34 protein-coding genes, 1 tRNA gene and 1 pseudogene are annotated in these 47,342 nt (G+C 42.6%); 16 read left to right on the forward strand and 20 right to left on the reverse strand.

Going from position 1 to position 47,342, the window contains the following annotated elements:
- Positions 1-28 precede the first annotated feature (28 nt).
- The 3 genes from CXF65_RS03675 (at position 29) to CXF65_RS03685 (ending at position 2,723) form a co-directional block, all read left to right on the forward strand.
- The gene (locus tag CXF65_RS03675) at positions 29-1,138 is read left to right on the forward strand and encodes an FAD:protein FMN transferase (RefSeq protein ID WP_084212341.1); all 1,110 of its coding nucleotides are present in this window, start codon (positions 29-31) and stop codon (positions 1,136-1,138) included.
- A 63-nt stretch (positions 1,139-1,201) separates the two neighbouring features.
- The gene (locus tag CXF65_RS03680) at positions 1,202-1,885 is read left to right on the forward strand and encodes a ferric reductase-like protein (RefSeq protein WP_101211072.1); all 684 of its coding nucleotides are present in this window, start codon (positions 1,202-1,204) and stop codon (positions 1,883-1,885) included.
- Positions 1,886-2,021: 136 nt separating this feature from the next.
- Complete coding sequence (locus CXF65_RS03685) at positions 2,022-2,723, forward strand: VIT family protein (protein ID WP_101211073.1); 702 nt, start codon at positions 2,022-2,024, stop codon at positions 2,721-2,723.
- Positions 2,724-2,754: 31 nt separating this feature from the next.
- On the opposite strand, the gene CXF65_RS03690 is transcribed toward CXF65_RS03685, so the two are convergent.
- The 7 genes from CXF65_RS03690 to CXF65_RS15260 form a co-directional block, all read right to left on the reverse strand.
- The gene (locus CXF65_RS03690) at positions 2,755-3,609 is read right to left on the reverse strand and encodes an SDR family oxidoreductase (protein WP_025653055.1); all 855 of its coding nucleotides are present in this window, start codon (positions 3,607-3,609) and stop codon (positions 2,755-2,757) included.
- Positions 3,610-3,686: 77 nt separating this feature from the next.
- Positions 3,687-4,643 (reverse strand): TauD/TfdA family dioxygenase, encoded by a 957-nt coding sequence (locus tag CXF65_RS03695; protein WP_101211074.1) that lies wholly within the window; start codon positions 4,641-4,643, stop codon positions 3,687-3,689.
- Between the two features lie 173 nt (positions 4,644-4,816).
- Entirely contained in the window at positions 4,817-6,445 is a 1,629-nt protein-coding gene (locus CXF65_RS03700; protein ID WP_101211075.1) for an AMP-binding protein, read from the reverse strand.
- Between the two features lie 63 nt (positions 6,446-6,508).
- A complete protein-coding gene (locus CXF65_RS03705) occupies positions 6,509-7,360 on the reverse strand; it encodes a thermostable hemolysin (protein ID WP_101211076.1) in 852 nt (283 codons plus the stop codon).
- A gap of 360 nt (positions 7,361-7,720) precedes the next feature.
- Positions 7,721-8,287 (reverse strand): hypothetical protein, encoded by a 567-nt coding sequence (locus CXF65_RS03710; protein WP_101211077.1) that lies wholly within the window; start codon positions 8,285-8,287, stop codon positions 7,721-7,723.
- A 69-nt stretch (positions 8,288-8,356) separates the two neighbouring features.
- Positions 8,357-8,842 carry a hypothetical protein gene (locus CXF65_RS03715; protein ID WP_101211078.1) on the reverse strand — a complete coding sequence of 162 codons (486 nt, stop codon included), beginning with the start codon at positions 8,840-8,842 and terminating at the stop codon, positions 8,357-8,359.
- 707 nt (positions 8,843-9,549) lie between these two features.
- The gene (locus CXF65_RS15260; RefSeq protein WP_198551957.1) at positions 9,550-9,648 is read right to left on the reverse strand and encodes a YgjP-like metallopeptidase domain-containing protein; all 99 of its coding nucleotides are present in this window, start codon (positions 9,646-9,648) and stop codon (positions 9,550-9,552) included.
- A gap of 345 nt (positions 9,649-9,993) precedes the next feature.
- Here CXF65_RS15260 and CXF65_RS03725 point away from each other — a divergent pair, with 345 nt between their 5' ends.
- The 5 genes and pseudogenes from CXF65_RS03725 to CXF65_RS15265 form a co-directional block, all read left to right on the forward strand.
- Positions 9,994-13,335, forward strand: coding sequence for a glycosyltransferase family 2 protein (locus CXF65_RS03725; protein ID WP_157824010.1), 3,342 nt, complete (start codon positions 9,994-9,996; stop codon positions 13,333-13,335).
- A 1-nt stretch (position 13,336) separates the two neighbouring features.
- Complete coding sequence (gene ribA / locus CXF65_RS03730) at positions 13,337-14,395, forward strand: GTP cyclohydrolase II RibA (RefSeq protein ID WP_101211080.1); 1,059 nt, start codon at positions 13,337-13,339, stop codon at positions 14,393-14,395.
- The gene (locus tag CXF65_RS03735; protein ID WP_101211081.1) at positions 14,383-15,819 is read left to right on the forward strand and encodes an asparagine synthetase B family protein; all 1,437 of its coding nucleotides are present in this window, start codon (positions 14,383-14,385) and stop codon (positions 15,817-15,819) included. The genes ribA and CXF65_RS03735 overlap by 13 nt, the downstream gene beginning before the upstream one ends.
- Entirely contained in the window at positions 15,816-16,496 is a 681-nt protein-coding gene (locus tag CXF65_RS03740; RefSeq protein ID WP_101211082.1) for a hypothetical protein, read from the forward strand. Before CXF65_RS03735 ends, CXF65_RS03740 begins: the two co-directional genes overlap by 4 nt.
- A 31-nt stretch (positions 16,497-16,527) precedes the next feature.
- Positions 16,528-16,659 (forward strand): annotated as a pseudogene (locus CXF65_RS15265) (IS3 family transposase); the annotation flags it as partial.
- On the opposite strand, the gene CXF65_RS03745 reads toward CXF65_RS15265, so the two are convergent.
- The 4 genes from CXF65_RS03745 to CXF65_RS03760 form a co-directional block, all read right to left on the reverse strand.
- The gene (locus tag CXF65_RS03745) at positions 16,660-17,274 is read right to left on the reverse strand and encodes an integrase arm-type DNA-binding domain-containing protein (protein WP_101211083.1); all 615 of its coding nucleotides are present in this window, start codon (positions 17,272-17,274) and stop codon (positions 16,660-16,662) included.
- A gap of 212 nt (positions 17,275-17,486) precedes the next feature.
- Positions 17,487-17,562, reverse strand: a tRNA-Arg gene (locus CXF65_RS03750).
- A 73-nt stretch (positions 17,563-17,635) separates the two neighbouring features.
- Positions 17,636-18,463 (reverse strand): hypothetical protein, encoded by an 828-nt coding sequence (locus CXF65_RS03755; RefSeq protein ID WP_101211084.1) that lies wholly within the window; start codon positions 18,461-18,463, stop codon positions 17,636-17,638.
- Between the two features lie 91 nt (positions 18,464-18,554).
- Entirely contained in the window at positions 18,555-19,115 is a 561-nt protein-coding gene (locus CXF65_RS03760) for a hypothetical protein (RefSeq protein ID WP_101211085.1), read from the reverse strand.
- 360 nt (positions 19,116-19,475) lie between these two features.
- Here CXF65_RS03760 and CXF65_RS03765 point away from each other — a divergent pair, with 360 nt between their 5' ends.
- The 3 genes from CXF65_RS03765 to recD all read left to right on the forward strand — a co-directional run bounded on the left by CXF65_RS03765 (position 19,476) and on the right by recD (position 30,972).
- Positions 19,476-24,074, forward strand: a complete 4,599-nt coding sequence (locus CXF65_RS03765; protein ID WP_101211086.1) for an exodeoxyribonuclease V subunit gamma — start codon at positions 19,476-19,478, stop codon at positions 24,072-24,074.
- Positions 24,075-24,166: 92 nt separating this feature from the next.
- Positions 24,167-28,669 (forward strand): UvrD-helicase domain-containing protein, encoded by a 4,503-nt coding sequence (locus tag CXF65_RS03770; protein WP_101211087.1) that lies wholly within the window; start codon positions 24,167-24,169, stop codon positions 28,667-28,669.
- An 89-nt stretch (positions 28,670-28,758) separates the two neighbouring features.
- Positions 28,759-30,972, forward strand: coding sequence for an exodeoxyribonuclease V subunit alpha (gene recD / locus CXF65_RS03775; protein ID WP_101211088.1), 2,214 nt, complete (start codon positions 28,759-28,761; stop codon positions 30,970-30,972).
- Between the two features lie 224 nt (positions 30,973-31,196).
- Here recD and CXF65_RS03780 read toward each other — a convergent pair whose 3' ends face one another.
- Positions 31,197-31,760, reverse strand: a complete 564-nt coding sequence (locus tag CXF65_RS03780; protein ID WP_025652691.1) for a hypoxanthine-guanine phosphoribosyltransferase — start codon at positions 31,758-31,760, stop codon at positions 31,197-31,199.
- A gap of 102 nt (positions 31,761-31,862) precedes the next feature.
- A complete protein-coding gene (locus CXF65_RS03785; protein ID WP_101211089.1) occupies positions 31,863-32,531 on the reverse strand; it encodes a hypothetical protein in 669 nt (222 codons plus the stop codon).
- 352 nt (positions 32,532-32,883) lie between these two features.
- Here CXF65_RS03785 and CXF65_RS03790 point away from each other — a divergent pair, with 352 nt between their 5' ends.
- From CXF65_RS03790 to CXF65_RS03800, 3 genes are all read left to right on the forward strand, one after another.
- The gene (locus CXF65_RS03790; protein ID WP_101211090.1) at positions 32,884-34,569 is read left to right on the forward strand and encodes a carbon starvation protein A; all 1,686 of its coding nucleotides are present in this window, start codon (positions 32,884-32,886) and stop codon (positions 34,567-34,569) included.
- Positions 34,570-34,823: 254 nt separating this feature from the next.
- Complete coding sequence (locus tag CXF65_RS03795; RefSeq protein WP_051395134.1) at positions 34,824-35,105, forward strand: cory-CC-star protein; 282 nt, start codon at positions 34,824-34,826, stop codon at positions 35,103-35,105.
- Between the two features lie 82 nt (positions 35,106-35,187).
- The gene (locus CXF65_RS03800; protein ID WP_101211091.1) at positions 35,188-36,228 is read left to right on the forward strand and encodes an ArsA family ATPase; all 1,041 of its coding nucleotides are present in this window, start codon (positions 35,188-35,190) and stop codon (positions 36,226-36,228) included.
- A gap of 51 nt (positions 36,229-36,279) precedes the next feature.
- Here the strand turns inward: CXF65_RS03800 and CXF65_RS03805 are convergent, their stop codons facing one another.
- Positions 36,280-37,953 (reverse strand): DUF3482 domain-containing protein, encoded by a 1,674-nt coding sequence (locus CXF65_RS03805; RefSeq protein WP_101211092.1) that lies wholly within the window; start codon positions 37,951-37,953, stop codon positions 36,280-36,282.
- Between the two features lie 66 nt (positions 37,954-38,019).
- A complete protein-coding gene (locus CXF65_RS03810; protein WP_101211093.1) occupies positions 38,020-39,402 on the reverse strand; it encodes a DUF2868 domain-containing protein in 1,383 nt (460 codons plus the stop codon).
- A 269-nt stretch (positions 39,403-39,671) separates the two neighbouring features.
- Between CXF65_RS03810 and CXF65_RS03815 the strand changes: the two genes are divergently transcribed.
- On the forward strand, positions 39,672-40,433 hold the full coding sequence (locus tag CXF65_RS03815) for an SDR family oxidoreductase (protein WP_101211094.1): 762 nt from the start codon (positions 39,672-39,674) through the stop codon (positions 40,431-40,433).
- Positions 40,434-40,573: 140 nt separating this feature from the next.
- Here CXF65_RS03815 and CXF65_RS03820 read toward each other — a convergent pair whose 3' ends face one another.
- The 3 genes from CXF65_RS03820 to CXF65_RS03830 form a co-directional block, all read right to left on the reverse strand.
- The gene (locus CXF65_RS03820; RefSeq protein ID WP_101211095.1) at positions 40,574-42,076 is read right to left on the reverse strand and encodes a bifunctional 2-methylcitrate dehydratase/aconitate hydratase; all 1,503 of its coding nucleotides are present in this window, start codon (positions 42,074-42,076) and stop codon (positions 40,574-40,576) included.
- A gap of 148 nt (positions 42,077-42,224) precedes the next feature.
- On the reverse strand, positions 42,225-42,851 hold the full coding sequence (locus CXF65_RS03825) for a GNAT family N-acetyltransferase (protein ID WP_101211096.1): 627 nt from the start codon (positions 42,849-42,851) through the stop codon (positions 42,225-42,227).
- A gap of 85 nt (positions 42,852-42,936) precedes the next feature.
- Positions 42,937-44,790 carry an ABC transporter ATP-binding protein gene (locus CXF65_RS03830; RefSeq protein ID WP_101211097.1) on the reverse strand — a complete coding sequence of 618 codons (1,854 nt, stop codon included), beginning with the start codon at positions 44,788-44,790 and terminating at the stop codon, positions 42,937-42,939.
- 113 nt (positions 44,791-44,903) lie between these two features.
- Here CXF65_RS03830 and CXF65_RS03835 point away from each other — a divergent pair, with 113 nt between their 5' ends.
- A complete protein-coding gene (locus CXF65_RS03835; RefSeq protein ID WP_101211098.1) occupies positions 44,904-45,368 on the forward strand; it encodes a DMT family transporter in 465 nt (154 codons plus the stop codon).
- Here the strand turns inward: CXF65_RS03835 and prpF are convergent.
- Complete coding sequence (prpF, locus tag CXF65_RS03840; protein WP_101211099.1) at positions 45,365-46,606, reverse strand: 2-methylaconitate cis-trans isomerase PrpF; 1,242 nt, start codon at positions 46,604-46,606, stop codon at positions 45,365-45,367. The genes CXF65_RS03835 and prpF overlap by 4 nt on opposite strands.
- Positions 46,607-46,668: 62 nt before the next feature.
- Positions 46,669-47,342, reverse strand: a 674-nt coding sequence (locus CXF65_RS03845; RefSeq protein ID WP_157824012.1) for a hypothetical protein, incomplete at its 5' end; no start/stop codon positions are given.

Below are 47,342 nucleotides of genomic sequence, written 5' to 3' on the forward strand. Positions count from 1 at the left end.
ACCCTATCGCAAAAAATGGAGTCTTCTGATGAGTAAGAACACGACAAAATTGGCGACTCTGAAACTGGCGGCGATGGGTTGCCACATTCAAATAACGTTAAACATTACCAAGATTGGCACACAGCACTCGCAGGAAATAATAGATCACCAAATTTCTTTGTTAAAAAGTGAAACTCAGCAGCGTTTAGCACGCTGGGAGCATATATTTAGTCGTTTCGATGAAACCAGTGAGCTCATGAGACTTAATAATCATACCGACCAATGGAGGGAGGTAAGTGCAGAGTTGTTTGAGGTCTTAGGTCGCGCCATATATTTTGTTGTAGAAACTCAAGGTCTCATAACCCCAACCTTACTCAAACCGCTCTGGGCTGCTGGTTATAGGCAGTCATTTGAAACCTTGCCAAAAATGTCTACGCCATCTATACCCGTAATTACCTCAAACTCTGGCTCAAATGCCGCCACATACTTACAAGCTCAACCCAATGCTAACAATCCTAATCAGCAAATAGACAGTATTCAGTGTCGCCGATTGGTTGATGGTCAGCATCAGATCTACCTGCCCGCTGGAATAGCACTTGATTTGAATGGTTATGTCAAAGGCTGGTGTGCCATGCAATTAGCTGAGCAGATTAGTCGAAGTCATGACTGGCAACTCCCTTGTTTGGTAGATATGGGCGGTGATATAGCAATCGGTGTCCCAAGAAGCCAAGCCCTAGATAATGCAATAGACAGTCCAATTGTTTGGGGCGTGGCAATTGCTAAACCTTACTGTGCTAATGGCGAGCATATGCAAAACGACCAAGATGTCGCAATTCTTACTTTGAGATCTGGTGCTGTCGCCACTTCTGGGCAAGATTATCGGCGCTGGTGGCATAAAGGTCGCCCGCAGCATCATTTAATTCACCCTCATTATTCCCGTCCGGCTATCAGTGATGTCCTGACAGCAACGGTCATGGCTGCGGATACTGTAACAGCAGAGGTATACGCAAAATATTGTGTGCTCCTCGGCGTTACAGAAGCAATAACATGGCTGAACCAGCATCATATTGCGGCGCTCTTAATTGATACGAATAACAACGTGATATCGTCCATTGCTATTGAGCCAAATTTGAGTGAGCCCAACTTGGTTGCCGTCTAACGACTCACGCTCTATACGCCAGATACCAATATATTAAGTAGATGCATTCATAGGAGTATCGTCATGCATACAGACAATCTTACTCACAGCCAGGCTACTTCTAATACGTCGCTTCTTGTTCAGGTTATGTGGATTGTATTGATTTTGAGTATTGCCATCGGAGTCGGCAGCTACATGCTATTGATGTGGGGAGAGACGGTCTCACAACTACTGACCGCCACAGATAAGCATTTTTGGTATTTATCACGGGCAAGTGGTGTGATTGCTTATGCTTTATTTTGGCTGGCAGTGGTTTTTGGTTTATTACTGAGTACACGCTTAGGAAAGCATTTTAATGCGGCTAGGGTATTTGCCTTGCATCAGTATTTAAGTCTGATGGCGGTAGGCTTTGCCGCTTTTCATGCTGGTATTTTATTGGCGGATAACTATCTAAATCTGCATATATGGCAGATTTTAGTACCTTTTGGTTTCCAGACTGATCGGGTGGGCGTGGCATTGGGACAGATGGGGTTTTGGCTGTTATTTATCTGTGCATTCAGTTTCTATATTAAGAAGTATATTGGTCAATCAGTGTGGCGATGGCTACACTTTTTGACCTTTACAGCTTATATGCTTATTAGCATCCATGTGTTTATGGTGGGATCTGACAGTCGAGCATTACCGTTGCTGTTATTTTATGCAAGTAGTCAGACATTGGTTTTTGTATTGACTAGCTATAGATTATTGATGATGAAACAAGTCAAGTGACTATTTAATTGGCAATTCGATTGACCGTTCAAATGACTATGTATGGAGCGTTATAGTATCAAGCGGTATAAACTGCAGTGATATTATAAGCTACACTAGGATATACCAATCCGTGTCTATACCTTTTAAGGATTTTATGCATCATTATTCTATTCATGACGAAGCACATTTGAGCAATCGCAATCATTGGTTGAGGGCAGCAGTGCTGGGTGCGAATGATGGTTTGATTTCGACAGCCAGTTTATTGGTTGGGGTAGCGGCTGCCAGTCCAAGCAGTCAGACATTGCTGTTGACTGGCATGGCCGCGTTGACCGCAGGTGCGTTGTCGATGGCGGCTGGCGAGTATATTTCTGTCTCATCACAAGCGGATACCGAAAAGGCGGATCTCGATAAAGAGAGACATGAGCTGACGCATAATGCTGAGCGTGAGCTAATAGAGCTCACAAAAATTTATGAAGCGCGGGGACTTGAGCATGATTTGGCACATCAAGTGGCCGTAAGCTTGACTGAGCACAATGCCCTGGAGGCCCATGCTCGTGATGAGATAGGCTTAACGGATCTTAGTGAAGCGAAGCCTATTCATGCATCAGTTGCCTCTGGGTTTTCGTTTGTGGCGGGGGCGATACTACCGATCATTGGGATACTACTATTACCAGCGGAAACACTGGTTTGGTCACTGGCCTCTTTGACGATAGTAGGCTTAATGCTACTTGGGATCATCTCTGCTCGTTTGGGCGGTGCGCCTGTTGTTCCTGCTACTACTAGAGTAGTAGTTTGGGGGGTACTAGCTATGGTAGCAACCTCATTGATTGGCCGCTTATTTGGCGTGGCCATTTAACAACATACTCACTCCATGACAACCTAACTGGTTACTGTCCTTTTTTAGCGTATTGTTTGATGGTGGGTAGGTCTTTGACAATGGCATTGCCAACAATGTTGGGAAACAGTCGATTGAGCCATGCAAAAAAACGCTCGGGAAACCCCAAATGCTGATGCGCCTGCTTGGTTGATATAAAGTGAATCAACGCTTTTGCGACGGTCTTAGGCGAGTCCATTTTCACTTTCAATGCCTCATTCATGGCGACGACTGCATCTTTATTCATGGTGGTCTTGGTGGCTCTAGGCGCAAAATATCGAAACTTCACTGAGGTGTCGGCATACTCGCGGCCTAACGCTTCACTTGCGCCGCGTAAGGCAAACTTGCTAGCGCTATAAGCACTAAAACCTGGGTAGCCAATACTGCCAAAGGTTGAGCCAACACTGATTATTTGGCTCGGACTATGCTGTGCTATCAAGATAGGCAGTAGTCTTTTTATGAGCTGTAGTGGATACGCCACATTGACCAACATCATCTGTTCGATCGTATCATCACTTTGATCCGTGAGTAATGCAAAGTCATTGATACCTGCATTGAGTATGACAGTATCAATGACGTTTCCATGGCCTTGTGTCATTTCACCCAGCCCCTCTAACAGTAGCGATTGCGACGCCTGCGAGCTTAAGTCACATGTATGAGACAGAAGCGGGACATCAGGATAGTCTTTGGTCAACTCATCCACTAAATGCGTCAAGGTTTGATTGTTACGCCCGATCAAGATTACCGGTCGATTATTGGCACATAATTGCCGTGCGATCTCTTGTCCGATACCACCCGTGGCACCAATTAGTATGGTGTATTGCAGGGTAGACTGTATTAGGGCTGATTGACCATTAGGTAGTGTCATGATATCGCATCCTTGTTGAACAATTATTATTAAAGCATGGATTATTGAAGCACGGATTGTAGTGATATGCGCTGTTGCTAATCGTCTGAGTGATTAATGCCATGCTTAATTCCAAGACCCATCGCAATATACAGCTTACGCTCTGCTAAGGGCACGTCAATTTGTCGACGACCATGCATGATGCGTTTGTTGTCTAGTATCACCACATCACCATTTTGCCACGCAATTTCTTGAGTATGCACTTCACAGATTCGAGTCAGCTTGGTTATTAGCTCATCATCAACGCTTTGACTATTCGCTAGGGTGAACTTAGGTTTTTCATAGTTAAATGATGGCCCAAGTAATGTGTTTGCAAAGGCGAACTGCCCGCTTAAGTTGTCCTCTCGGATAGCAGGTACCTGTAACACGTACCGAACGCCGCCATCTGTCTGAGGCTCTACATGATGCGTTAACGTCTTGCTCGTCGTCGCAGCGATAAATTTATCTAAATCATCCAAGCTTATTTGATCAGCGGCATCTGTTCTGCCGGTCGCAGTAGCCACGTAATTTTGCCAAATTGCTTGAGGTAAATAGCGACTGATACGCATCGGCTGACTAAAAGTGGCTTTTAGCTCAGGTGATAGTGCTTGATACACAGCATATCCATCACATATCGTTGTTTGTGAGCCTTTTTTGGCGCTTAACTCACTAAAAAAGGCAATGACATCAGGTGGCATCGGCGTATTGCCATTTTCGATATGTAGTCCAATAGCATGCGCACCTGCGTCCACTTTTTGGGCTTCAGAAGTGATGTTTTGACGGGCAGGATCATAGGTTAAGGTCTGACACAGTTGACTCATCAACTGACTAAACGTGTCCACATCGTAGTGATGACCTCGAAGTAACATCCAACCATGGGTTTTTAAGGCCGTTAAAATATCAGAGGTCTTAGGTAATGATACGCTGGCAGACACTTGAGAGGTTAGTACCTCAGGAGTGTCAATTTCGATAACGTCACTTTTTATCAAATCATTTAGCATAAGAGTGGTTTGCATAATGCTGTCCTATAACGATAAGTGGTAAAAATATATGTAGGCTAACGGCTAGCTTTGATCTATTTAGGTTTGGTCTATTTATGTACTATCTAAACGGTCAACGGCATTTTTCCTACTATGTTTTATTAAAAGCTTAGTAATAGAGTCTGTTGTGCTGCTGGTGAGAGTGTCCGTTATAAGCCGAGTGCTGATTTATAAGTCTCAAGAATTTGTAGTCGTCGCAATTTACCGTTATCGGTTAATAATCCATTGTCAGTGCTGAAAGGTAGCTCGGCTAGATGCCACTGTTTGATACGAGCATAGTCAGGCAAGGTTTGGTTTACGATATTTAGTGCTTGTTTGATAGCAGATTGTAAATCACTGTTATCTGCTGATGTCGCGTTAGGGTTGGCGACTATCACCGCAGATAGATGAGGCTCACCATCTCCGAGTACCGCTACCTGATAAATAATGGGCTGCGTTGAGAGCTGCGCTTCTACCCATTCAGGCGAGATATTGCGGCCAAAACTACTGATGAGCACGTTTTTGCGTCGACCCGTGATGTATAAATAGCCGTCGTCATCTAGATGACCGATATCCCCTGTGGCAATGATGCCATTGTCTTCGTTGCTATTATCATGGTTTAGGTAGCCTTGCATCGCATTGCCTTTGACCATCACCTCGCCACTATCTGCGATGCTGACCGATGCATGAGGCATAGGTTTACCCACACTGCCTGCGCGCTTTGCTTTAGGCGTATTTAGACTGACCACAGAGCCACATTCAGACAAGCCATAGCCCTCATAGACAGGCAAGTTTAAGGTGTTAGCATCTTGTAATAATTTGGGTGAAACTTTGCCGCCACCGACTGCCATAAACTTTAATGATGGCAAAGCAGCATTTGTGCTGGATTTAGTTTTTCCATTGGCTGCCATATACTCACAGATGGCTTTTAGCATTTGGGGTAATAAAATAACGCTGGCGATATTGTATGTTTGTACCGTTGTCATCAGACGCTTGGCATCAAATGCTTGATTGGATAACAAACCAAATTGATCAATGTGCCCTGTTACCAAAGTACGGCCCATATATAGGCTCACGTAGACGCCTGCCACGTTTTCTAACAAAGTGGCAAAAGGCAACACGCTCAAATGACTAAATTTGCTTGTGGTCTCGGTAACTTCTGAAGTGTTAGCAGCGTCATTTTTCAAGGTGTCAGCTAGCGCACCCGATAACGACTCAACAATACGCATCAAAGTATCTTGACCCAAACATACGCCTTTTGGCATACCAGTACTGCCTGAGGTGTAAGTCACTTTGCAAAAATCGTTGGCAGTAGAGGAATTTTGAGAGGTAAGGCTAGGGTCAATGATAGTGTCAGTAAGTTGATAAAAGCTACCTTTGATATGAGTCGCCTGCTCAGACTTAATGGCTTTTGTCTCTGGTGTATCAGCGATCACCCAATGATCCATATTGTCTATGATTGGCATTGTTAAACTAGCTCCAACATATACCGTCTCTATCTGCGCATCTTGTAGTAAGTGCGCAATTTGTGATGCACTAAAGAATAAGGGGATTGGCACAACGACCGCGCCGACGGTACTCAATGCCAAATCGAGTATGATCCAATCTATATCATTATGGGTATATAAAGCGACACGCTTGCCTTGCCATATGTCTAATGTCTCATGGAGCACCGACAACGTGCGTTGAAGCTGGCCATAAGTCAGACTGATCGTTTTGTCATTGTCTATCGTCTGTATCGCCACTTGCATAGGTGACTGACGGGCATGCTCACATATCGCGGTATAAATGGGTTTCATGTTATTCTCACTGTCTTGTAGTGGTGCAGTGTTATTGGTTGATGGTAAGCTAATGAATGAGTATTAAACGGTTATCTTATTTAGCGTCAAACGAGTGGCATAATTCATCTCTAACGTTTCGGTATAGCGATAATGAGGGGCGCATACCCGCTTAGCATCTGCCACATTGATGGCGACCACCAAAGGGTTGTGCTGATAGTAATGGCCCCATGATGATACTTGCTCAGGGTCTTCTAGCGCTTCTGCAGTGGCCTTGGCAATAACATGGCTGCGAATGCCCATATGTGCCAATATATGTCGCACAGCATCGGTGCCAGTACACACTACCCAGTCTGCTTTGGTTTGGTATTCATGAGTCGTAGGATTCAGGGTAGGGGTAGATAAATAAAACACCAAAAATGCTATCATAAGCCGCGCGCTACCAGCACAACCTGATGCTAAATTGCCAATCTCAAAAATGCGCTGACGATTGACTGGCTCGCCTGCTACTCTACTGATCTCATTTTGTATTGGCGTGTTTAAATACTGCTCTAAAAATATCTTATCTTCACAGATAGGTTTTAGACCGATAGCAACGCTCGTGCCTTTAAACGCGGGCAAAGTATCATCGTCAGCGGATAACCAATCGCCATAGGATGGCATATCGGCAAAACCTGAAAACAAAATAGGCATAAAGTAGCTTAATCTAGCGTGATGGATGTACTCATATATTTGTTTGATGAATGCTTGGGCATCTTGATTTTGAGTATATGAAGTAGGCGATGTCGCTATTGGAATTTGAGTGCTGGCGCGTATATATAGGGATGAAGGTATTCCTTGCACCTCCAATATTGACATTGGCTTAACGGCTTCAATATAGAAGGTCGTATTTAGAACATTCTGCAAGGTATGAGTGCTATCAATAGATAATGACATCAGCTGTCTCCAAATGGCTAAAAGCTTTTAGCACGATTAACATCATGGAAGCATGATAAAGGAGCAACCTTAACTGAACCTTAAGGTTGTATCGTTTTTAACAATCAAACCCCGGTATTGACAACCTCACCTAAGAATAATAAAAGCTTGAGAAAGCTATACGTCATATACAGTATGGCTTGAAGAGTTTTTATGGCTTTAGTCTCTCATATAGGTTATGTAATATTGATATATTGGCCACCATAAAAATGATGCCATCGTTACCTAAGATAATTTGTTTTAGCAGCAGATAGCGGCTCTGTTCTCGAACTGATTTTGCGGTATTACTTCGCAGGTGAGCCTGATATAACAATGATATTTTTACCAAAATTCACAGGTCACCATTTTATTTTTAGGATTGTAGATAGCGCCTCGATTTCCCATTTCACCCCAGTACTCCACCTGACGAGTTTGAAAGTTCGACATAATAGTAGATATATTGGCATTGGATGAGAACTTTAAAGTGTTTTGACCACCTGATGATTCAGGTATAAAACTAAATATATATTCTTCTAGAGGTTGACCACGGTAAGTGACGCCTTTATTAAAAATAACTCGATACTCAGTGTATATATCACCGATGTTCATTTTTACCTCTTTTATCGTATTACGATATTCTGACGACCACTGCGCTTTTGGCTTGACGAAATCCTCATAAGGTCTTTGACCCCTAATACTATTTATAAATACTGCATGTTTATCATAAACCTTTTTGTAAGGTGGCTGTTCACCATCACAAGCATCCTCCATCCAGCCAAATACATGAACCATATCACTGCTTGTAGTGCTGCTGAGGCTCTTAGAGAGTTCAGGTGCAGCTATTGTATTAGCAGACAATAAAGACGCAGTTACTAACAATGCCAAAGAGGGTAGGTGAATTAATTTCATAATGACTCCAATAGATAAATGTAGCTGGTTAATGTGTAGCGTAATCAATAAACGATGGCCAAATAACGATTAAGATATTCTATTGATAAACTCATAAGACACGCAGAAAGCAGCGTCTTGCTTAACGTATTTGAAACACTGTAGAACATCAGAAAAGTCAGGATTTATGTTTTCATAGCGACTTTCTATGTCTTTATCAGAGATTTTTTTAAATGTTTTATGATTGAGTCTTACAACCTCGGCTGTCTTCCCATTGAGTAAGACGGTTTCTTTTAAATTTTGGACTTGTCCGCCTTTACCAAAGTCAAACGTCGCATTATCCACGGTACGGTAAATATTGCCGTTAGAGAGTTTGAAACTCAGCTGACTAATGGCATAACTCATACTTCCTCCTACGGCACCCTCGTAAGTACAAGCTTTTACGATGGCTTTATTTTTGATAATAGAATCAACGATGGTACATTTGGTACTACCATTGATATCGGCCATACCTGCAATAGCACTAACAGAGAGTAATGACAACGGAAGCGCCATGAGTATTTTTGAGAATTTCATTGCTATGTCCTTTTATGAGTTTTTAATTTGAGCCGGAATGACTAGTTTTTTTGCTGCTGAGTTCATTATAGCGACTAAAAAAACAGCTATTCTCTAGACCTGATGAACGATCGTTTGTCTAACGAAAGTCTTTTAGCATTACCCTGTTTTTAGTAGGTAGAGCTTTTAGTGGCATTCGGAACCAGATGAGTTCAGAGTCAACGCACAGCAGGATAGTATTGGAAAATCATCAATAAGGGAGGGCGTTATATTTTCAGATCAAACCCCAATATTAATCACATCACCTAAGTAAAGTACTAACTAGAGAAAGGTTGCTAACACTATGCCTAGTATAGTGTTGGCAATCTTTTTTACTTCTATCAAAATCAGTCATACCGTATATGAATCTATGATCTTGATATTCTTATACCCACACTAACGAAGTAGTTGGCATCTGACAAATATCAAGCCAGCCTATAAAGTGATTTTTCTATAGCGTTAAACTTAGTTAAAGATAGAGTGGATTTTGAGTATCAGTCAAGCTAGATAAGTCATTTTATTATACGAATGAAATGACTTATCTAGCTTGATAGTGGCGAATCCATATATCTGATCAGATAATAAAGAGCTACTTCCAATGCTCTTAACTTAAAGGCATCCGGTCAAGTAAGTCACGTCTGGATCTCCAGTCAGGCATGTACGTATCTAGTAACGCTTTAGACCTGTCGTTATTGAAAGTGTAATAACTCATACACGATAATATACTCTAAACAGGGAAGGGGCTTTTTAACTAACTGAAGATTAAGTAATATCCCCCTTTCCTCGATATTGTATCTGCCGAATTTAACTGCGGAGCCTTATCCTTCACAGTCATTGTTCAGTTATCCTCGATTGATGCAGAATTAATTGATAAGTAAATAATAATTGTATATCGTTACGATTCTTCAGGCACTGTGACATTTTTAACCCATTTAGATGATTATCGATTGAATTGAGGACACGGCCTAGTAATCCTTTTCATGTAGCTGTAATCCGTATTCGTACCAACCAATGATATAAAAGTAAAGATATTAAATAGTTCTGACCGAATTACTAACTTATTAACACAAGAAGCTTTATGATCTGACTATGCAAGTATAAAAGCTAGTTGCTCATTAGCAATGGAGTATTGTTTGAACGCCCCACAAATAGCAGTGATTATTGCGACCAAAAACAGACCTAATCTACTAAAACAGCGAGCTATAAACTCAGTATTAAATCAAACCATATCACCGAGCTATATTATTGTTGTAGACGACTCTCCAGAACAAATTCAGTGTCAAAACAGACTGATAGTCGAATCTATTCCATCAACTAATTCCCATATTCAATATTTACTAAACCAGAGAACTGTCGGTGCTAGTGGGGCATGGAATACGGCAATAGAGTATCTGAGCAACAAAGAAAAGCAGGACTTCGGTTCACTATTTCTAGCATTTCTTGACGATGATGATGAATGGCATCCTAACTACTTAGAAAACTGCAAATCGTTAGCAATCAAAAAGCATTGTAATATGGTGGCAGCGGGATTTTACCGTTGTGAAGGTAATGAACAGCAGCCTATTAAATGTATACCTCCCGACTCAATAAATGAAGAACTGTTCTTGTGCGGAAATCCAGGTATTCAAGGCTCTAACCTATTCTTATCACTAGATATTATGTTGATGGCAGGCGGTTTTGATGAGCAACTATCAAGTTGCACTGATCGAGATTTGTGCATACGCCTCTGTGAATTAGACGCAACACGCTACTGCAATATAAAAAAACCACTACTAAATCACTATGCCGATAGTGACCGTCAACGCCTTAGTACACCAAACTCACCAGCCAAGAATAATGGATTGGCAGTTTTCTGGCAGAAATACCATGGACGTATGAGCGCTGATCAAAGTAACGCGTTCCTTGAGCGCGCACAGCGCCTATTTTTCTGGCAACCAGAAACATTACCAAAATCAATACTAAAACAGGAATCTCAAATAGCACTAACTCTTGGCGTTGAATTTGGAAGTCTTTTATTTAACCAATTAAACCAAATTATTGAAAAAATTCATCATTTAGGCCCAAAAAGTCTGGTTAGCTTCAATATCGTTTTGACCACAACTAAAAAATTAGATCAGATTGATTTGCGTGCGTTTATTGAGCGGATGAATCAACTGGGAGTTACTTGCTATAATTTATGCCATCAGCAAACGTGTATTGAAACAGCCACAGCATTTGTTGCCAAAGAAAATATCGGTAATAGCGCATGGGTATTAAAAGATGGTGACTTTCAAAAGCAACGCTCTATTGAAAGCGAGAACGATTTATCAACAATACTGACGTATTTAGGCGCTCATCATTTATGTACTAACCGCTGTAATGGGTTCCTCTTAAAGCCGCATGCGACACTCGCTAATAGAATAAAACAATGTCGCATTGATGCAGCTAATGATCGTATCAGAAGGCTATTTGGTATTCATGAGCTTCTACTACTTGGTATGGGCTCTGAAGCTGTTGTCATGACAGATGGTAAACGTGTTTTTAAATGCATTGACTATTGGAAAATCCACATACCTACTGAGCAAATCAATTTCTTAAAATGGTTTAGTTCACAACGGTACAATCTACCTGGTTTATATACCCTTGACGAAGTTATATTAGATGGAAAAACTTTGGTACTCACTTATCCCTTTGAAAATAGTATCCCTTATCAAGGTGGCAACTGCGAACAAGTGATTGACTTGCTACACAGTTGCAGCAAAGCAGGGATTGTATGTAATAACATGCACCCGAAAAACTTAATAAAAACCCAGAGTGAAGTGAAACTGATTGATTATGGCGCGGATATTCGCCCATGGAATGAACTAGGGTTCGAACACATGGCTCGGAGGGCTTATCTAACTATTCATCATGTGGATCATCCAAATCTCAAGCACTTAATGCGCCAATCTCTTTATACAATAAATATTCCAGAAATGCAGGGCTATCAAGCATTTCGTCAAAGATTAACTGGTATTGATTGTAACCTTAAACAAGCACAGGAAGCATGGTTGCCGCTTGGCCCACTAGAAAAACCATCCAAGCCATTTGCTCTAACTATTGGTGTGATTACCGGTGATGCACATAAATTATTGCCATTATTAAATAGTATTGCTGAACTTGCACAATGTGATTTTTTATCCAGTATAAACTCCATAGTACTATGCAACGGTTGCTCAGATACCTCTGTGAAAGAAACGCTTTCATTCAGCAAAAGGCCATTGGGTGATATAAAAATAATAAGCGAAACACAACAGATAGAAGATGCTGCAAGCGGCCTATTTGGTTCCGACTTGGCAAAACGACCAAAAGGCCAGGTGGGGATCGCACATGCACGGAGCATGCTGCAAAAATATGTTGGTTTAAAATGCACAATGACTCCAAATAACTATGCTTGGATCCTTGATGACGATATGCGTTTAGATGCCCGAGCCAAACAGTTTCTAGCTTGGCTACCAATGTTTAAGCAAGCAGATGTCGATATAGTGATCGGACAATACGAAGGCTCATCGCCTAATCCTCCATTAAATGGCCTACGTGGCCAATTGGTAGATCTGCTTCATAACTTACGCTGGCTTGATAAACTACCAAACAATATCGAACTGCCTGATCACACCCATGAAAATACAATACTTCGAGATAAGTATCCTGATTATTACTATGACTTATCTCGTAAACATACGGCTCATATCGAAGCACCATTTTGGCTTGAACCCGCCTACAAAGGTGAAAGCGTCACTGAAGCTCGCTCTCGATTGATTGCACATGCGCCTTTATTGGTCACGGGCTTCCCGCTCACTCGTGGTATTGTTCCAGCATGTTCAACATCTCCATTAGCTGCAGCAAAAGATACGGTAAACCGTGGAGGCAACACCTTTGTACTAAACGCTAAAGCCTTAATACAAACGCCTAACCTAATTTTTAAGATTAATGGCCGTGAAGCTCGCCGTTCAGACATGGTCTGGGCAATAGTCAATAAACATTACCATGGACTAACTATTAAAAGTGCGCCATTTCCTGTTCAACATACTGGGCGCATACAGAACGAACCAATTTTGAATTTAAGTAAAGTACAGGATGAAATCATGGGATCGGCATTGTATGCTGGTCTGCAAGAATTTCTACGAAACAACGAACGACATAACTTAGTCTTTACTGATATTGAGATTAGCGAGGTATGGAAAGCAACCAAATCAGAATGCAACACTCGTCTTTCACGTTTAAGGCTCAGTTTTTACCGAATCAATGGTTTAACGCAAGCTTTATCTAAATATCCAGAACTAAGCGAGTTGTATAAATACTTGGCTAGCTCGTTTAACCCAGATATTTTTACTAAATTAGAAACCCAAGTTCAACAAATGAACGAGTGCCATATTTACGAATTTTTAAATCAAATAGTGCCGCAGAGTAACCGCTTTGCAAAAGCACATCAGAAAACCCTTGAGAGAATAGAATAAAATGCCTTTTAAAGATTACTGTGAACTCCCAACACTACACGGCACATTTAGAATGTACGATACTGGCAACGAAATGTTACGAGTAGTCACCTTTGGTGATATCAATAAACTAGAGAGTAAACCAATACTGCGATTACATTCTTCTTGCCTAGCCTCTGAAGTATTTGAAGCAAGGGACTGTGACTGTGCCGACCAATTGCGCGAATCCATGAAGATAATGGCACACAATGGAAGTGGGATAATTTTCCACTTCCATCAAGAAGGCCGTGGACAGGGCCTTTCTAATAAGATTCAAGCAGTATACAAAATGCAGAGTGAAGCTTTAGATGCAGCAGAGTCATTTGAGGCACTGGGTTTAGAACAAGACGTTCGCGACTATGCACCAGCTATAAATGTGCTAAAAGAAATGGCAATAAAACAAGTGCGCTTGGTATCAAACAACCCACGTAAGCGACGCGCACTAGAACAAGCAGGAATCGAGGTAGAACTACTTAATACACACCCACAAATACGGCCTGAAAATATAGATTACTTGAAAAGTAAAAACGAAAAATTAGGGCACTGCCTGCCTTTAGGTTTCGAGTATGACAATATTAACTCTATTTTATTTTACCATTCAGACCAAACCTGGGGAGAGCTTTCCAACTTTTCAAAACATGCCATATATCTGCATAATAAAATTTGGCCGACAACAGAGCACTTTTACCAAGCACAAAAATTTAGAGATCATACATTGCAAGAGCGCATACGCTGTGCAGCAAGTCCTATGTTAGCCAAACAAATGGCTAAGCAGTTAGAGTCACAACACCTACAACCTAACTGGCATAACATGAAGGAAGATATAATGCTGCAAGCACTTACAGCCAAATTTACTCAGAACCCTGAACTTGAAGCGTTATTATTATCAACTCAGCAATATCACATAGCCGAACATACACTCAATGACAGTTATTGGGGCGATGCAGAAGATGGTAGTGGCTTGAATCGGTTAGGTGAACTGTTAATGCAATTGCGTAATCAGCTACAGTTCAACAAAGAAGCGCAACTATGTGCGGAATAGTCGTGCTTCACGGTGATACCGCCGAACAGAATATATCAGCTACTTTAACTCGCCTTACTCATCGAGGTCCTGATGACCAACACTATTGGATCAAGGGGAAGTTAGCTATTGGGTTTGCACGTTTGGCAATTAATGATGAAAGTATTACAGGACGCCAACCTTACAAATCCAGCTGTATGATAGGAGCTTTTAATGGCGAGATTTACAATGCAGATTTACTTGCAAAACAATATGACCTCCTTCGTAATAGCGACTGCGATACACATGTAATCGCGCCACTATTCGCTCAACTGGGTGAGCAGGTACTAAGCGAGTTAGACGGATTTTATTCAGGGGTTATTTATCAACTGGAGACAAATTCGATTCTATTGTTTCGCGACCATATGGGTAAAAAGCCACTGTTTTACGGTCAAGCCAATAACACCCTATTTGTTGTCAGTGAACTTAAAGCCCTACAAAATATTGACTGGTTCGAGCAAGTGCCCCTTGGTATTAGTCAGCTCGACTTAGCCACGGGCACGCTTACCCAAGTAGCACGCCACCAACAGTTAACCAGTACAACATCTAATCTGCTTTCAGCAATGGAACAAGCAGTTATTAAACGCTTACCTAAACAGCCCTTCGGTGTTTTCCTGAGTGGAGGTCTAGATAGTTCGATTATTGCGGCTATAACTTGTCAGCATCGCCAAGATGTAACTTATTTTACTCTGGGAGATTCCGATAGTATTGATGTTGCTATGGTTGAAATGCTTGTTAAACACCTAGGATTAAAGCAAGTTATCTACATCCCATTACCAAGTGAGCAAAAGTTACCCGGATTGATTGATAAAGTACTTTACACAACTGAAAGTTACAATCCATCGATCATTAGCAATGGCCTTGCAACCTATTTATTAGCTCAAGCAGCACAGAGGAAAGACTTAAAGGTAGTACTAACCGGAGAAGGGGCAGATGAGCTATTTGCTGGTTACCATGAGCAACTATCCGAACAAGAGTGGCAAGCTACTCGTACTAAGCTGATAACCGATATGCATTTTACAGAACTTCGTAGGCTTGATAAGTGCAGCATGGCACATGGTATTGAAGCTCGTTGCCCATTTTTAGATCGTACAGTAAAAAGGGTTGCCGATGACCTTGAGCATAAGCAGTTTTATATTCCCGGTCATAACAAGATAGCACTTAGAGATGCCTTTAGGCACTTATTGCCTGTCGAGATCGCAAACCGAAAAAAGACCTCTTTTGATGTTGGTAGTGGCATCCGAAAGTTGGTAGTGGACTATTTAACCCGTAACGGTAATACAGAAATAGCAGAACTTAAGGAAATATGGCAAGCCACATTCACGTACGATGTAGACGATCCTTACTTTTTTAGCTATCCAACATTTGACTCTGCTATTGCTAAACGAGGAGGGGCTCATAGATGACTGTACATTTAGCCCAACAAATACTACTCGATAAATTTAAGCAAGAGCCATTTCATAATTTATACCTACTCAACAACGTACACCCTGCAACGATGGCATATGGCGGTACCTGTTCAGACAAAGCTCTAAGCTACTTAGATGCAACCAAAGCAGTTGGGTTAGATGCATACTTGCACTCTGCTCGCATTGGTGGAAAAGATATCCACCGACTAGTAAGACTGGAAATAAACAACCAGCGCTACTTTGCAGATATTGGCAATGGGTGGCCATCCATTCAACTTATCCCAGCCGCAACCCCCATTTTATATGAGTGTTACGGCATGCGCTTTAGGACTACGATAGAAAACGATGTGATCACAGTCTACCACCGAAAACGTAATGTAGAAAAAAAACAAATGGAAATTGATATTGCCGCAAAGTCTGAAACCGAAATCTATCACAGTATTGAAAACCGCTTTTCTGCCGATATTATCTATCCATTTAGTAGCCAGTTACGTTTCTCGATGGTTGTGGGTAAACGCTTTTTATCTATTCGCGATACCCAATTAGAAATTTACAGCAATAGTGGCTACGAGGAAGTGCTAAACATCAGTATGAGTAACCTGCGAGACGTTATAGAAGGGTATTTTGGCTATGATATTAAGCCAATCGAGTCTCAATTTAGCGATACAAACTAATTATCAAATTTGATTTGATAGTTTTCAGTCCACGCGCAATACTATAATTTCCCAAGTTAATATCTATAGATTGGACAGCATAGATCAAACTAGGATTCAAAAGGGCTTGAGCTATAAATCGCCAAGACAGGTGTGGTTTGATTATTATCGTCAAGCTGCGTAATTAAAATCTCCCAAGTTTGGTTCTACGGATTTGACGACAGTGGTCAGTCCACTTTCCCCGCTCTTCAAAATAGGTTTGGATTGCTAATCCAGTTTTGATAACGTCTTGAGCCGTTATAGAGGCAATAGGGTAGTCGCCTATATGCGGTGCAATATGCTTATCTAGATAGTTATGTAGTTTTTGAACGTTCTTAGGTGTGGTACTAGATCTTTCGTTAATATAGCTCTTAGCGATAACTCTAAATAAGTCTTTTTGCTCAAAGTTATTCTTTTCATAGTTTTTATGTTCAGTTGGATCAACGCCATCACTGAGTAGCGCCTGAGCTTTATCACGTGCCAGCCGAGCCTCTTTTAGCGAGACTTCTGGTTTAAAGGCAGAATCAATAGTTTGTTTGGCAGGCTTATAAATGCCAATCTGGTAAGTTTTTTGCTTGGGTTTAAGATCTTTATCGGATTGATAGCGGTAGGTCATTTGCCAAAACAATGAGCCATTTGGGTGTTGTATCAGGTATAAATTGTTGCCATCACCATGGCGCGTGACTTTGGTGGGTGTGGACTGTTTGGCGATTGCTTTCACGCCAGCGTCAGTTAATCGGTAGTCTTTTTTTCTTGTCATGGCTTATACCTCAAGTTGTCGAGAGGTTTAACAACAACCTCACTACATAATTAACAACAAAAAACGACGTTGTATATTATTCAACAACGCATTTAACAACATTGTAGAGGTGCTAGTAGGTAATGACAAGTGTTTAATAAAGACTAATAACTATGTATGATAGGTGTTTAAAGGGCTTGAGGTAATGCGAGGTTATGTTTAAATACAATGATTGGTGCGCCCACCAAGACTCGAACTCGGATCGATCGCTTAGGAGGCAACTGCTCTATCCTGTTGAGCTATAGGCGCATTATGGAGGGACATTGTAGAAAAAAGTAGGCATAAAAGCAATCAACAAAAGATAAATAGAAGCAATTTATCCTTACTCGCCATTACTAAGTGCATCAGCGACATCTTCTCCATTGTCGCCTAATGGTTTTTTGGCTTGTGACGTAGGCTTAAATAACTCGTCAACACTGTTTTTATAACCTTCGATATTGTAATAATTATATTTTTTCAATATGTCTTGCCCCGTACTTGAGAGCAAAAAGTTACGAAAATTAATTGCCACAGTATTATGTGTCAGGATGACACCATCAAGCGCATGCTCATCTCTCAAGGCATAGCTAAAAGAATTCAGACGACGCGCTTCAGTATTGTCTGATGTATCTGTAGCAGCGTCTGCTTCGCTAAAGAGCTCACTTACATTCAGGCTATCAGTACTATCTTGAGTGGCATCATCAGTATCAACACTGCTTTGGCTGCGCTTGTCTTGAGCGTCTTTAAGCTTGGTTTGTAAGGGTAGTAGTCGCTCGCTTGATAAGATATTATCAGCAATAATTATGTCGGCATGAGTGACAACAGGCGCACTCTCATTGCCATTATGATTGTTATTTGGCAAAGTTAATAGTGCTGTAGAATTGACATAATTTGTGAAAACTTGCACATGAGGATAGCGGGATTCGAAACTTGTGATCACATGGTCTAATGGTATTTGTAGACTGTCTTCTATTTGCAAATATAAGGTACGATCAGCGCTAGTATCTGCATCCTCATCAGTGCCTTCTGCTATCGTCTCACTCTCGCTTGCCAAAATAGGCAGTGGATCCATGTTTTTACGGTTGCTACTCCACAACCAAGTAAAAACGGCGATGAGTATCATCAGCAGTAGCAAAAGCAGGCCAGCCAATAGCAGTTTATAGTCTTTCATAGATTATCGTTCTTATTTTGGTGTATTTGATTTAGGCTTAAATGACCTATAGCACATAACTTTTCGGCTAACATTGCTGCTAAAAACTAAGCTATTTATACAATACTTCCTCGACCAAATCCGCTAGCATTTCAGCGAAAACATCCGTTTTTTCTGTTGCTTGAATGCTATCGTTTTGCTTACTTACTTTTTTAGATTCTTGAGTTTGCGTACTGCTGTTCTGCTCAGCGCTATTATCATTATTGGCTGAGGTTGATGTACTGTCTTGCGGCGCAATAGATCTGGTTTCGCTATTTGTAGTCGTGCTTGTCGTAGTATGCGCGGCTAATGGGGATTCACCTATTGTTAATTGGTCTTTTAACCAGTCAAAACCGTGGCTCTCCCACCATGCTTCGAAGCGTGGTAGTGTAATGCCGCGTACTGCCATAGGCAAGTTTAGTGTTCGCAGCTTTTGTGCCAACACTGGATCTTGGATAGCTTGATGACGACTCAGATACAAGGCATCGGGGGAACCTTGATAAAGTTGCCTACGCTGCCACGATAGCTCATCAATTTTCATACGAGGCAATTGCCATAATTCCCCTCGATAGTAGACTACATAGACACGTCGTTCAAGGTGGATAAAGAGGGCATCGATAGGGCGCAGGGGCATAAGATTAAGTTGTCTCGTCGTTAAGAAGCTCATTTAAAAAATCAGCGACATCCGTTGTCGCAGGCTATGTCATCCTTGGTTTATAAACTGGTAAACCACTGGGAACAGTGGCACACTAATCGGGTGATGCGATTGGTGGTTATATCAGCTATTAATTATAACTACTGTCAATGGATTTACTATGATTATGCTAGCAGAAATATTACTCAGTAACGACTGCCAAACATGGATTGATGAGTATCGCTTGTGGCATTGTTATTGTACTCAAAGCTTTTATCATTAACGTTGGTGCGCTATTTTAACCCTATGTTATCTATTAACCCCCTTATTCTTTTATCACTTCAATCAGATTGCCCTTCTATGTTTAAAATAATTCAGTCACACCGTACCGAAAACCTCGTTGATCAACTGCTTGTGCAATATCAGTCTAAGGATCAGCCTGTTTTTGAGCCTTTTATTGTCATTGTGCCTTCAATGGTATTGGGCGATTGGTTGGACAAAACCATTGCTAGCCGTGCTGGAATTAGCACGTTGGTGCGTACTAAGTTTTGGGGTCAGTATCAGTGGACCCTCATGCAGGATGTGTTAACCCGTCATAATACGTATTTATTGGCTCAAAATTCTGAAGCGGCAACCTTGAATGTACCAGAAGTGGCGGTGCTGTCGCCTACAGTGATGCAATGGCGCTTGTTTGGCTATTTAACCTATTACCAAGAGGTGATTGTTGCCGATGAAAAGCATCCGGTTAACCCATTATTAGCGTCTTTGATTGATGAGCCGCATGAAGGTGCTCAACAAGGTAATTTAGGACAAGACAATTTAAAACAGAACATGACAAAAGACAAGGCGCAACAAGACGCCCGTATCTGGCAGCTGGCAAGTGATTTGGCAAGAGTGTTTAACCGCTACTTAACCCATCGTGAGGATTGGTTGGCGCTATGGTCGTATAACAAACCTCTGAATGTGGATGAATTAATAGCGGATAAAGATGCATTGTCACTACGCTTTGATAAATATGCGCGTGGCACGCCTGAATGGTTGGTTGAGCATTATGTTGAGTTGGAAGCTGCTCAGCGCTTCTTATGGTCGCATTTATTTGCTGATGTTCATCTACACCGTGTGGCACTTGAGGATGTCTTCTGGTCGGCTTTAGCAGCTAACACCGCGGATGAGCGCGCTCAGTTGCCCAAAGTACTGCGCATTTTTACCATTCAGCAACTGCCACAGACCGAGCTAGATTTTTTGCAGCGTTTATCGAAGTACATGAATATCACGCTATTGCATTACAACCCATCAAAGCTGTTTTGGGCCGATATCGTCGATAAATCTTGGTTACAGCGTCAACAAATCATCAATCCTGAAAGTGTATTTTTACGTGATTATGGTCACAGTTTACTGTCGCGTTTGGGCAAGCAGTCGCGCGATACCTTTGCCATGCTTGCTAATTTGTCGGGCAATGAGCAGTACCAAGAAGAAATAGTAGAGTGGCAAGATAGCTTCGATGTTGGCGATATTAGCGATGATGGTTTAGATAATGATTGGAATGATGAGTTTGGGACTAGTGTTGATGACAGAGCCTATGAGGAGGCTAACAGTTCTCAAGCTACGCAAAATAGTCCAAGCTTATTAAGACGTTTGCAAAATGACGTTTTAATGCTTGATGAGCAATCGACCCAACAAGCAACGGCCGCTACAGTCTCGCAAGCAGTGAGTCAGCAAATAGCGCCGAGCCTTGATGGAGATAAACAAGAGACGGCTTGGTATGACGATGAGGCGTTGGAGAATAAGCGTTTTGAGAAGGATCGTTTTTGGGCAATCTCTTCGCAAGATAATAGCCTAAGCATTCATTCGTGCCATAGTTTGCAGCGCCAGCTTGAAGTGTTGCGTATCATGATTGGGCGCTGGTTAAATGAACCTGTCAAAGCGGGTGAGAAAAAACGCCATATCTCTGACATTGTGGTGTTACTACCCGATGTTGAGCGTCATCATGCGCTGATTGGCTCTATCTTTGTCAATGGTAAAGGTCAGGATGGTTTGACCTTGCCCGCCAAGGTAACTGGGGTTGTTGATGCCGATATTCGGCAGCTATGGGACGCGATTGTTGGTTTTTATAAATTATTAGGCAGCCATAGTGCCCGTTTTGAAGCGGCTGAAGTCTTAGATTGGTTGATGCTGCCACCTTTGTTTGAAAGTTTTGGGCTGACTCATGAACAAATGAGCCGTGGCTGTGATTTGCTGGTAGAGGCAGGCTTTATCCGCGGGTTTGATGAGCGGCATCTTAAGCAAACTTTGGATAGCAATGATTACGACTACCGCTTTAGCTTTGCGCAAGCGTTAGACAGATTAACATTAGGCTTAGTGATGCCAGAGGCTGAGTTGAGCGATTGTTTATACCCTTTAAATGAAGATGAATGGCCAAGTACTGCATTACCAGAAATGACCTTGCCATTGCCGCAAGTGAGCCTAAATGATGCGTTGATCGTTGAAGCGCTTTGCCGCATTTATACTGGCTTGGTCGCACGACGCAATGACCATACACAAAAAATGAAAGCGGAAGATTGGCTCGATCAGATTGAGAGACAAGTGATACATCGCTACTTTGGTGATGTGGATCAAACGCGTACCATGCGTGCCATCTACAACGCAATGAACGGCTTTAAATCTAGCTTGCGAGCCAATCGTCACTATAGACAGTACGCCAGTAGCGATAGCGACAATAGAGAAGTAGAGCAAAAGCTGGCAGGTGTGGAGCAGTTGCCACTAAAGCTGAGCTTTATGCTAGACAGTATTGAAAACGAGCTTGAAAGCCAGCAGGTCAGTGCGGAGCCGACTGGGGTGATTACCTTTGGTCGGTTTGGTGCGCTAAGAAACGTGCCTTTTGAGTTGGTGGTGATGCTCAATATGGATCTCTCTGAGTTTCCTGCGCGTGATCGTGATAACCGCTATGATTTGATGAAAGCGACCAATTCACGTCGTGGTGACAGAGTCAGCGAAGACGATGACAATGGTGCATTTTTAGATGCGCTGCTGTGTGCGCGTAGTGCTTGCTGGATGTTTTACAACGGTCAAAGTCTGACGGACACTCATGAGCACCTGCCAGCCAATCCAGTGAGCGAATTGCTACAGTTCTTGCAAGGTGAAGTACAGTGGCAGGTGAACTCGCTTGAAGACTTAGCAATATTACCAGAGAATATTGATCCCACCACCGAGAGTCTCAAGCGCTATTTGCCTAAATTGATTAAGCAGTGGTTGGTGACTGAGCATCCTGCTCTGCCTTTTCATGAGAGTCTGTTTGAAACAGAAATTGAAGGCAATGATATTTTTGAGCAAGCGTCTATTGATATTGATGGCAATAACAATGCCAACGTCAATGCTCAGGATAACAGCCCTGTTGATATGATGGATGAATTAGATGTTCTCTTAAATAAGGCCATGCGCAAAACCAAACTGGCGCAAAAAAAGCAGTTTCCGCCTGCGCCGCTTTGGCAGTCAGTGTTTCATACTTTAAAAGGGCGAGTATCTAGTGAGCATGCGCAACTGGTGAGGTTACCCACAAAATCACAATATGAGTCAATCGCTAAGATACTTGGTCAAGGCTTGGGTCAGTTAGGTCGAGTAGACAATCAAACCTTGTCTGCATTGGATGAAATGCTAGCGCTAGATACGGTTGTTGATACTAGCGATGTCGGTAGCATGACGGAAGCGCTTACCCAAGCGGTATCTGATAGCATATTTAATATTGGAGAGATAGACGTTGAAGGAGTATTGGCGTATCAAGTGCGCCATCCTGCCAAAGCGTTTTTGCGTACTCAAAAGGTGCATGTGGTGCAAGGTGAAGAAGCACTGTCGCAGCAAGAGCCGCTATTTTTAGACAGCTTGACGACCTATCAAATTAAAGCGCATTTGATTAAAGAGCTGGCGACCGATAATACTATTGCCAATACGACTGATGACAGCGCTAATCAAACCTTAATGTACCAAAAAATCATGCCAGCTGGTGTGGCTCGCCAAACCACGCTACCCAATCAACAACAAAAGCTGCAACAGCAATGTCTAGAGTTCAAAGAGCAGTTAATGGCTAATGGCTTTGATGAGAGTAGTATTATTAACCAAGGTGGAGCAGATAGCGCTACAGTATTACAGCTACTGACAGCAACCACCGAACACCCTGTTCAGATAGAGTTGGCAAAACTGTTGAATAGCACCAATAGCGAATCAAGCAACCAGACAGATATAGAGGGTATGGAAACATTGCTCAAGCTGTTGCCGAAAGTTATTAAGATAAAAGGCTCGGTGCCAATATTAGCATCAGTATCATTACCACCATCATCAGTGCCGCCAGATGCGCATGCCCGCCACACACATCTGCAGGCAGGTAAGACCTATGCTGAGCAATCACCCAAGCAATGGTTAAATATACTGCCCAACTCTGCTAGCCCTAGGCATTTACTCAAATTTTGGTTATCGCACTTGTATTGGCAGGTGGCCAGACGTACCACTGCTGAGCAAGTGGCTCTAAATGATGGTGTGAGTATTTGGCGCTTTAATAAGCCTAGCTCGCAAGTCAAAAAATATGACAAAATAATCGCCTTTAAACTAAGTCCCATTGTTTATGAAAACGCTGTGATAGAGCTGATGAAATGGGCGATTTTTGGCAAGCTAGTCGGTCAAGTACCCATTACGTTATTGCCAGAATATGCACTCAATTACCTTGATAAGTACTTAAAGTCTGAAGAAAGTGAAGGCAGTAGTTATTGGCCAAAACGTGCAGATTTCTCAGACTGGCTAAGACCTAACTATAATGTAGACACGGTATACGATACGTGCTCGCAGCATGCCATTTGGCAATATGTACTGCGTGATCAAGACGCGTTCAAAGCATTATCGGCAGCGTTGACTACCTTGGCACGACCATTGTATGAGCCAATGTTTACCGCGTTAATTGACTTAGACGGCTAATTAGAGCGTGTCTTCAATTCATTCTAGTCATTTAGAATCATTAATTTTTGCTCTCTTGCTCTAATAGATAATAATTAAAAGTATCCGCCCTTATGACAGACTTTACCGACCCAACCAGTATCAGTGACCTTTCTACACAGTCTACGCAACCACATTTATTCGATGAGTACTCGGATGAGCTGCCTCACGCCAATCCTATATCTGATCAAAAAGCGGATGTAATACCAGCAGTTGATGTTGCTCTAACAGGCAAGCATTTAATTGAAGCCTCAGCTGGTACTGGCAAAACGTGGACATTAACTGGTATCGTGCTGCGTCTGCTGATTGAAGCGCGGCGTGCGCCAGAGCAAATCATCGCCACGACCTTTACTCGCGCTGCCGCAGCTGAAATGCGTCAGCGTATTCATGACCGTTTGGTAGATTTTTATCAATTATTACAATGGGTCAATAGCCTAAGTGCTGATACTAATAATAAAGAGAGTTTATACCCGAACATATTACAAGTCATGCCTGAGAGTGATAAGGATAGACAAGCAGATAACTCAAGTGCTGCCTCAAACGCTGAGGCAGAGAAAACTGACCAGCTAAATCAAGACCTTGCTACTGATAAGCAAGCTACCGCTGATAAACGTAAACAAGCAAAAAAATATCGTGAAGATTGGCTAGTCAATCAGGCAAAATATGCGCGCTTAGATGGCATCATGAAAGATCCTATTAACCTGCATTTAATTGGTTATTTATTGGATCATGTCTACAGCTATCCAATGACAGAAGCTATTAGGCGTACCGCGCTGGTGCTAACGACGTTGGATAAGCTATTCGTAGGTACGCTCGATAGCTTGGCGCAAAAATGGCTGACGGAATATAGTAGCGAGACGGGTCATCAGCAAGGCATGGGCATTATTGAAGACAGCAGTATTGAGCAGGTGACTGACAGTATCATTCATGATGAGCTGCGTCAGTTTCAAAGCCGCTTGTATCACGAGCAGCCAAAGCTGTATGCATTGATGGATCAGCAAGGCAAATTGACTGCCGTTAGTGATCATAAGAAGTATGTGACTCGCTCGCTTAACTTTATTTCAGCACCTATTGATGAGATTGTAGTAAATGACTTTTCGTTTGAGGGCTATGAGCGGCTTATAAATACTATCATTGAGCGCAGCGATGAGCTTGATATCTTTTTTAAACCTGACGGCGAGTATTATGACGTTCCAAAAGGACAGCTACAAAATAATAGAGACTCTTGGCCGAAAATCATTCAAGCATTAAAAGATTTTGGTCCAGCCGCTTTTAAATTTATATCAGACGCAAAAAATCATACAGGAAAGTTAATCGAGGCTTTTCAAAAAACGGACAATATCGGCTCTCAGTTTCGTGTACCCAAAGATGGCGAAAGAGTTAATCTGATATTTAATGAGTTGCAGGTCGTTCGTGACTTTAAACGCTATATTGAAGAAAGCAAAAAGCTAGACGAATACATAGTGACTGTTTTAGCCAATCTTAATCGTCATATCGTGCTTGCGGTACGTGACAGGCTACCAATTATTTTGGAAGAGCGTGGTGAGACGACCTTTAGCCTGCAAATGGTACGTCTAAACCAAGCATTAACTGGTCGGCAAGGAGAGAAGCTGGCACGTTATATTCGTCATCACTATCCTGTGGCGTTGATTGATGAGTCGCAAGATATCAATGGCGCGCAAGCTATTATGATTGAAAGCATCTATTTACCAAAGAAAAAGGGCAAGGTTGCTGATAATGATAAACAGTCAGCTACTAAAAAAGCCAGTCATGAATTTTTATTATTGGTTGGTGACCCAAAGCAAGCTATTTATGGGTTTCGTGGTGGCGATGTGGCCAACTATAACTACATGAAAGCTCAATTTGATAAAAGCACGCTTTGGACGCTTGATATCAACCGACGCTCAAATGCGGGCGTGATTAATGCCCTAAACTGTTGGTTCGGCATGGCTGATGTAACCACTGATGAGAATAAATTAGCTCAATTAGGCGCAGGTATTTATTACCAGTACATCAAGGCGGCAAAACCGGAGTATGAGCTGTCTTGGTTTAATGAGTCAGATAGGCTGGACAACGTGTTGGTCACAGAGGTGCTCTCTGCTCAGCCAGTGAGCCTATTGCATTTGCCTTACGATAAAGAGCTTGAGTACGATGAGCATGAAATCACTGCGCGCCATATAGCCACTTTGCTTAACAGTGGTCAGACCTTAAAGGGTAAGCCTATTCAGCCCAGTGATATTGGCGTGCTGGCACGTGCCAAAAAAGATTTAAAACGGGTGGAAGACGAGCTAGTAAAGCTCAATGTGCCGACCTTGACCACCAGTGATGTCAGTATCTTTGAGACGAATATGGCAGAAGATGTGACAGCACTACTAAGCGCCATGTTATATCCCTATCGTCATGACATGATTAATCGAGTATTGACCAGTCATCTGTATGGTCTGAGTATTAAAACGATCAAAGCCATGATGACGGATCATGAGTCAGGAGTAGTTGAGGGCAGCAATACCGCGCTAAGCTCCGATTTAAATAGCTTTAATTCTAAAAATACATCAGCGACTGATAATAAAAAAAGCTATCAAGACTTTATTACTTATCTAAAGGAGGGCGCGCAGCGTTGGCAGCACTTTGGCATATTATCGGCACTACATTATTTATTAGATAAGAACCCCATACAGCCGCAAGGTGTTTGGCAAGCGTTGGCTGCTCATCCAGAAGGCGATCGTCATATCATGGATTTGCGCCATGTGATGGATATCTTGGCGCAGTATGGTATTGGCATGGGTGAACATGAGCTATTGGCCTGGTTTAGACAACACATAGATGCAGCACCCAGTAGTGATTGGGCCAAGCAATATCCGCTACCGACAGAATCTGGTGTGCAGCTGATGACCATTCATAAGTCAAAAGGGCTCGAGTTCCCCATTGTCTATGTGCTAGGCATGGGCGATGCCAGTAGGAAGTCAGGCAATAAGGAAGACTATGGGCTGTATCTGTATAACGCACAGCAAGCGCCTTCAGCGTTAGTGCAGCAGTCGATAGATAATCAAGCAATGGGAAATCAGCGCCGTTTCTCTCCTGTACAGGGTTCTGCTACTGTCGAGGATTACTATACCAATATCGAGACGCAAGAAGGTTTTGATGAGATACGGCGGCTTGGCTATGTGGCATTTACTCGGGCCAGTGAGCAGCTTTATGTCGTGCTACGAGATCCTAGTAATAAAACAGGGTTTGACTTAAAGCCAGTGTTTTATTGGTTTGACTCCGAAGAGCCAAAGTTTGAATTGCCTGATAGACTCAAAGGTACCATAGGCATGCTCAGAGGGCATGAAGTTAATGAGTTCTATAACAATAACCGTGCTACCGCTAAAGCAGGCGCATTAACGGAAAATGAATCGCCTAATTTGATTAGACCTAAAACAGAGCCTATTAAGTATGATGATTTTTCAGAAGTTATGAAAACCAACTATTTTTATGGGTGGGCCAAGACCAGCTTTACCGCTTTGGCGCGTCAGCTAGATGAATCAACACAGACAATGGCGGTGATGGATGAGCGTATTGATGATGCGATAGACATCGATATGCCAGAAGCTTCAATTTCGGCTGTACCATCACTGCATAATAACGACTCTCTTGAACAAGCCGGTGAGCTAAATCTCAAGTCAGAAGATGATATCCGTTTTACTTTTGTCAAAGGCGCTAATGCCGGTACATTTTTGCATGAGATATTTGAAAAAATTGATTTCAGCAATAAAGCGCAGTGGTCTCAGGTTATCGATAGAGCCATCAGTAGTTATCAGCTGCCGCTGGTGTATAGCAGTGCTGAAACCCAAAGCCGTCGATTGCAAGCAAAGACGCAAGAGCAAGGTAATGACGTTAATACTGATTCATTTAATCTTAACTCAGTAGACGCTAGCAAACATGAGGCGTTGATGGACTGGATTGAAGAGGTCTTAGATGCGCCATTATTGGCCTCCAAGCAACCTTTGCGCTCTATTGATGCAGGTCAACGATTTGCTGAATTAGAGTTTAATATGGGGCTATCAGAGAACTTTAAGGCACAAGATATTACTAGACTCTTTCAGCAGTATTTGCCTGATGAGACCGACAAACATGTCACGCTGGTTGCGCAAAACAAAGCGTATTTGTATCGTTATCTACGCGGTGAAATTGACTTGGTGTATGAGCATGCTGGCATGTATTACGTCGTCGATTACAAGAGTAATTTTTTAGGAAATAGCCTAAGTGATTATGATGAAAACACGCTCAAGCAAGCAATGTCCAAGGCGGGATATTGGTTACAAGCAGCGATTTACCAAGTGGCTTTGCATCGATTCCTAGCTATGCGAATCAGTAATTATGCAGGCAATGAAGATAAATACTTGGGTGCTGTTGAATATGTCTTTTTACGCGGCGTATATGATCCGAACGTTAAAGCCGCCTCGAATGAGTCACAAAATGCTAATAAGTCGGACGGTAGCGAATTAAAGATTAACAGCTCCTATGGATTAGTCACTTGGGATATACCCATCGATTTTATTAAAGCACTAGATACGTTGTTTGGCAGACCAGATTGACAGATTTTGAGTAATGATTGACTGCATGAACATTGTTATACCTTTTAACCAAATCTAAAAAGAGACAAGCATACGATGAGCAATAATCTATGAATAATAATAAGAGCAGGGCGGATATAAGCTTACAAGAGAGCTGGGCTAGTAACCTCAGTAATTATATTTTGCTACGCCGTCAGCAGACGCAGGTAGCCTATAACACAATCGATGATAATTCTGATACTGATGATGGTAGCGCCAAAATAGACAAAACTGAAGACAGTGGGTTATTTAGCGCCTTATTCGTTATGTTGGCGACTCATTTGGAAGAAGGGCATACCGTTTTAACCATTGAATCGGCTGCGAATGAAACACCGCGACAAGGTCATATCAATGGCGAGTTAGTGACGCTACATGTGTGGCAGCAGCAATTGTTAGAGGTGTTAGCAATGCCAATCCTTGCGCTAATCGATACTCAAGTAGACAGCCAATCAGAAGATGATGCTACACCTGAGACGTCGCTATTTGTCTTGTTAGAAACTCTGTTTAACAAGCAATCTCAACTATGGGCACAGCTAACACTCAGTAATCATGAAAAAGAGGTGTTAGATAAACGCTTTGATATGGTGACTACGCTATATCAGTTGTTGAAAAATAGCGACTTTGAATCTTTCGTTCAGTCACTTCATAAGCATACGTTATTCGCCGATGTTGACACCAATACTCAGTGTAACACTAATAAAAATAGCCTAAGCAAAAGTAATCAACCTATTATTTATCGGCTTATTAATAACCAAGAGGCTGATAAACGAAATACCTTGATCACTTTTTGGTTGCATCGAGCTTGGCAAGCCGAGTTCAACTTAGCAAAAAATATCAATAACATTTTGAATCAGCAAGTCAGCCCTTTACAAATAGCAATACCTGAAAACCTTCATGAGCACCAAGTGAAGGCGATTAATGTCGCTAATAACAACGCCTTTAGTATTATTACAGGTGGTCCCGGCACAGGTAAAACCTATACCGTTGCTCAGTTAGTCATCGCGCTGCAACAGGCCGCAGAGAGTAGGGACGGTGAACATAAAAGTATTAGATTCAGCACTGATAGCGCCAGTCTAGCGTTAGCCGCGCCAACGGGTAAGGCAGCACAGCGCATGCAAGAGTCGCTGCAGGCGGCGTTAGACGCAGCTGGTGTTGAGCTACAGTTGCAAGAAGCAAAAACGATACATCGCTTGTTAGGTATTGGTCGGACGGGTAGACCGCGTTACGATGCCCATAACCCGCTTGGCGAAGATATTATAATCGTTGATGAGGCATCAATGCTTGGGGTGGAGCTAGCGAATTATCTTGTCAGTGCGGTAAAGCCTGGTGCAAGGTTGATATTATTAGGCGATGCGAACCAGTTAGCAGCGGTCGATGCAGGCGCTGTATTGGCGGATTTATGCCGTATTCCACTATTGCAATCCATTCATGCAGAGCTGACAGAGAGCCGTCGATTTACGGCAGACTCGGGGATTGGCAAGCTTGCTTATCAAATTAATAAAACAGAGACAGATACCCAAACTATTTGGCAGTTATTTAAGCAAGATAACGCGCTGAATTTTCAGTATGTTAATAACGTAAACACCTTACAAACAGGAGCGCTTCAAGACAGCAAGATAAAAAATAGCCTAAGCGGTAATACAATTATTTCGGAACTAATTTTAAATTACCAAACATACCTAAACAGCGTGAAAACTCTGTTAGAAAGTCCGATCGAAAAATCCATGCCAGAATCAGTTAAAAACACCATTGCTTCATTAACGAAAATATTTAACGAATTTAGAATATTAACTGCTGGTCATAATGGTGAGTGGGGCGATCACTACATTAATAATATTCTCACTCAATGGCATCTTGCTGAGCTCAAGTTACCACTGGGACAAAACACATGGTTCCATGGTCGTCCTGTTATGGTGCTGCAAAACAACTATGAGCTTGGATTGTTTAATGGTGATATTGGTTTTTGCTTGCAGACAAGCGATGAAAGAAGTCGATTAGAGGTTTTCTTTGAAAATAAAACGCAGGGGATTGCGGTCAATTTGTTAAATGAAGAAGTGATTGCCACAGCTTATGCGATGACCATTCATAAATCACAAGGCTCTGAGTTTGATCATGTGGCTATTACTTTTGACAATAGTCATGCAAGATTACTGAGTAAAGAACTTATCTATACGGCAGTGACCCGTGCTAAAGAAAAGGTAACCATTTATAGTACCAAACACGCTTTTGAGAAAGCCGTTCAAACACCCACTGAGCGCCATACGGGTTTGGCATTACAGTTTTAGTTGCCTCGTATAGATAATCAAAATATACTAAAAACGCTATGGTATTGCTGATATCAATTTTTTGTCGCCTCTGTCTGCGCAGGCACAGCAAGCAAGAAAAATGGATATCAGCAGTGCGTGATGGTTCGATATTACTTTTCACTGACTATATTTAACAAACAGTATAGTTAGGCATTAAAAAAGCATCCAAATCGGATGCTTTTTTAAAATTCAAATACGAAGATTTAGACTTTGTCTTCTTTAATAGCGTAGATACCCGGTAGATGACGCAGGTAACCATGAAAATCCATACCACAGCCGTAGACATAACGGTCCGCGACATCAATACCAACAAAATCAACGTCAAAACCTTCTACTTTGCGATCATGTTGTTTATTAAGTAGTACGCAAGACTCGATAGAGAGAGGCTTTTCTTTACTCAATTCTTCAACCACTGCTTTTAGAGTAATACCTTCGTCAAAAATATCATCGATCAACAAGACGTGCTCGCCCTCGATGCTGACATCAGGCTTAAACTTCCAATCAAGCTCGTTGGTCCCTTCATTATCACGATAGCGCGAAGCGTGGATATAGTGCATACGATGATAAAAAGTCAGGTGAGTGAGTAGTTGACCGGCTGGGATAAGACCACCGTTCATAACCACCATCACAATTGGGTTTAGACCAGCATAGTGTAGGTTGAGTTGGGCGGCAAGACGCTCATAAGCAGCGGCTACTTCGATACTGCTGATAAGGCACTCTGAGTTGCGCAGGGTTTTTTCGATTTCTTGATTACTAATTTGGGTCATGAGTTGCGCCTTCGATAAAAGTGCCGCCTATTTTAGCAAATTTTAGCAAATTTGCCCAACACTACCGCCTTAATAAAAACATAATAGTTTCTAATGTAGCCGTTATTCAGGCTTTTTTACGATGAATGGGCGATAATAGTCAGCCAAACGGTTTAATGAGGTATCAGGTAGGTCTGGCAATAGCTTGTTCAATGCCATACTCATGCCTTTGTCGATGGCGGCTTTAGCAACTGGCACGGACTTACGTTTAATCATGCCAAGCTTTAGCGTTTCTGCGTAGCGGCTGACAAAATGAGTCAACGTCTCTTCGTTGACCGTTTCAAGCGCAGTTTTAAAGGTCGGTCTATCAACGTGTTCAGGTGTAATGGCGGCAAAACCCTCAGTAATGGTTTTTGCATCGGCATCCGATAATTTAAAGCCAATACGCTTCACGCCTTCATTGTCAATAAAGGTGGCCCGATCTCTTAAAAAATGAAAACTGGGCAATACCTCTTCATTGTTTTCTTTACCCAATAAAATATTGAGTAGGGTGTCTGCTGCACGCTCAATGGTTCCAACGATTTTACGCATGGATGCTTGACGCTCAGGGTTTGGAATAATATCTACCAAGCCAACCAATAAGTTATCAATCAAGTCTCGGGCGGTTTGATGGCTTAGGGCATCGCGATAAGGGTAATAATCTACCTGTGCATCAGTAGCGATAACTTGTTCTGCCTCTTCGATCAGCGCTTTGAGTTTAGGTGAAGGTACGAATCCAAAATAGTGTGTCATTATAACTCCTTTATTTGTTGTTTTTAACGTCTTACCAACGTTACATCCCTTGTCAAATCAGTTACTATTTAAACCTCATGCTAAGCAAAGATTCATCACACTATATGTTGACTAGTGGCGTGTTCTAACTTTACAATGCAAGGTTTTTTTTAGCTAGGGTGTGTCCTCATTCTAAAAATGGTAATAAAAATGAGGACACACCCTAGTAATGATCTGACGGGAGTGCTGTTATTTCCCTAATAACGGGTGATCTGAGTCACTCACCGCCCACTAATTTAGCATATTTTTTATACTTTGCTTTAAAAAGCTTGAACTCATAAGGCTATCTACTACTTGTCTAGGGAGAGATAAGATGAATAGTGCTATTGTACTGTTAGTTGGTGTCGCCGCAATGCTCTGCGGTTATGTATTTTATTCGAAGTTTATCGCCACCAAGATTTTGGCATTGGACAACAGTCGTCCCACGCCAGCGCATACGATGAAGGATGGGGTAGATTATATTCCCACCAACAAGTATGTATTATGGGGACATCATTTTACATCGGTGGCAGGGGCTGCTCCGATTATTGGCCCTGCGATTGCAGTTATCTGGGGCTGGGTACCGGCCATTATTTGGGTGGTTTTGGGTACTATTTTTATGGCAGGCGTACATGATATGTCGGCCATTTGGGCCAGTATGCGCAATAGAGGTCAATCGATTGGCTCTATTGCCGGTACCGTCATGGGTACACGTGTTCGTAGCTTGATGATGGTCGTTATCTTTTTATTATTATTGATGGTGAATGCTGTATTTGGCGTCGCTATTGCTAATATGATGATCAAAACGCCCTCTGCCGTATTACCGGTTTGGGGCGCGTTGATAGTGGCCTTTATCATCGGGCAGTGTATTTATCGCTACAAGATGAATTTGGTTTGGGTCTCCATCATTGGGGTCAGTGCTTTATACGGGCTGATCTATCTTGGTCCTATGTTCCCCATTGTATTACCTGAGACTTTTTTAGGTCTGCCTGATAATGCGCTATGGATTATTATTTTATTTGCTTATGCAGCCATCGCTTCTTTATTGCCGGTATGGATGCTGCTACAACCACGTGATTATATTAATGGTTTACAGTTATTTGTCGGTTTGATTTTATTGTACGCCGCGATTTTTATTGCGACCCCCAACATTGTCGCGCCAGCCATAAACACGGCGCTACCAGTTGGCACACCTTCCTTGATGCCATTATTGTTTGTCACGATTGCCTGTGGCGCCATCTCAGGCTTCCATGGATTGGTAGCTACGGGAACTACCTCAAAACAGATTGATAAAGAAGAGGATGTGCGCTTTGTTGGTTACTTCGGTGCATTGGGTGAGGGCATGCTTGCCCTAGGAGCCATTCTCGCAGCCACAGCAGGTTTTGCGACTCTAGGAGATTGGGAAGCGGTTTATCAAAAATTTGGCGACGGTTCTATCGGTGCCTTTATTGATGGTGGCGCGACCATCTTAAATGCCGGTGTGGGCATTGACATGGTGCTATCCCAGACCATGCTGACTGTCATGGCAGCCTTGTTCGCAGGGACGACTATGGATACTGGGGTGCGCTTACAACGTTATATTTTCCAAGAATTTGGTGAATTTTATAACATCCCCGTTCTTAATAAGAGCGTAGTAGCTACGTTGCTCGCTGTCGGAAGCTGTCTACTGTTGGCATTTGGCGCGGGTGGTATCGACGGTGCTGGCGGTATGATTATTTGGCCATTGTTTGGGACAACAAACCAACTTATGGCGGCTTTAACCCTCATGATCGTTACTGTCATTTTATTACGTAAAGGTAAGCCAGTTTGGTACACCTTGGCGCCATTGTCATTCTTGTTAGTGATGACGGTTTTTGCCTTATTGATTCAGCTCAAAACCTTTTACGTTGATGGTAATTGGCTGCTTATCATTATGGACATCATCATTCTAGTCGCAACGATTTTAGTGACGTTTGAGAGTCTATCGGTATTGCGTAAAGAGTGGACCTTGCATAAAGGTAAAAGCAATATTGAAAAGTAATATCTAGATATAACGTCTAATCACTATTGGAATAGATATACAAAAAAACGCTAGCAGCAACTGCTGGCGTTTTTTGTATGAAATAGGCATGATAGATATAGTTAAAATATCCTAAAATGGCGACGTTATGGCTGATATCAGCAGTGCGTGAGGTATCGATATTACTTTTCACTGATTATAATAAGAAAGACTCAAAATACGAGCAATCATTTAAGAAAACGGTGAAAAACAAAAATCTAGTAAATGGGACGATAATGACGACAGATAATATAGAAAACACTCAGCCATGGTGGCAGCGGTTCGTGGCAGGGCTGAATGAGTTCTATCATGCGCCTTATCGCCAGACGATGGCACGTGCTGCACGTGATGAAGAAGATTTCTTTATGCTGCTGATGTTCGCTGAGAGCTTAGGCATTGATAATCCTGCCAGCTTTTATACGTTAGAGCTACAGCCATTATTTTTAGAAAACTTCCATGAGTGGCACACCCGCATGGGTATGGACAGATGTCCCTTTGACCACGTTGGTTGCTGCTAGTCATAGCCGTTTTTTAGTTATATCTATTTAGATTAAAGATTTTATTGATTAACAATTAACAATTAATAATTGAGACATGAGTATGGCTTTATACCCTCTACACGGATTAGTAGACCAACTGGCGACGCAACCGATTATATTCGTCGGTGGCAAGGGCGGTGTGGGCAAAACCACGACGGCCGCTGCACTTGCCAGCTATTATGCTGGCCAACAACAAAAAACATTGATTGTCTCAACCGATCCAGCGCATAGCTTGGGTGATGTGTTAAAGGTACGTCTCAATAACGAAAAAACCGCTATCACACCGTATCTAGATGCCATTGAGCTCAATCCTGATGTCATCGTCGATGCGCATTTTGCTCAAGTTGAGCGCACGATTACCGCCTACGCCAATCCAGATATGATGCCCAAAATTCGTAAGCATCTCAGGCTATCAAAATCTGCCCCTGGTGCCCAAGAAGCCGCTATGCTCGAATCGATGTGTCAGCATTTGGTCGCGGCAGCAGATGCCAATTATGAGCATATTATTTTTGATACCGCTCCAACTGGACATACTTTGCGATTGCTGGTACTACCAGAGATGATGGGCGCGTGGACAGATGGATTACTGTCACAGCAACGGCGACAGGCGAAACTGCGCTCGGTAGCGACACATTTGGACCGTCACAATCAAAAAGACAGCAGCCAGAAAAAAGATAAAACTCAGCCAAATAATATAGCAAATCCATTTGCAGAAAAGAAGTCTGACCGCTGGGAGCAAGCAGTATCCGTGCTGGAGAAACGTAAAGAGCTGTTTCGTCAGGCGGGAGCACTGCTGCATGACCGTCAGCAGACTGCTATTGTATTGGTCATGACCGCCGATGTATTACCATTGGCTGAGACCAAACGTGCTATCGAACAGTTAGAAGACAGCAAACTCACGCCAGCAGCGATAGTCATCAATCAGCTCATAGCACCGGCCCAGTCTGATGAGTTTTGGCGCCATCGTGCTGAGCGCCAGCAGCAGCTGATGTATGATATCGACAAGAGCTTTACTAGTTATCCGCTTTATCCCATTTATCTGCAGCAAACCGACGTACGTGGTACTGAGGCATTAAGTGCATTGTTGCAGCCATTGTCGTAAATGCAACTTTGAAAAACCAAATACATGTTTTATTCAAGCAGAGTTGTCTAACTACTCACGCCTATGTGATTGCAACTTCCCAGAAAGTGACCATGCCATATCGAGTCGCAAACTTTGGGCAAGCTCTGCTTTACCACTACTGAGCGATGACCATTGTGGTTTGCCTCGTGCTTTTTTAAGCTCGCTTGGTAGTTTGTTGGTTGACCATGGCGTCACAGCGTTGTCTACTTCACTGTTATTTTCAGCTGATGGGTCGCTGCCGTCATTCTCACCTTTGTATAATAGTTGCGTGGCATCAGTCGCAGCGTGACCGCGATGGCGTAGGGCAGTGAGTAAGTCTATCGCACGAGTGGCGAGCAAGGTTAAGGTAGCAGGGTCAATGTATAAGCGTTTTACCCCAGTAATCCGGTCAGCAATGCTACTGGTATTCGATAATAACCCACCTGCGATACCGCCTATTGCCGCACCCAAACCCAACGTCGTGCCCAATGCGGCCGCATCAATGCCCAATCCTAATAACGCGCCAGCTGCCGCGCCCGATGTCGTACGAATCCCATAGCTTTTTAGCAATTCAGGGTCAAACGGATCTTGCTGATAGGCTTGTAACTCAAGCGGCGTTGCTGCCACCGCATTATCATAAAATTTATATAAATTAAGCAAATTATGCTGCATCGCGCGCTCACTTTGCCGAACGGCTTCTTGCATCTGCTGCAATACTGGCATCGGGTCATCATCATCACTAATCTCACGCACAAAAGCGGCAACATTCAATAAAAAATCCGCGATGATAATATTGGCCTCATCGTATAGCTGTGCCCAGTCTTCTGTGCGTCTCTGCATGAGCTGTTCAAGCATTTCTGAATGGGTAAGCATGGTCGCAAGATTTTGCCACAAATGCATTTCATCTTCGAACTCAAAAGCGACCGAATCAAAACGGGTAGAGATATGCAGATTGCGTCTTGCCAGCATGGTCTGCCATTCATCAATATTGGCATTTTGGCTATCAGTAAAATTAAACACCGGCATAACAGGTATCGCTGCCCACGATAAAATGGCCAACTCATCTTTGTATTTACCCAATACTGGCTCACGCGCATCGACAACATAAACTGCCATATCACTTGCCAGCAATTGGCGGATAACTTTGGCTTCTTGGCTATAGTCCTCATTGCTACTTAACGCATCACCACCTTGAGCGATATCAGCTGCCAAAAATTGCTGTAGACGTTCAATACCATCGCGACGACTGGCGGTATTGTCTTCTAACCAATCCATCAATCCCGATGCGTCCTCTAAACCGGGCGTATCATATAACGCCACCAGTACTTCACCGGTCTGACTATCCGTTAATTGGGCGCGTTCGACATGGCGTGTCGTCGCGGCTTCGTTTTTGACTTCACCAAAGTACACGTCACGTAATAAGGTACGCAAAATAGAGGTCTTACCCGTATTGGTATGACCAACCACCGCCAGTTTTAATGGCTCACCGCTGGCTATCGTAGTTTTCTTACTCTCGCGAGTTGTTGAATCTTCTGCTTCATAATTAGAATTAGAACTGGTATCGATGGAAGTGGCGACGTCGGTTGTATCGCTAGCACTGGATTTATTAATGTTAATAGGCTGGGTAAGTGCTGTCTTTGAATTTTCTACGTTGATAGGCTCATCTTTTAAGGCCTTGTCGGCAAAGAGACCGATAGGCTCATTCTTCGTTTTATTATTATCCATCATCTGATCCCGTATGATATTTATTAGCGTCTGGTGAAAATTTTAAAAAGTTATTATCATTTTTTATTAAGCAGTATAAGTACTTACCAAGCCAATCTTTCGTGCTGATAGAGCCGTTTGCCATTGTTGATATCGCACATCTTGTTGCTGCGAGACTTTTTGTTGTAAGGCGTCAGTAGTGTCAGGCGCATTATTAAGTAGCTGCACAATCAGCCCGTCTTTAGCATGAGCTGCAATTTGATCGAGCTTGCGTAGCGTGCCACGGTCAGGCAGGGCTTTGCTATGAATACCGAGCAAGACTTGTACTGGATGGGTCTTTAGATACACGGTTAATCGATCCATATCATCGCGGTCATCAACGATACCAAAATTCTCAATTTGACTATCATCACCATTATTAGCATCAAGACCTTTTTGCCACCAGTTATCTTTCTCTGAAGGATATTCCAGTAACGCAACCAGCTTTTTGCCAGCGCTCACTGTTGCCTTTGGAGCGATAGGCGCCGCTACCTCCGTAAAGTCATCGGCATCAACCACATGACGCTGCCAAAAATTTAGGATTTTTTGATAATAAGGCAGCTTGGTATCCAAACGCATTTTTTTACGACGGAACATGAAGGCACAAAACGCCCACGCTATCGCTCGTGGTACGATACCGTACATCAGCAAACTACCAATTAACAAGCTTGCCCATTGCCGCGCCACAGACAATGGCATGGCATCTGTCACCAGTCGGCTCTGTACGATAGCGGCATTGTCAGGTACACCAAATCCGACCATACTGGGCAGCCAGCCAAGCACTTGGGTGAGGGTAATCAGTGCCTGATCGGATAGCAGCGTCGACTCCCAACTAAAGCTATATTGGCGTACAATTAATAAGAATATAATCGCAAAGAGCATACCGGTTAAGGTAGCAAGCCATAGCTGATGGCTAAAACGACCCAAATACCAGCGCATACCACTGTGCTGTAATTGGCGCTCGTACAAGTCGACTGCCGCCTTGGTGACATCGTCCTTACCACGGATAAGATAACTGGGGCTAACAAAACTCGCAAACCAGCTGGGCGACTGACGACCTTGGTTAAGCAAGGTCATGACTAGCCAGCCAGCTAGCATAAGGGTATGAAACCCAAGTAAACAGACCAAGACATAAAAGAAATTGACGACATTGGCTTGTAGTAAGGTAAATAATCCTAAAAACCCCGAGATGCACCACACCACACTCATGATCACCATGATGCCTTTTATGCGTCCATCAATCTTGCCCAATACTCGTGCCAGCGCGCCGTTACTATCGATACGTGAGGCACGGCGATGCAGTTTTTGGACGGGTTTTCCATCCTCATTTTGCAGCTTTTCCGTGATGAGTAGCGGGTCAGTGGCAAAGACATGCTGCTGCGTCTCAAGCGTGCGTACCAGCTCAGTCAATTGATCTTGTGGTGAGAGCATAAAGTGATAATATCCGTATAAAAGCGTTCATTTAGAAGACAATTTTTGATTATTGTAGCGTATATATAATAGCGATTACTGCTGTTATTTTGCAGCGTCACAAACCAATGATAACTAAATAAGCCATTATTCAGTATTTTTGTCATGGTAAAGGTGATAAAAATCAGCCAGAATGCATGAATGAATGATAGACAGGATAGTCATAACCATAAAGATAAGCCATACACTAGGCATGTCCTCATTTTAGAAATACAAAAAAAGGAATCGTTATGAGTACCAAAACTTATCTAATCATCGGCGGTACAGGTGGCATTGGCAGAGCCATGGTGGAGCAATTGGTAGAAAGCACGGCTAATAGTGATAGCCAAGACAGTCTACGTGTCTTTGCGACTTATCATAAAAGCGTTCCTGATTTTGCAGCAGACAATCTCTATTGGCTGCCCATGAACATCTGCGACGAACAGAGTATCAAACAAGCTGCTGATGTCATTAGTCAACAAACCGACCACATTGATTGGCTCATCAACTGTGCAGGACTCCTACATACTGCGACGCAGCAACCAGAAAAATCATTGCGACAGATTGAGACAGATTTTTTCTTAATAAATATGCAGGTCAATGCCTTAGCCGGTCTGCTTATTGCTAAGCATTTTAAATCCTTATTAGCCAAATCTGAACGTAGTAATGACAGTCCTGCTGTTTTTGCCACCATTTCTGCACGAGTCGGTAGTATCAGCGACAATCAGTTGGGCGGTTGGTATAGCTATAGGATGAGCAAGGCGGCGCTCAATATGGGCATGAAAAACTTAAGTATCGAATGGGGAAGGTCGCTCAAAGATGTGTGCGTGGTCGTCATGCAGCCCGGAACCGTCAACACGCAACTGTCAGCGCCTTTTCAAGGCAATGTGGCTGATGGGCAATTATTCTCGCCAGCTTATAGTGCAGAATGCTTATTAGAAGTGCTAAGCCGCATGACGGCTGCGCAATCTGGCAGCTTTGTTGATTGGGCAGGGGAATCTATACTTTGGTAGCGCCAAACGATTGAATATTAAAATTGATTCAATTCAATAGAACAAAATAGGGCGTGTCGTTATCATAATATTAACGGCACGCCCTATTTTGTTGATAAGACAAGGATAAATTAAGCGTAAATCTCTAGGTGAGCAAATGCTTAGTTCGCCATAAACAAGTCCATAAACTCATGCACGGGTGTTTGCTCCAAGCGTTTTTGGTCGCTGCATAACGCAAAAATAGCCTCGCAGCGACTGTCAATAAAACGCGTCGCCAGACTGGCTCGAAACTTGGCTTCTAATACAGGCAAACCTTCTTCACGGCGGCGTTTGTGACCGATAGGATATTCTACAGCGACCTTATCGGTACTGGTGCCATCTTTAAAGAACACTTGAATGGCATTGGCAATCGAACGTTTGCTTGGGTCATGATAGTCTTTTGAATACCGCGGATCTTCCTCTACCACCATCTTGCTGCGCAACTCATCGATCAATATATGATGCTGCTCATGATAATCGTCTTCATAGTTTTCTGCCATTAGGTCTCCTGTGAGCAACGGCACAGCCACCATGTATTGCAAGCAATGATCCCTGTCAGCAGGATTGGCAAGCTCGCCTTGTTTTGAGATGATGCGAATCGCTGAATCATGGGTCGTCAAAACGATTTTTTCGATGTCATCAATTCTATCTTCGATACGTGGGTACAAAATAACGGCCGCCTCGCATGCCGTCTGCGCGTGAAACTCAGCGGGGAAGCTTATTTTAAATAAGATGTTTTCCATGACATAGCTGCCAAAGTCACGCTGGAAGGTAAAGCGACGCTCGTTTTCGGGCTTGGTGGCTAAGTCCTTATTGGTGTGGCTAAACAACACATCATAAAAACCCCATTGCGGTGCGGTTAGTGCCCCAGGAATACCCATCTCACCACGTTTGGTGATATCTACCAAGCGTACCGCACGGCTGGTCGCGTCACCTGCTGCCCAAGACTTGCGGCTCCCTGCATTGGGCGCATGACGATAGGTGCGTAGTGCTTGTCCATCGACGAGGGCTTGTGAGATAGCCGCCATAATACGCTCGCGCGGTAGGTTATAGAGCTTGGCGACGACCGCAGTTGAGGCCAATTTGACTAAAAATACATGGTCAAGCCCAACGCGGTTAAAGGAATTATCTAACGCCAATACGCCTTGAATTTCGTGCGCCATAATCATCGATTCGAGCACGTCTCTCATGGTGAGCGGTGCGCGACCTTGGCTGACGTTTTGCTGACTGAGATAATCTGCGACTGCCAAAATACCACCGAGATTGTCTGACGGATGTCCCCATTCAGCAGCCAGCCACGTATCGTTATAGTCTAGCCAGCGTACGATGCAGCCTATGTCAAAGGCGGCTTTAATAGGGTCGAGGCGATAATTCGTGCCGGGCACACGCGCACCATTTGGGGTAATTTGATCGGGGCAATCGGGGCCCAAGTGCTTGGTGCATTCAGGGAAACGTAGCGCCAGTAAACCGCAGCCCAGTGTATCCATCAAACAATAACGAGCAGTACTCCAAGCGTCATCACTGTTTTCGGAGTCTTTATCGATAGAGTAATTTAAAACATAGTCGGCAATTTTTTGAATTTCATCGTCATATTCTGGACGGACATTGCTTTCGACATTAGACATAATCGTCACCTCTTCCTTAAGTTAGCTACTTTGTTGACCATTGAGCGTTTACCACGGCCATGGTCATGACTCAAAAGTAGCACAGTCAATATGGAACTGCCAGATTGAATTATGTTAAGAATTTAGCAAAGGTTGACGATAAGTTGTGCTATGTCATTAGATAAATTAAGCCGGCGATAAACATTAGACCCAATATCAATAGCAATAAACTCAAAAACTTAGTGACAATTCCTGAGCCTGATCCTTCAGTGTGCTGTCTTTTTACTTTGCCTTTTTTAAGCAGAGGCAAGGTCATTTTGATATGTTCAATGCCATCTTCAAGATAATGCTCGCCTTCAGGAATGAAGCCTAACGACTCGTAGAAGCTGAGCAAATACGCCTGTGCGGAGATGACGATGGTCTTCTTTGCGTATTTTTTATGACAATATTTAATCGCTTGCGTCATGATTTGACGCGCGACGCCATTGTCACGATGTTCCGCCAGTACCAGCACTCTACCGATAGCGGGCATAGAGCTGGCGGTTTTGCCCGCCGGATGGGCGACAGAAAGATTGGCTTGCAAGGTATTAAACTCAGGCGGGATAATTCTGCAATAGCCAATCAGCGCCTCATTTTGATGGGCGACTAAATGCAAACAATCAAAATCCACTTCGTCCATGTCTTGATAGGCACAGTTTTGCTCGACGACGAACACCTGCGCGCGTGCTTTTAAAATATGATAAAGATCAACTGAGGTCAGCTCATCAAAGGTTTTTATAGAGAATTCACAAGTCATAGTTTACTGGCTTTTGGCATATTGTTGGTTAGTAAGTAGAAGATAAAAAGTGTCGCGTATTATACCGCTTTAATCTTATTCTGCATTAACCGTTCAAGGTTTGACTGATCTTATCCAAATTTAAACTATCAGACATGGCGCTAAATATCTCGAAGTACTTGCCATGTTTCTCATACAGCGCTTCGTGAGTGCCTGTTTCGACCACGCGGCCATCTTCTATCACGACCAAGTCATCCGCATCGATAATTTGGGCGATATTGTGTGACACCATAATCACCGTACGGTCTTTTTTGATGAGATCTAGGCTTTTTTTCACTTGTTGACTGGCAATCGCATCAAGGCTGGCGGTTGGCTCATCCAAAAATACAATGGGCGGATCTTTTAAGAACATCCGTGCCAGCGCGATACGCTGCTGTTGGCCACCTGATAATGATTTAGCCGTACTTTCATAGCCCTCTGATAACGATATGATTTGCTCATGAATCGAGGCTTTCTTTGCGGCGACGATAATATCTTCATCAGTAGCATTCATATCGCCATAGCGAATATTTTCGCTAATCGTACCTGAAAAGATATGGTTGCTTTGTAGTACCAGACCGATATTTTGACGCAATTCATGGGTATCGCAGTCGGCTAAATCATGCCCATCTAGACATATTGTGCCAGCATCTGGCGCGTAAAACTTCACCAATAAATTGATAATGGTGCTCTTGCCAGCACCACTTAAGCCCACCAGTGCAGTAATGCGATTGGGTTTAATCGTAAAGCTAACATCTTTTAGCGCTTGCGTGCCGTTAGGATAAGTAAAATCAACGTTTTTTAGCTCAATGTGACCTTTCAGATTTTTACTGCTTCTACCATCGATATTTTCAACTTGTTCGTCATCTTCCAATATATCAAAAAAGCCTTCAGCATAAGTCAGTGCATTATTGATTTGATCATAGATACGGTGCAATTGACGAATAGGGGCAGCGACATTTTGAAATAGCATGACATGAAATAAAATCATACCGATGGTCATCTGGCCCTTTAGCACAAAGTAGGAAGTCAGCAAAATGATAACTACCACGCCAATCTGCTCGATAAAGGTTTTTATTGCATCATAAATAAAACCAATACTACGAATACGCAGCTGATTATCAGTCATGTCTTTTTGAATGGTTAAGTGCTTCTCCGCTTCAATAGATTCACGGACAAAGGACTTTACCACGCTGATAGAGTTAATCAGCGAGATAACCAAACCGCTTTTGGCTTCTCTATAACCACGCATCTGCCGACGAAATCCTTGCAGACGCCGTGCTTGTTTTTGACTGATAAAGAAGTAAATTGGGATGATAATAAGACCAACCAAGCCGATCCAAAAATTGGTCGAAAACATGATAATGAGTGAGACGATGGCACTGGCAAACAGCGGCAACATGTCAATAAAGAAATTCTGCACTAGGCTGGTCAGGCTACTAACGCCATAATCAATACGGGTTTGTAATTTACCACTGTCATTTTCGCTACTGGTATAAAACGCCATGCGATAGGTCAAGATACGCTCAATGATTTTTTGTGATAAATCACGCGACAGATTGATACGAATCTTTTCACCATAAAAGCGCTGACCAAAAGAGATAAATATTGATAATATCTCTTTGGTCAAGAGCACCGCACTGATGATGACGAGCATACGCAGACCTGCTTCCCAAGGCTCGGCAAGGGTTGCAATCTCGGTCAAAGTATCTACGGCATAACGCAGCACAAAAGCATTGACCTGTGCGGTAAAGGAACCAAGTACCGTTAATATCAGTGTTGCAATGATTAAGATTTTATAAGGCGCGGCAAAGACAGCAAGCTTTTTGAGAATATCCCACAATAATGCCCGCCGCTCCGTTTTTTTAAGTGGCGGTTTTTTATCTAATTGCAAATGGCGTGATTGCGGAGGTGTTGGCATAAACGCTTAACTCATGGGTATTAATATTTCACTAAATCTTATTTATATTAAATAATTGAAATAAAGTTTAGTATTATTTAGAGACATTTTTTATTTCATTTTGGGGCAGTCATTTGAAAATACTTCCTTACGTCTTAATCAGCCTTTTAGGTGGTGCTATTGTTCCGCTGCAACTGGCTATTGTCAACGCTTTTCGAGAAAGTACACAAGCCTCTCAAATACAATCTACCTTTTATTTATACTTAGGAGGTGCATTAGCTTCTTTAGTGCTGTCGTATGTGATGAGTGGCGGTATCAAGCCGCCAATGATTGAAAACGCGACGTGGTGGATGTGGTTGCCAGGATTTTTGGGCAGCTTTTATATCTTATTCATGTTTATTGCCGCGCCAAAGATAGGCGCAGGTAATACACTGCTCTGGGTGTTTCTTGGGCAAATGTATTTTGCCCTTATTCTAAGCCAAACGGGCCTGTTTGGCTTAGCGGTTAAAGCGATAGATATCTATAAAATCGCTGGCTTAGCCTTAGTCACTATAGGCGGAATGTTAATGATATATGGTGAGACGAGAGTTAACGGTTAAAAACAATCCGCTGGTACAAACACTTCACCGACCATAATACGACGGGCAGAGCGACTCATCGATACTTTTTTGGCTTGCCAGCGACCATCGACTTGTTCTGTTTTTCCGCCTACGAGTAACGTTCCTGAAGGATGACCAAAGCGCACTTCCATCAATTCGCCTGCACCTGCCGCTTGGTTAACTAGAGTCCCTCGCGTCGTCGCTGCTGCTGCTATGGCAACCGCTGCTGTGCCCATCATGGCATGATGCAATTGTCCCATACTCATCGCTCGTACGACTAAATCAATATCATTAGCATCAACGGCCTTGCCACTAGAAGCAGTATAGCTTTGCGCAGGAGCAACCCAAGCAATCTTTGGAATATGTTGGCTGGTCTGTGCCTCGCTCACGTCTTTGAATAATCCCATCGCAACGCCGCCTGTGGCACGGATTTTCTCAAGTTTGGCAAGTAGCTCGCTATCACTATTGATATCGCCTTGTAATTCCGTGCCTGTAAAACCCAAGTCTTCTGCCTTCATGAATATCGTTGGGATACCGGCACTGATAAAGGTTGCTTTGACGCTATCGGTACTTAAACCACAACCAGAGACATCAAAATCATCGACTAGATTGTTAGTTGGGAACATATCGCTAGACGAGTCTACTGGGTCGATAAATTCTATTTTAACTTCAGCAGCAGGGAAGGTGACACCATCTAATTCAAAGTCACCGGTTTCTTGCACTTGTACTTTGCCTTGCTCGTCTGTATAAACAGGCACATGGGCGATGATGGTTTTACCGATATTCTCTTGCCAAATGCGTACTTCGCAAATGCCACTCTCACTATCGTCATCAATCCTATTAGCAATTTTATCAGCGTCAACTAAACCCATGTTAATCGCACAAGCACCAACGGCAGCGGTTAAATTGCCACAGTTACCTGCCCAATCAATCATTGGCTTGGCGATATTCACTTGCCCAAACAGATAATTGACATCGTGGTCTGCTTGCTTAGCTTTAGACAAAATTACTGTCTTTGACGTACTAGAGCTGCCATTACCTAGACCGTCGATTTGCTTACCATAAGGGTCAGGACTGCCGATGACACGCAATAAAAAGTTATCACGCGACTTGCCAGCGACTTGGCAACGCTCTGGTAGGTCGGATAGTTTAAAGAAAGTGCCTTTTGACGTGCCACCGCGCATGTAGGTGGCTGGGACGGAGATTTGCGGGGCGGCGGAAGTGGTGACTTGGGTCATCTTTAAGAGTCCTCTGTAATATAATTGAGTCATGAATCCTTTAAAGTATTAGTTTAAAAAAATTAAGGACTTTCTAATTTCTTTAAAATTAATTCAAATTCATAACAAGACATATTTTCTTCAAATATTTTTCTCAAATCTAGATAGTCGTCCGATATGTAATATAAAGTATCTTGCCTCTTTTGTGAGGTAGCTTGTTTCTTTGATAAAATAACACCAATGCTCATTAATTTTTCAAAAGTCTGGTAGATATTTTTAAATCTATTTTTAGCTTCTCGTTCAAGCTTGTCTGTAAAATAGCCGTTATTCCAAAAATAGCTAATAATCCTTTTTACACTTCTTCGGTTTTCATCTTGCTTTACATCTTTTAATGCGGTTTTCATTTGAAGCAGGTCATCAAGCCCTACAGTATTGCAAGTTGAAAAATCTATATTATTATTTGAAATATTTGTAGTTAGCCCCTTATGCGACAACTTAGGCTTGAATATAGTATTTTTGAAAATAGTATTATCGTCAAAGACGCATTCTGAAAATCTATCATAGTTATCGAATAGACAGTTATTAAACTTAAGCCCTCTAAAATCGAAAGTTATATTTTTAGAATCTGAATGTAGGTCTATAATACTTAGGTTTTCTATATAGCCGTTTTTTTCGTACATTTCCTGAAGCAAACCAGTCCTTTCGCTTTTATCTAAATTATTACAAATATCCAGTAATAGAATAAATAAAGATGAAC

This window comes from Psychrobacter sp. Sarcosine-3u-12 (assembly GCF_002836005.1).
Taxonomy (GTDB): domain Bacteria; phylum Pseudomonadota; class Gammaproteobacteria; order Pseudomonadales; family Moraxellaceae; genus Psychrobacter; species Psychrobacter okhotskensis.

Coding starts and splice junctions, on each gene's coding strand:
- CXF65_RS03820 (WP_101211095.1), bottom strand. CDS start 42,076: ATGTCTAATGTCGAAAGCAATGTCCGTCCAGAATATGACGATGAAATT.
- CXF65_RS03810 (WP_101211093.1), bottom strand. CDS start 39,402: ATGCTCTCACCACAAGATCAATTGACTGAGCTGGTACGCACGCTTGAG.
- CXF65_RS03685 (WP_101211073.1), top strand. CDS start 2,022: ATGCATCATTATTCTATTCATGACGAAGCACATTTGAGCAATCGCAAT.
- CXF65_RS03745 (WP_101211083.1), bottom strand. CDS start 17,274: ATGACAAGAAAAAAAGACTACCGATTAACTGACGCTGGCGTGAAAGCA.
- CXF65_RS03790 (WP_101211090.1), top strand. CDS start 32,884: ATGAATAGTGCTATTGTACTGTTAGTTGGTGTCGCCGCAATGCTCTGC.
- CXF65_RS03770 (WP_101211087.1), top strand. CDS start 24,167: ATGACAGACTTTACCGACCCAACCAGTATCAGTGACCTTTCTACACAG.
- CXF65_RS03785 (WP_101211089.1), bottom strand. CDS start 32,531: ATGACACACTATTTTGGATTCGTACCTTCACCTAAACTCAAAGCGCTG.
- CXF65_RS03735 (WP_101211081.1), top strand. CDS start 14,383: ATGTGCGGAATAGTCGTGCTTCACGGTGATACCGCCGAACAGAATATA.
- CXF65_RS03825 (WP_101211096.1), bottom strand. CDS start 42,851: ATGACTTGTGAATTCTCTATAAAAACCTTTGATGAGCTGACCTCAGTT.
- CXF65_RS03780 (WP_025652691.1), bottom strand. CDS start 31,760: ATGACCCAAATTAGTAATCAAGAAATCGAAAAAACCCTGCGCAACTCA.
- CXF65_RS03675 (WP_084212341.1), top strand. CDS start 29: ATGAGTAAGAACACGACAAAATTGGCGACTCTGAAACTGGCGGCGATG.
- CXF65_RS03710 (WP_101211077.1), bottom strand. CDS start 8,287: ATGAAATTAATTCACCTACCCTCTTTGGCATTGTTAGTAACTGCGTCT.
- CXF65_RS03695 (WP_101211074.1), bottom strand. CDS start 4,643: ATGCAAACCACTCTTATGCTAAATGATTTGATAAAAAGTGACGTTATC.
- CXF65_RS03830 (WP_101211097.1), bottom strand. CDS start 44,790: ATGCCAACACCTCCGCAATCACGCCATTTGCAATTAGATAAAAAACCG.
- CXF65_RS03680 (WP_101211072.1), top strand. CDS start 1,202: ATGCATACAGACAATCTTACTCACAGCCAGGCTACTTCTAATACGTCG.
- CXF65_RS03740 (WP_101211082.1), top strand. CDS start 15,816: ATGACTGTACATTTAGCCCAACAAATACTACTCGATAAATTTAAGCAA.
- CXF65_RS03760 (WP_101211085.1), bottom strand. CDS start 19,115: ATGCCCCTGCGCCCTATCGATGCCCTCTTTATCCACCTTGAACGACGT.
- CXF65_RS03805 (WP_101211092.1), bottom strand. CDS start 37,953: ATGGATAATAATAAAACGAAGAATGAGCCTATCGGTCTCTTTGCCGAC.
- CXF65_RS03815 (WP_101211094.1), top strand. CDS start 39,672: ATGAGTACCAAAACTTATCTAATCATCGGCGGTACAGGTGGCATTGGC.
- CXF65_RS03800 (WP_101211091.1), top strand. CDS start 35,188: ATGGCTTTATACCCTCTACACGGATTAGTAGACCAACTGGCGACGCAA.
- CXF65_RS03700 (WP_101211075.1), bottom strand. CDS start 6,445: ATGAAACCCATTTATACCGCGATATGTGAGCATGCCCGTCAGTCACCT.
- CXF65_RS03765 (WP_101211086.1), top strand. CDS start 19,476: ATGTTTAAAATAATTCAGTCACACCGTACCGAAAACCTCGTTGATCAA.
- prpF (WP_101211099.1), bottom strand. CDS start 46,606: ATGACCCAAGTCACCACTTCCGCCGCCCCGCAAATCTCCGTCCCAGCC.
- CXF65_RS03690 (WP_025653055.1), bottom strand. CDS start 3,609: ATGACACTACCTAATGGTCAATCAGCCCTAATACAGTCTACCCTGCAA.
- CXF65_RS03705 (WP_101211076.1), bottom strand. CDS start 7,360: ATGTCATTATCTATTGATAGCACTCATACCTTGCAGAATGTTCTAAAT.
- CXF65_RS03755 (WP_101211084.1), bottom strand. CDS start 18,463: ATGAAAGACTATAAACTGCTATTGGCTGGCCTGCTTTTGCTACTGCTG.
- CXF65_RS03795 (WP_051395134.1), top strand. CDS start 34,824: ATGACGACAGATAATATAGAAAACACTCAGCCATGGTGGCAGCGGTTC.
- CXF65_RS03715 (WP_101211078.1), bottom strand. CDS start 8,842: ATGAAATTCTCAAAAATACTCATGGCGCTTCCGTTGTCATTACTCTCT.
- ribA (WP_101211080.1), top strand. CDS start 13,337: ATGCCTTTTAAAGATTACTGTGAACTCCCAACACTACACGGCACATTT.
- recD (WP_101211088.1), top strand. CDS start 28,759: ATGAATAATAATAAGAGCAGGGCGGATATAAGCTTACAAGAGAGCTGG.